We start from the raw sequence: 57,276 nt of genomic DNA on the forward strand, positions 1-57,276 counted from the left end.
TTTTCGTGCCATCGAGGCATCGACCTCATCAAGCGCCTGCCTGGCGCGGGAGTAGGGCAGAGCGAACACCGGCGATTGTTCCGGGCGCAGGAACAGGGTGCGGTTGGTGGCGGCATCGAGGAAGGCGCGGTCATGGCTGGCGATGACGACGGGCACTTCGCGCGGCAGCGCGTTCAGCCAGCCTTCCAGCTGGCTGATGCGGGCGAGATCGAGATGGTTGGTCGGCTCGTCGAGCAGCAGCACGTCGGGATCGGTGACCCAGACGCGGGCGATCAGCGCCAGCCTCTGCCAGCCGCCGCTCAGCGCCTGCATTTCTCGTTCGCGCGTCGTTTCGGGCACGTCGAGCGAGTCGAGAACGACGTCGACGCGCCACATCTCGCTTTCGGCCTGATCGGCCGGCAAGGCATCGGCCACCACCTGGTGGAAGGTGCGGCTGAGAAGGGCAAGGGAAACCGACTGTTCGACATGGCCGACACGCAGGCCGCGCGTGCGGGTGATGTCGCCGGAGGTCGGCTCCATCTCGCCGGTCAGGCATTTGAGCAAGGTCGACTTGCCGCGGCCATTGGCGGCGACGATGCCGAGCCGGTCGCCGGTGCCGATGGTGAGGTCGAGGTTTGCGAAAAGCGGCGCACTCATGGTGACGCCGAGGGATTTGAGGCTGATCAGGGCCATTGTGATTTCTCTGGTCTTGCCGGAGACAACTCCGGATGCACTTTGACGGTGCGCGTGCCAGCCATCAGGCTCGGCGTTGCGGCACCACGAAGGGCAGACCAAAAAATCGAAGCGGGAAAAACCCGGACCGTCCCTGGTCAGCCCTGCAAGCGAACTCGCAGGGCAGAAATCGGGCCACGCTGACGATGGTGACGATGAAACGTAAACACGTGAGCCCTCCTTTCGAGACAAGACGTTGAGTGTGCGAAGCGATTACACCAAAGGCGGGGGTGAAGGCAAGTGGAGCGCAGTTTCCTTCTCCCCTTGTGGAGAAGGTGGCCTCGCGAAGCGAGGTCGGATGAGGGGTGTTCCAGGAAACACCAACGTCTCACTCCGCTGGAACACCCCTCATCCGTCTGGCGCTGCGCGCCGATCCACCTTCTCCCACAAGGGGAGAAGGGAAAAAGCGCTACTTCCCCGGCCGCCCGGTCTTGCCCGGCCGGCGCTTCTCTCTGCGCGTATCGCCTGGGTCCTCGTAAGAGCCGATGCCGGCGCGCTGGCGGACGATTGGTTTGTCGTCGCGATCCTTCGCGCCTGCCCCGCCGGGCATCTCCCCCACTTGGGGGGAGATCGGCTGAGGCTTCGCCGGCAGTTTTCCCTCGACCGGCTTTTCCGTCCGCCGCACCGTCATCTCGTCGAGCGAGTTCTTCTTGAACAGCGGTTTGGTGGCGTCGCCCGGAATGCCGAAGTCGGAGCCGTGCGCTTCCTCTGCCGACTGCTTCTTGAACAGCGAGCGCGATACGGCACCCGCCGGCGTCGGCATGTCGGTGCCGGGGCCCATGTCGTCGATCGACGGCTTGCGGAAGAGGTTGGGCCGGGCAGCCCTGGCGGCCTCTTCGGCGGCGCGTGCTTCGTCGAGCTTGCGGAAACGTTCCTGTTCCTCGACCGTGCGGTGCTTGGCCACGCCCTTGTTGTGCTTCCCCTTTTCGCGGCCCGAGACCGGGCTTTCCATATCGGCATATTTGGCCAGCGGGTCTTCGGAGATGGACAGTTCCATCTCGCGCAACCGCTTGATCTCGTCGCGGATGCGAGCCGCCTTCTCGAAATCGAGATTGGCGGCGGCGTCGCGCATCTGTTTCTCCATCGCGTCGAGATGCGCCTTGAGGTTGTTGCCCATCATGGCGCCGGCGCGGTCGGTGAACTGCGAGATGTCGGCGCGGACGTGGTCCTTCTCGTAAACCGAGTCGAGAATGTCGGAGATGCGCGACTTGACCGATTCCGGCGTGATGCCGTTGGCGGCGTTCCACTCCATCTGCTTTTCGCGACGGCGGTTGGTCTCGGCCATCGCCCGTTCCATCGAGCCGGTGACCTGGTCGGCATAGAGGATGACCTTGCCGTCGACGTTGCGGGCGGCGCGGCCGATGGTCTGGATCAGCGAGGTCTCGGAACGCAAGAAACCTTCCTTGTCGGCATCGAGAATGGCGACGAAGCCGCATTCGGGAATGTCGAGGCCTTCGCGCAGAAGGTTGATGCCGACCAGCACGTCGAAGGCGCCGAGGCGCAAATCGCGCAGGATCTCGATGCGCTCCAGCGTGTCGATGTCGGAGTGCATGTAGCGCACGCGCACGCCCTGCTCGTGCAGATATTCGGTCAGGTCCTCGGCCATGCGCTTGGTCAGCACGGTTACCAGCGTGCGGTAGCCGGCCTTGGTGGTCTCGCGGATCTCGCCGACCACATCGTCGACCTGGCTTTTCGCCGGGCGCACCTCGACCGGCGGGTCGATCAGGCCGGTCGGGCGGATGACCTGTTCGGCGAAGACACCACCGGCCTGCTCCATCTCCCAGCCGCCGGGCGTCGCCGACACGGCGACGGAAAGCGGACGCATGGCGTCCCATTCCTCGAAGCGCAGCGGCCGGTTGTCCATGCAGGAGGGCAGGCGGAATCCGTACTCGGCCAGCGTCGCCTTGCGCCTGAAGTCGCCGCGATACATGCCGCCGATCTGCGGCACGGTGACATGGCTCTCGTCGATGAACACCAGCGCATTGTCAGGAATGTATTCGAACAAGGTCGGCGGCGGATCGCCCGGCTGGCGGCCGGTCAGATAGCGCGAATAGTTCTCGATGCCGGCGCAGGAGCCGGTGGCTTCCAGCATTTCGAGGTCGAAGCGGGTGCGCTGTTCCAGCCGCTGCGCCTCCAGCAGGCGGCCGGCGCGCTCCAGCTCCACCAGCCGCTGCTTGAGCTCTTCCTTGATCGACTTGATCGCCTGGTTCAACGTCGGGCGCGGCGTCACATAGTGCGAGTTGGCGTAGATCTTGACGCTTTTCAGCTCCCCGGTCTTCTGGCCGGTCAGCGGATCGAACTCGGTGATCTGCTCGATCTCGTCGCCGAACATCGAGATGCGCCAGGCACGATCCTCAAGGTGGGCCGGAAAGATCTCGATCGTGTCGCCGCGCACGCGGAACGAGCCGCGCACGAAATTGATGTCCTGACGCTTGTACTGCTGGGCGACGAGGTCGGCGAGCAGAGCGCGCTGGTCGAGCCGGTCGCCGATCTGCATCTGGAAGGTCATCGCCGTATAGGTTTCGACCGAACCGATACCGTAGATGCAGGACACCGAGGCGACGATGATGACGTCGTCGCGCTCGAGCAGCGAGCGCGTCGCCGAGTGGCGCATGCGGTCGATCTGCTCGTTGATCGAGGATTCCTTCTCGATGAAGGTGTCGGTGCGCGGGACGTAGGCTTCCGGCTGGTAATAATCGTAATAGGAGACGAAATACTCCACCGCATTGTCGGGGAAGAATTTCTTGAACTCGGAATAGAGCTGCGCGGCCAGTGTCTTGTTCGGCGCCAGGATCAAGGCGGGGCGCTGCGTCTCCTCGATCACCTTGGCCATGGTGAAGGTTTTGCCGGAGCCGGTGACGCCGAGCAGCACCTGGGTGCGGTCGCTGTTGTCGACGCCTTCGACAAGGTCCTTGATGGCGGTCGGTTGGTCGCCGGCCGGTTCGAAATCCGACACCATCTTGATGGCGATGCCGCCTTCCGACTTCTCCGGCCGGGCAGGGCGGTGCGGCGTCCACAGCACGCCGTCCTTGTGCAGCGGATTGCCGGATTCGATCAGCGCCGACAGAGCGGCGACCGTCGCGGTGACGCCGCTCGACGTCATCGTCTCGGCCTCTTCCAGCGAGATGTCGAGGCCGGCGACCGGGTTAAGGCCGGCTGCCGTGCGTTCGCGCGCCGTGGCCGCGCCGCCCATCGAGGTGCCGCGCGCCGTGCGTCCAGGCGCGGACGAACGCTCAGGAATCTTCTTCGACGGCTTTGGCGCTTTGCCGCCGTCGCCCTTGCCGGTCTGGCGCCCTTCGCGCTCCGCCTCCTGTTCGATCTGCTCGGCCCAGTCGGCGATCGAGCCGGTCAGCGGCGTGCCCGACAGTTCGGGCTGCGGCATCTCGGCGAAGCCGCCTCTGTGCAGCGGCTCCGAGGCGTCGAGGAAATCGGTCAGCGGGCTGCGCCGCTTCGGCGCGGCGCGGTCGTCATCCGCCGTCGGCGGCGTTCTTTATCGGGGGGATTTGGCCATGTCCCGAATATGGTGGGTCTTGGCGAAAATGGAAAGGGCGGGATGCGGCGAGGCGCATGCCCGGATGCGGCTCCTGACAGAAGGCTGTCAGGAGGAGGCAGGTGCCGAAGGGCGCCTGCCTGTCGCGGTCAGGCGCCGCGGGCGTTGTCCGTCGCCACCTGTGTCGGCGATCCGTTCAGGCGCGGCACCACGACGAGACGTGTGACCTTGCCCTTCTTGAAGGCGGCGAGGAAGCGGGCATAGTCCCGGAAGACGACGCAGCCATTGGACTCGGCGCGGCCGCCGCGCAGCATGTAGGTGTGGGCGAGCAGGCCGTTGCGGTTGTATTTGTTGCCGCCACCGACCGGGGTCAGGCGCAGCGCCTCGACGCCATGGAAGCGGGATTCACGCAGCGACAGATTGTAGGTGTTGGGCGGCGTCGGGCCACGATCCTTGACGTGGACATAGCGCGGCTGGTCGACCATGGCGCCGAGACCGGAATGCGCCTCGAGCCGCTGGCCATCCGGCATGTAGACGGTCTTGGCGCTGATGTCATAGACGGCGACGCCGTGACCGGCTCCGCTGCCGCCGCCCGGCCCGTTGAAAAGGTTCCTGAACGCCTGACCGAGGCCGCCCGAAGGCGTGTCCGGCTTGGCATAGGCGAGCACATCGCCGCCCTCGCCAGACCGGCCGGTCCGGGCCGGCCTTGTCGGCTGCTGTGCCTGCTGGACCGGCTTCGCCTGCGGCGCCGGCTTCTGCTGCGCGATCTTGGGCGGAGCAACCTTGGGCTGCGGCGCGGGTCTGTCCTGCTCCACGGCCTTGGGCTGCGGCGTGTCGTACTGCGGGCGTCGGCTCGGCAGCGGCACGTCGTCGGTCAGCGCATCCGGCAGCGAGGCGGCGTCGCCAGGCTGCTGCTGCTGGGTCTCGACTGGCGCAACCGCAACATCGGCCGAGGATTCAGTCATCGGCAGCGGCGAGGCGAATGCCTCGTCATCGACCGGCATCGACTCGACGAGCGCCAGCGCCAGCTGTGCGTTGTCGGGTGTTTGCGACTGGGCAAAGCCCGTCGGCGCCGGCGCGGTCTGCACGACAACGGAACCGGTGTCGGCACGGGCGAAGCGTTCCGCCGCAGGAGCCGGCATGTCATCCGACAGGCTGGCCATAACCTGGGCCGACGGCACCAGCGACGCCTCGATAATCTGCGGCGCGGCCTTGGAAATCACCGGGCGGGCGTCGGCCGTGGCAACAGGCTTGCCGGCGCCGGCAAAGGCGGCGGCGAGCTTGGTCGGCGACAGCGACGCTTCCATGCGTTCGAAGCGCTCCTGCGCCTTCGACTTCAGGATTGGCTGCTCCGGCTTTGCCTGCGCCACGAGGCGCGCGGATTTCTCCGCCAGCGGGCTCACACGGGCCAGCTTGAAGCAGCTGGCGCCGCATTGCACGGCGTGGTCGTGCAGGGCCTGCGCGCCGCCATGGGCATTGGCCAGCACGAACGGCGCCGAAGATCTGAGGAAATGCTGCTTCAGCGGATCGGCCATCGCCAGCGAGCCCGGCATGGCCAGCGTCTGCGGCAGGCCGCCGCCCGACGTCGCCGAAAGCGAGGCGCCGACGGAACTGAGGCCGGCCATGGTGCCGATCAGCCACAGGCCGACGGCGGCGCTGGCACCGGGCACCGCGACCCAGCGGACGATCCGTTTCGGGTTGAAGGAAGGGGCACGCTGCGCATCGACGAACTCGCCGCCCTCGCGCTGGTCCCAGATTATTTTGTGTTTACTCGACAACGCCATGCAACCAATCTTGCTCCAATCGGTTTTCCCCGTACGTGGCCTTGTCAGCCGCGACGACCATTCTGTGAGTGATCCCAGGTGGTCCCCGACGCGTTTGCCGCGCCTGTCGTTGGTTGCCGATTGCTTCAAAATATGGACAAAGTTGGTTAACCAATCCCTCTCAAAACCAACAGAGAGACGTGGACTTTGTGCCAAAAAAGGCTCGTCCACGATCATGCACGCGGTATTACAGCCCTTCCGAAGCAGGTTTGCTGCCTGTTTTTGGCGGCCGAGTCAAGCAGAACGGACCGTGTTAAATTAGCAAAAATGCATATTTCCCGGAACAAAGCGTGGGTCGCTTGTCGCTTGCCGTGACTGAAAAAGACCCGATCGACTGGCAAAACTGTTGCCCGCTTGCAACAAAATCCCCGGTTGGACGCCCGTCTCCTGACGGCCATTGACTCGTTTTGGGAGGCGGTGCAATCGGGTTGAAGTGCTTGGTTTTGGGGTGGCAAAGGCCACTTTTGGAGGCTTTTTCCATGAAGCGTCGGGATTTCTTGACGCTGTCGGCGGGTGCGGCGGCGTTCTCCATTCTTCCGGCGACCGTCAGGGCTGCCTTGCCGGTGCCCTACGACCGCAATGCCGAAGTGCCGTTGAGCGACAAAAAAGCGTTCATCGACTGGATGGTGGCCAATCGCGGCGAGGATCCGAAGTTTTTGGCCGAGCGATTCGATCGCTTCCAGATCATGGTCTACAACAAGGACGTGCTGGACGACCGCAACAAGCGCGCCTTCCTTTCGACGCCACGGGAAGAATTCGTGCTGCCGCAGAATCTGGGGCGCGCCTATGACCATGCCTTCCTCGACATCGGCTATGGCGTGACCATTTCCGGCCCGCATCTGGTCGGACGCATGACGACGGCCATCGACGTGCAGTTCGGCGAAGCCGTGCTCGAAGTCGGCACCGGTTCGGGCTACCAGTCGGCGTATCTCGCCAACCTCACCGACAAGGTGCACACGATCGAGATCATCAATCCGCTGGCGCAGCGTACGCGGCGCACATATGACGGGCTGATCGATCGCGGCTACAGCGTGTTCGGCTCGGTCACCAGCCGCAATGCCGACGGCTATTATGGCTGGGAGAGCGTCGGCCCGTTCGACAAGATCATCGTCACCTGCGGCATCGACCACATTCCGCCGTCGCTGCTGCAGCAGCTCAAGCCCAATGGCGTGATGGTCATCCCGGTCGGCCCGCCGGGCGCCCAGCACGTGCTCAAGGTGATCAAGCAGCAGCTCGCCGACGGCACATTCAACATCGTCCGCTCGGACATCTATAATGGCAAGGTGGTGCCGTTCGTGCCGTTCACCAAGCTCGAAGGCGACCAGATCGTCGGCACGCACAACGGTTGAGTTGCCGCATCAAGGGGCCTGAATGACGGCTGTCGTATCGACCTCTCGACCAAGCATCGCCTCGCTGGAGGCGCCTCGGCTCGCGCATTACCTGGCGGTCGGGCTGATCGCCGGCGCCATCATCGCGCTGCAGATCGCGGTGATGCGGGTGTTCGCCGTCGGCAGCTGGTCGCATTTCGGTTCGCTGGTGGTCAGCCTCGCCATGCTTGGCTTCTCACTATCGAGTGTCGTCATCTTCGCCGGCAAAAACTGGTTCGACCGCCACTGGCAAGGCGCGGCGACGGCGGCCCTGCTGCTGATCGGCCCGCTCGCCGTCGGCGCCAACCTGGTTGCCCAGACGGTGCCGTTCAACGCCATCTTCCTGGTGTCCGACCCGGCGCAGAAATGGCGGCTGCTCGCCAACTTCCTGCTCTATCTCCTGCCGTTCCTGGCCGGCGCGTTCTTCCTCGGCATCGTCTTCCTGAAAAGCCGCACCGCCTTCGGCCGCGTCTATTTCGCCGACCTCACCGGCTCTGGTCTCGCCGGTCTCGTCGTGCTGGTGTCGCTCTATCTGTTCGCGCCGGAAACCATCATCGTCGTGCCGCTGCTGCTGTGGGCTGTCGGCTCGATCCTGTGGTTTATCGCCTTCGGTGCCTGGAAGAGTGTCGTCGCCGGCGTCGTCGTGGCGGCGCTGTCGATCGCCGGCTACCTCATGCTGCCGGGCCTGCTCGGCATCCCCGACATTGCCGTGTCGCAGTACAAGGGCGTCGCCTATGCCCGCAATTTTCCGGACGGCAAGCGCATCTACCGCAGCGTCTCGCCGTTCGGCGACTTGCAGGTCTATGCTAGCTCCTACATGCATTTCGCGCCCGGCCTGAGCGACAATGCCGCCTTCGGCATGCCCGACGTGCCGGCCAACACCTATGTCGGCATGTATCGCGACGGCGACGGGCCGGAAGGCATCATGCGCAATCTGGCGCCGGCCGAGCAGGTCTATTTCCGCTATCTGCCGATGCACTACCCCTATGTCATCAAGGACAAGCCCAAGACGTTCGTCGTGCAGTTCGGCGGCGGCATCTCCACGCAGGCCGCGCTCAATGCCGGTTCGACCTCGGTGACCGTCGCCGAGAGCAATCCGATGACGTTGCGGGCGTTTCGCGATCCGATCCTCAGGGATGTCACCGGCGACATTCTCGCCGAGCCGCGGCTGAAGGTGATCGACTATGACGGGCGGCTGTTCCTCGCCAACACGGCGGAGCGCTACGACGTCATCGATCTCAGCCTCGCCGACAGCGTCGGCCTGTCCAATCCCGGCGGCTTCGCCATCTCGGAGAAATATGCCTACACGCGTGAGGCGATGCTGAGCTACATGCACGCGCTGGCCGATGGCGGCGTGTTGTCGATCACCTTGTGGAACAAGGAAGAGCCACCGAAATCGGTGCTGAAGCTCTATTCGACCATCGCCGAGGCGGCGAAAACCTTTGATCCACAAGGCGCCGCCAACGACGTCTTCGCCGTGTCGAGTTACTTGTCGACCACGACCGTTCTGTTCAAGCGCGGCGGCTTCACCGAGGCCGAGATCAAGACGCTGCGCGACTACACCAAGTCGATGTCCTGGGAAGAAGTCTACTATCCAGGAATGGTTTATGACGGTTCGGGCGCGCAAAAGGTGCTTGATGATTATCGCGCCTCGATCTTCGGCAGCGGGCAGGATGCGACACTGACGCAGCAGCCGACCGCCGACGCGACCGCACCTGCCGGCCCGACCGCGCCAGCTAACCCGGATTGCGATCCTACGGCGCCGGCCGATCCGACGCTCGACGCCTGTGCTGGCGCCGGCGGCGACACCGGCCCGCAAGTGCTGCCGGCGACGGAACTGCAGCGCATGGCCTGGCATGCGCTTTTGACCGGCGGCTGGGAAAAGCTTGCCGGCGACTACGTCTTCGACGCGCGGGCGCTGAGCAACGACCAGCCCTATTTCGCCGCCTATGTGAAGGTCGCCGACCTGCCGCGTACGCTCGACCGGCTCGATTTGTTCCAGGACGATTGGGGCTATCTCTTGATCTGGGCGACGCTCGGCATTGCCTGTATCACGGCGGCATCGCTGGTGCTGCTGCCGGTCATCTTCGGCTGGCGCATCGTGTTCTCGCGCTCGCGCGGCAAGCTCGGCACCATTCTCTATTTCGCCTGTCTCGGCCTCGGCTACATCATGGTCGAGGTCGGGCTGATCAGCCGCTTCACCGTGGCGCTCGCCAACCCGACCGTGTCGGCCTCGGTGCTGATTTCCTCGATGCTGGTGTTCTCCGGCCTCGGCAGCCTGTTCGCCGAGCGCATCTTCGACCGCGCCAGGACGCTGCTGCCTCTCGTGCTGCTGGCGGTCTGCCTGCTGCTGCTTGCGTACGGCTTCTATCTGTCGCCGGTGCTCGACTGGATCGGCGCCTATCCCTATGCGGTGCGGCTGCTGCTCTGTTTCCTGCTGGTGTCGCCGCCGGCCTTCCTGATGGGCATGCCGATGGCCACCGCCATGACCTGGCTGGCGCGGCTCGGCAAGGAGCATCTGTTCGTCTGGGCCTGGGGCATCAATGGCTGTTTCTCGGTCATCGGTTCGGCCGCCGTGCCGATCGTCGCCACCAGCTTTGGCCTGAGCGCCGTGCTGCAATGGGCGGCCATCGCCTACCTCATCGCCATCCCCGCCTTCTTCGCCGTGCTGCTGCCGTCGAAGGCACCTGATTTGCGGCTGGTGGCGGCCTGATGCCGGACCGGCGCGCCATCGTTGCCGGATTGCTGGCCACGGCGGCGTTTCCGGTGGCAAGCCAGGGGGCGCGTTTGCACAAGGGCATCTCGACCATCGTGCCGTTCAAGGCGTCACCCTTTCCCTATCGGGGCAAGCTGCCCGACGGCTCCGCGCCGTTTCTCGACGTCACGGCGGCGGACGGAAGGCGCGGCCATACTTCGCCGCGCGGCGGCATTTATTGGGAAGACGAGACCTATTCCGACCGATCGGCGTTGCTGGCCGTGCCGAAAGGGTTTGATCCGGCCAGGCCGGCGGTCATCGTGGTGTTCTTCCACGGCAATGGTGCCACCTTGCAGCGCGACGTGGTCGGCCGCCAGCGGGTGGTCGCGCAGGTCGAGGCCTCCGGGCTCAACGCCGTTCTGGTGGCGCCGCAATTCGCCAGCAATGCTCAGGATTCCAGCGCCGGCAATTTCTGGACGCCGGGCTATTTTGCCAGCTTCATGGCCGAGGCGGCGCAAGGATTGGCCAAACTCACCGGCACCAAGGCGGCAAAGTTCGACGCCATGCCGGTGGTGCTGGTGGCCTACAGTGGGGGCTACAACCCGGCAGCTTTCATTCTCAGGAATGGTGACATCGATGGCCGCCTGCTCGGCGTCATTCTGCTCGACGCCGTCTTCGACGAGGCCGACATTTTCGCCAGCTGGGTCGCGCAGCACCGGAAGCGTTTCTTCGTCAGTGCCTATGGCAAATCCTCGGCCTCCGGCAATGCCGAGATCAGGCAGTTGCTGTCGGGCCAGGGCATCAATGCCAGTTCCGATCCGCCGCGCCGCCTTGAAACCGGCACCATCGCCTTGCTTGCCTCCGATGCCGCGCACGACACGTTCGTCACCCGCGCCTTCGTCGGCAATCCGCTGCAGTGGCTGCTCGCCCGGCTGCACGGGTTTCCGCGCTAGACCTGGGCAGCATTTCAAGCGGGCAGGGCGCCGTCGATGCCGGTTCCGGCCGCCGCCATGAGTGCCGCCGCCACCGTTGCGGCGCGGCGCGCCTTCGGGCCGTGTTCGGGCCAGACGATGCGGCGCTTGATGGTCAGTGCCGGCACCTCGCGCGCGATCTCGACGAGATGGCCCGCGTCGAGATGGCGGCGCAACACCAGTTCGCTGGCCAGAAGCGCGCCCATGCCGGCGATCGCCGCTTGTGCCGCGACGATGGTCAATCCGAACCGCGGGCCCTGGTCTATGTCTTTCCTTTGCCGCGCCGCCGCGGTGAACCAGTCCCGCCAGGTGGGGTAGACATCGTCACCCATCATCGGGTCGATATGCAGCAGCGGCATCCTGTCTAGCACGTCGGCCCTGCCGGGCCCGGCATGACCCTCGACCAGCGCCGGCGCGCAGGCCGGGATGACCCGTTCGGTGAAGAGGTCGAGTGCTGCGATGTCCGATGCCGATCCCTTGCGGTAACTGATGGCGAGATCGACGCCTTCCTCCGCCATGGCGTCGAGCCCGACGGACGCGACGATGCGGACCTCGAGCCGTCCCAGCACCGGTCGCACCATGGCAAGGCGCGGCGCCAGCCACAGCGAGGCGAAGGAGGGATCGGCCGAGATGGTGAAGGTCTCTGCCTGCCGTTCGAAGCGCAGCCGGCGCATGCCGGTGGCGAGCGCGTCGAAGCCGCGGTCGATGTCGGGCAAGGCAGCCTCGGCGGCACGGGTGAGCACAATGCCATTGCCTTCGCGCCGCACCAGCTTGGCGCCAAGCCGCTCCTCCAACTGCCGGATCTGGTGGCCGATAGCGCCGGGTGTGACGCCCAGTTCCTCGGCCGCGCGCGTCAGGCTGCCGGCCCTGGCGGCGGCCACCAGCGCTCGCAGACCGGATAGCGGCAAATCTCTCAGCGTCATGTTTTGAATTTATCTCAAAACTTGACGAAGGGAACTCGTTTGAATGGAGGATTTTCCTTGCCTAGGCTGGTCGAGGAAATTCAACCGCAGGGAAACCAGATGCTCGACACGCCAAAGCAAGCAAGCCAGCAAAGACATGCCGTCGCGCCGATCCGCGCCCTGCGCGCGGAAGGCGCGCGCATTGCCGTCGAGCTGGCGGACGGTCGCTGGGCAAAACTCTCGACGCGCTGGCTGCGGCTGGCCTGCGAATGCGCGCAATGCGGCGACACCGCCTCGGGCAAGAGGTGGCTGACGCCGGCCGATGTCGGCAAGGCCATCCATGCCGCGAGCTTCGATGTCTCCACGCCCGGGCAGGTCACCACCATCTGGCAGGATGGGCATGTCTCGCATTACGACGCGGCTTTCCTCGCCGGCCATGCCGGCGGCTCGGGCCCGGTCCGTTTCCAGCCGCAGCTGTGGCACAGCGACCTCACTGCCCGGCTCGGCCGCTTCGCTTTCGATGCGGTGGTCGCGGATGACGAAACGCTGTTCCAGTCGCTCCGGGCCTTGCGCGATCACGGCATCGCCATGCTGACCGGCGTGCCGGCCGAGACGGAAGCGACGGCGCGGGTCGCCGGCCGCTACGGGCCGATCCGCGAGACCAGCTACGGCAAGATGTTCGACCTGATCTCGCGGCCGGATGCACGGGTGGCGGGCGAGACGGCGCGGGCGCAGATCCCGCATACGGACGAGCCGTTCCGCTATTCCCCGCCGGGCTTCATCTTCTTCCACGCCATCCGCACGGGTGCGGGCAGCGGCGGCACATCGCTGATGGTCGACGGTTTTCATATCGCCGAACTTATGCGGACGTGCACGCCCGACCTGTTCGAGCTGTTGACGCGGCACGGCGTCATTTTCCACCGCGAGCACGCGGGCGAGGTGTTCTTCAGCGCCGAGGCGCATGTCATCAGCCTCGATGCGGCGGGCGCCGTCACCGGTATCCGCTACAATGACCGCTGCCTGGCGCCGCAATGGGCGCCTGAAGACCAGATCGACGGCCTGATCGAGGCGCTGGCCGAGCTGACACGGCTGATCTGCGATCCGCAAAACCAGTTCCAGCAGCAGCTGCAGCCGGGCGAAGTGCTGGTCTTCGACAACCAGCGTGTCCTGCACGGCCGCAGCGCCTTCGATCCGACGCTGGCCGTGCGGCATCTGAGAAGCTGCAACATCGACCGCGACGGCGTGCACAGCGCGTTTCGGACGTTGGCCAGACGGTTTGCGCCTGATGAGGCGGAGGCGGTTTTGTATCAGGGGGCTATTTTCTGAGAGCCACGGGGCAGGGTTTCCTCGCCTCCGCTTTGCGCTGCGGCATGCAGCTTGACGCATGCATTGCCTTATGCTGCGCTGGTCGACCCCCACTCCGTCTCGGCTTCGCCGAGCCACCTCTCCCCCGATCGACGGGGTAGAGGAAAGGCACCAAGCTTTTTGCCGTCAACGCTCGTCCAGCAACGCTCCCTTCCTTTCCCTCCGGAGGGGGGAAAGGTGGCGCTGCGAAGCAGCGACGGATTGGGGGAACCACGTGGCAATCAAGTCTCGGGCCGATCAGTCACGCCGGTCACAGAAAATGTGCGCATAGCGTAGCCGCTTTGCGGGGGCGAGGGACCCAAGCTTTCGTCAGTTGAACCACAACGCGAACGTCAAAAACCCGCCGCCGCCGAACTCGCGCTGGATCTGGTCGAAATCCTCGCTGGTCAGTATCCTGCCGCTCTCGAGATAGGGCGCTATCCCCGGTCCGGTGATCGACAGCACCAGGTCGAAGTTCTTCGGCTCGTCGAAGAAGCGCTTCATGTTGATGCCTTTGCCGGTGATGCGGAAATGCGGCAGCAGCGCGCGGCCTTCGAGCAGGTCCTCGGCCATGGTCAGAGCGGCGAGCCAGGCCTGCACCTGTTCCTCGCCGACTTCGAGGCCGGTCAGCGGATTCTCGCCCTTCTGCTGCGGGCCGGGCAGCCATTCGCGGTCATTGTCGGTTTCGGCGCGGATCGCCTTCCAGTCCTCGCGCGACAGGCGGATCATTTCGAGCAATTCGCGGCGTGCCGCCTTGCGGCGCTCCGGCTCGACCACCGGCCAGTTGATCATGTGCACCATCGAGATGAAATCGGCGATGCGCCATTCCGAGGAGAAGATGTTCGAGCCCATCTCGCTCGGCGGCGGCACGAGAATGTCCTGCAACGGCAGCTTGGCGCGCGGGAACAGCATGTGGAACGAGCCGTCGAACGTGTTTTTGAAATCATGCGCCAGCCAGAAATCGGCCTGCGCCATCAGGAACTCGGCATAGCCCTGCAGCCAGTAACCGTCGGCGCGGTCGAAACGGAAGGTGAGCGCGGGTGCGGTATCGCCTTGCGAAATGCTGCCGTGCGACAGCGCGGCCATGATGGCCGCCATGCTTTCGTCCGGGGCGATGGTGCCGTCCTCGTTGAGGTCGATGCCGACATGGGTGAGGTCAATGACCATGCCGATATCGGCGTCGGCCGGCACCGAGCCCAGCGTCGCTGCGGATTTTTCCAGCCGGTCGCGGAAGCCGACCAGTATGGCGCGGAACTCTTCGTAGGTCAGCGGCTCGGGATTGGGATTGGAGGGCACCGGCAGCTGCATCAGCGGCAGCATGAAGGATTGCGGGCTTTCAAAACCGTGGCGGTGCAGGCCGCTGGCGAGCAGTTCAAGTGCTGTGAAGAATTCGCCGGCGCCGGCAGCATAGGCCGACGCCGGATTTTTCGGCGCGGCGGCTTCCAGCGTCGAGAGAGCGGTGTCGCGCGCGGCCACGGTCTTTGCCTCGAACAAAGAGGTTGCCGCTTCGGGCATGGCGGCATGCGCCGAAGACAGCGGCACAAGCAGAATGAATGCGGATGCCAGCAGGCTTGCTATTCGTGTCATCTTTCGCTCCCAAGCATTTGCCACCGACGACCATACACAGATTTGCCGGCTATTTGCGGCGTCGCGCCTGTCAGCGCCGATGCGCTGTCCACATCGTTAATCGCCGACGGCTTCAACCCGCCCACGGGACAGTCTAAACAAGGCAAACGATTGGGCATTGCGTGTCGAACTATCCGCTTTCCTACAAACTGTCCTGGCTGCCGCGTTTCCTGAAACCGTCGCTTGGCGGCGACGGCAACGGGTTTGCGCCGATGGCGGGGACGTTGATGGAGCCCCCGCCGGGAAAGACGGTGCGGCTTGCCTTCATCGGCGACATCTCGGCGGTGGCCAACCGCCAGGCGCCGGATTGCGATCCGGCGATCAAGGCACTGCTTGGCACTGCCGATCTGGTGATTGGCAATTGCGAAAGCCCTGTCGTGGACAGGCCGAGCGCGATGCTCGGCACAAAGCTCGGCACGCATCATGCTATGACCGAGCGGTTTCTGACCGAGGCGCTGGCGGCGACCGGGATTGCGTGTGCAAAACTGGTGCTGTCGCTGGCCAACAATCATGCGCTCGACCAGGGCGTCGCCGGTTTCGACGAGACGGTGGCGGCGCTGGAGCGGCTTGGCATCCGTATCATCGGACTGGCCGCCGATGGCCCGGTGCAGCCTGTCAAGGTCGGGCCGGTGAATGTCGGGTTTGCAGCCTTCACGCTATGGCGCAATGCAGATGAGAGCCTGTTTGCCGAGCGTGTGTCGATGGGCAGCGATCTGGCCGGCTGGCCGCGCAACGGCTTCGACCTCCTCTGCGCCGTGCCGCATTGGGACTGGGAGTTCCGGCACTTTCCGCGTGCCGGGACGCGGGCATTGGCCAGACGCCTGGCCGGGCAGGGCGTCGGGCTGATCGCCGGCCATCATGCGCATGTGGTGCAGCCGGTGGAGCGGATCGGCGAGACTGTCGTCGCCTATGGGCTCGGCGATTTCCTTGGCACCGCCCTGGCCCGCCAGCCATGGCCGGGGCGCATTGGCGGGATTTTTGTCGCGGATGTCAGCGCGGATGCGGGGTCGCGTGGTGCGATTGCGGCTTACCGGATGCATCCGTTTGTGCGCCTGCGGGACGGGGGCAGTGAGCGGCTGGTGCCGGCGGAGGGATTGGAGGGTGCGATGAGGGGAAAGGTCGAGGAGCGGTTGGGCGCGATCTTCCTTCTCCCCTTGTGGGAGAAGGTGGCCGCGAAGCGGCCGGGATGAGGGGTGTTCCAGGGAATGCAAGCGTCTCACTCCGCTGGAACACCCCTCATCCGTCTCGCCGCTGCGCGGCGATCCACCTTCTCCCGCAAGGGGAGAAGGAAGAAGTGCCATCCGGCTGGCGTCGCTCCTGCAACCAGCTATCATGGGCATAGTCAGGCAGCGGGGGGTGGCGGTGGAAGCAGCGGATTTCATGCCGGATGAGACGGTCATCGCCGGCATCCGGAAGAACATCGAGGCCTATGAGGCGGCGCGGGCTTCGGCGGTGTGGCAGGTGCGTTGGCGGGTGCCGCTGTTCGTCGGGCTGGTGCTGGTGGCCGTGGCGCTGATCGCCTGGCTGTTCAACAAGGTCGCCGATCCCAACGAGCAATGGTTTTCGACGCCGCATGTGTTTCTCTATATCATCGGCTTCATCGTTTCGATCCTGGTCTACTTCCGAGCCAGAAAGCCGGCGACGCGACTGCAGCAATCGTTCCGCGAAACGCTGATGCCGATCATCTTCGGCTTCATCGGGGATATGCGCTACCAGCACGACGTGACGCCGAATTCCTTCGACCGGTTGCCGCGCGAGACGGTCGGCGGCGCCAGCATGAGCCGCTTCGACGATATCATATCGGGACGCTATGACGGGTTTGCGTTCGAACTCTACGAGGCTGACCTTTGGGATGGGGCGTCGACCAAGACCAAGGCGACAACCTTCAAGGGGGTCATCGTCGCGTTCGAGGCCGTCGAGCCGTTTCCGGGGATACTGGTGGCGACGCGGCGCACCAATGCGGTCATGGGCTTCTTCCGCAGCATGTTCGCCAGCAAGATGCAGGAACTGTCATCCGGCGTGCCCGAACTTGATGCAGCCTACGAATTCCGCACCGACAATGTCGAGGCGGCGCGGCCGCTGGTGATGGGCCGGCTGGCGCAGGCGCTGAAATGGCTCGGCGAAACCTGGCCGGACGATCCGGCGCGTGTCGCGCTTAACGGCGGCGACGGTTTCCTGCTGTTGCCACAGGCGAAGAATTTCTTCGAGCTGCCGGAGATTTCGGTGCCGCTCGATTACACCAGGCATGTCGCGCCGATGATCTCCGACATGGGCGCCATGCTGGCGACGGCGGCGCTGGTGCGCAAGATCGGGGCGAAGGACGAGGGCTAGCCGGCGTCGAAACAAAACGTGTCCTTGTCGATTTCTCGGAACATCTTTGTGATCTCGCCAGGTGGCAAATACGGCAGTGGCATGATTGCAGCCATGTGGCGTCTAACAGACTCTTTTCATGGCAAAATTCGCTGACGCGATTGGCGCGAGATGACACCAGCCCTGTTGACCCGCGAGCAATGTGTCAGAATTAAGCCTATGATTTCCTTTGCGAAAATTCACTCAACGTGATTTGCGGCCAGCAGGCTTTCCGGCCCAGTGTCGGCTCGTTCGGTGCTGTCGTTACCCAAGGCGACGGCCCGGAAAACCGAAACAACACGGAGTACATCCGATGAAAAGAACCCTCGTAACCACCGCCGCTCTGCTCGCCTTCCTCGGCACGGCCTATGCCGCGACCGTTCAGGGCACCATCCAGGCGGTCGACCCGACGACCAAGTCGATCACGCTCGACGACGGCAAGATCTACCAGCTGTCACCGGACGCGGCGGTCGGCAAACTGAAGGTCGGCGCCAAGGTGGCGGTGACCGTCGACGACAAGACCGGCATGGTGACGTCGATCAAGAAGGCTTCGTAGACACGAGCGTCATGCGTCAGCAGACCTGCTGACCGTACTTTCAGACCCTGTTCCAGTCTTGGCCGGTTCCTTCGGGGATCGGCCATTTTCATGCTCCTGTTGACTGATCGCCGGGCCACTGAAGTGGCGGAACGCTGCCCCGGCAGCGCCCCTATGGTTTTTGCCAAAGAGCCGCGCTATCCCTTGGCCAACGGGGGATCTGCATGGCTGACGAACAGAACGGGTTCCGCCTGTCGCGCCGGCTGGTACTCGGTGCGGCTGTCGTCGGCGGCGCGGTGCTGTGGGGCGGAACCACCTTGGCGCGGCTGGCGCGCGGGCCTTCGGGGCCGAAGAATGCCGGACGCATCGCCGATATCGATGGCATTGCCCTGCCGCTGAAGCCGATCGCCAGTCCGCCGGCCTTCGATCCTTCGCTGCCCTGGTTGGCGAAGGGTGGTGACATCAACGACGCCAGCGGCCTGTCGCGGACGCCGATCTATGGCGTCGTCGAGGTCAGCGAGGAGGACCATATCGCCAAGGCGTTGGCCTTCGCGCGGGCCAACGGGTTGAAAGTGTCGCTGGCCGCCATCCGCCATTCGATGGGCGGCCATGCCTTCGACGACAATGCGCTGGTGCTCGACCTCAAGAAATTCAACAAGGTCGCTGTGGATGCGGCGGCAAAGACCATGACGCTGCAGCCCGGCGCGCGCTGGCACGACATCCAGAACATGCTGCACCCGCGCTTCGCGGTGAAGGCGATGCAGTCGACCGACATTTTTTCGGTCGGCGGCTCGCTGTCGGTCAACGCGCATGGCATGGACCACCAGGCGGGTTCGGTTGCCGGCTCGATCCGCTCGATGCGGGTGATGCTGGCCGACGGGTCGGTGACGACCTGCTCGCCAACCGAGAACACCGAGCTGTTCCGCCATGTCGTTGGCGGCTATGGCCTGTTCGGCGTGGTGCTGGAGGCGACGCTTGATATCGTCGACAACGCCGTCTACCGCACCTCGCGCGAAATCATCAGATCCGACGACTTCCCGAAGTTCTTCGCCGAGGTGCTGGAGCCGAACAAGAATATCGGCCTGTTTTACGGCCATCTGTCGACGGCGCCGGGCAATTTCCTCGAGGACATGATCGTCTACCGCTACGACAAGGTGGCCGACCAGCCGCCGGCGGACCAGCCTGATATCGGCGAACCGGGCTCGGTCGGACTGAAGCGGGTGATCATCAATCTGGCGAAATGGGGCAGCCTGTTCCAGGAGCTGAAGTGGTTCACCGAAAAGACGCTGGAGCCGAAATTCGAGACCTGCACGGTGGCGCGCACGACAGCGATGGCCCAGGGTGAGGCCTGCCTCGTCACCCGCAACAACCCGATGCACGATTCGGTGCCGTATCTGTTCAACGACCTGACTGATGAGACCGACATACTGCACGAATATTTTATTCCACGCGCTGCGTATAATCCATTCATCGCCGCAGCGCGCGATCTCCTGCGCAACCAGTCCCTACCGGTGCTCAATGCCTCGGTGCGCATCGTCCACAAGGAGGATGTGGCGCTGACCTACGCGCCGGAGCCGGCCTATTCGCTGGTGCTCTACATCAACCAGCCGGCCGATGCCGACGGCAATGCCAGGATGCGGGCGCTGACGCGGGCGCTGATCGACGTGACGATCAAGCATGGCGGGCGGTTCTTCCTGCCCTACCAGCTGCATTACACGGCCAGGGAATTGCTGGCCTCCTATCCCGAACTGCCGGCCTTCCTGGCGGCGAAACGGCACTATGACCCTACGGAACTGTTTTCCTCGACCTTCTACCGTGCCATCAAGACGCTGAGCGAGGTGGCGTAGACGCCTAGGAGACTTAATCGATGCGCATGCTATCAGCGGCGGCCCTCACCCTTATTGCGCTGTGCGCTGGACCGGCCGGAGCCGAGGACCTCAAGGCCTTCAAGCTGACCATCGATGGCGTGACGGTCGATATCGATCCCGGTGAGAGCACGACCATTACGCTGCCCGGCGGCAAGCAGAGCAAGGTGACGCTGCAACGCAACGACTTCGCCACCTTTTCCGGCGACAGTTTCTCCTTTGTCCATCCGAGCACCATTTCGGTGACCAAGACCGACCTCGGCGAGAACATCACGCAATATCTGATGGCCTCGGCGCTCGGCACGATCGTCGTCGTGCAGGAATACGGCAAGATGAACCCGGTGTCGCTCAACCAGCTGATGCTGCAGGAGATGACCAGGGAATCGGTGCAAGCCGGCGCCGAACTGACGCAGCAGCCGACGACGCGCAAGCTCGCCGACGGCAAGGAACTGACCGGCATCCGCGCCGAGGTGAAGACGCGCACCGAGACCGCGTATTTCGAGATCGTCGGCTACGGCCTTGCCGATCAGGGGCTGTTGTTCATCACGCGCGTCGGCAGCGGGGACCTGGCCACCGAACAGCCGCTGATCGACAAGTTCTGGGAGAACCTGAAGGTCAAGATGTAGGCGGGCTACAGCCCCGTCGGCACCAGGCCAGCCAGCCAGTTCACCGAACGCTTTGCCGCGTCGGCGGTCGCGGAAGCCGCGCGGCCGAGATCGGTCTTGACCACCGCATAGCCGTTCTTGGTGCGGTAGAGCACGCCGGTGCCGCCGTCGACCACTTGTTCATAGGCGACGGGCCGCGCAGCGTCCGCGTCGACGGTCGTCGTCGGCGAGCCGACGGGCACGCTCGGCCGATGGCTCAGTTCCGGCGGCAGCGGGCTTTGCGTCCGCACGATCCTGCTGGCAGGCTTCAGTTCCGGGCGGGATGCGGTGGCGGCCAGTTGCGAAGAGGACGACGAACCCTTGGTGCGGCAGATGCCGGAGACCAGCGGATAGTTGAAATTGCGCTGGTGCAGGATCTGGCTCTTCATCGCGGCTTCGCACTCGGCGATGGTCGACCACTTGGCCGGCGTCTCGCCAATATATTCGCAAAGCTTTGCGTCACAGTCGCAGCCGACAATGGTCATGGCGACAAGGGCGGTCTTGATCACGGTCTTGTCCCTTCGAGATGCCCCCCGGCAGCCCATTCAGGTGCATGTCGCCCTTCAGGCAACATGCACCATTCCATCGCGCGCGAACAAGGCGGGATTTGGCCGCGATTGTGGAATGAGCATGGCGGTACGCCTGATCCTGGCCAGGCGTGGCCGAAAGGCATCAATAGTCGTAGACGTGTTCGAGTTTTGCGCCTGCTTTCATCAGCGACGGCAGCACCAGATGCAGCTTGCGCACGGCAACGACCATGCCGGTGCGGCGCGTCGAGGTGTCCGCCGGCAGCGGATAGCTGAACAGGATGCGCATGCCTTCGGGAACGGCGATCGAGTCGGTCGAGAGCACGGTCATCATGATCTCGTCATTGCCGCCGATCTCGACGAAGGAGACGCCCTTGTCGATCAGGCGCGGGATCATGTCGGTGAATACCTGATAGCGCTTGGTGACGAAGATGGTGCCGTCGGCGCCGTAATCGCGTTCCAGCAAGGTGTCGGGCTCGTTGCGGGTGGCTTCGCCGACCGGGCCCTTGGCCCAGACATGGATGTCGAGCAAGGCCGGATCGGAGGTGGCGGCGAGCGCCTTCTTGATCAGGTCGGCATAGCCCTGCTTGATGGTGTCGGCCAGACCGAAAGCGAGCTTGCGCTCGCTGATGCGGACGGAACTGTCCCCCGGCGCCGGCTGCACGGCAAACAGGCCGGCGCGTTTCTCGCCATAGGGGAACTGGTACCACGGCACCTGGTCGAGGAAGGTGGCGTAGTCGGCCGCCACCTTGGCCTGATAGATGTCGGCGGCGGTGCGCTTGGCCGATGTCGCCTCGGTGATGCGGCCGACGGTGTTCTCATAGGCCCATTGCAATATGTGCTCGATCGAGTGGCTGGTGCCGATGATGACCAGCATCTGGTGGTTGGCATAGTTGAACTTGTAGGGGGAACTGGCACGGATCACCGTCGCGTAGTCCTGCCAGAAGCGGCCGACATAGGACCAGTAGGGAAAGCTGCTCGGCTGGTCTTTGGCGACGAAGCCGGCATATTCGCGCGCGGCATAGACGATCGCCCATTCGGGGTAGGTGAGGAAGGTTGATTCTTCCGGCCTTTGGTAGCCGGGGATTTCGGCGCGGACCTTGTCGGCCAGCGCCTTGGGTGGCGCGCCGTCGGCAATGCCCGGCAGCGGCGTCTTGTCGAGCGACGGCGTGGTCAGGAAGCCGTAGCTCAGCCCGATGACCGGGATGAGGATGATGATGACGATCAGCCAGACGATCGTCTTGATGATGCGCTTCAGCCAGCGGAACAGGAACATGGCCGGTCAGGCCGTGGCGAAGTGGTCGTGTACGCGCTTCGACAGCCAGAAGCCGACATAGACGGCGAAGCCGCCAATGGCGATGTGCGGCAGGTTGGCGAAGAAGCGGGCGGGGAATTCGATGTCGTTGAGGGAGCGGAAGCCGTTGATGAAGATGCCGGCATCGAGACAGCCGGAGCCAGTGATCAGCCCGAGCACGCCATCGAACAGATAGATCGAGCCGAACAGCTTGAAATAGAAAACCGCCAGGCGGTGCGAGATGAAGGCGGCGGCCAGCGCCCAGAGGCCGGAGAAGGCGTGTAGCAGGTCATCATACCATTGCAATGAGAAGAGGCCGAACAGATTGCCGTTGGCATCGTTGAACGCCGGTATGTAACCGATGGCGACGACGCCGAAGAACAGGAAAGCATAGGCAACCGCAAGCTTCTGGATCAGCGTCATGAAGTATCCCCCTTCTACGAGCCCATTCGCAAACGGACTCTGACGACGCTGGGGATACTAACCGATTTTAGCGCGCGGTGAAGCGGTGCCGGCAAGATCGCCGGCAAAGCACATCAAGGGGTCCAAAAGACAGTCGGCGCCGGGATTTCTCCCAGCGCCTCCCTGTCAGATCAGGACACGGTCGCGGCAGCAACTTCCGTTAAGTCGTCGCGCCATGCCGGCCTTGATTTTGACGGTCCTGCCAGCCACCACCCGAAGACAGTGTCCGTTCCAGACCACGCTGGTCTTGGCCCTTGCGGGCTTTGCCCTGCGTGCCATCGAAGGTTTTTGCCGTCCTTCATGGCAGCATCGGTCCGCCGTCGGCGTTGGCACGCTTTCCGCGGCCCCGTAGGTCTCGGCTACCGTCCCTCGAAACAGGCAAGCCTGTTCTCGCTTCGGGCCGTACGGGCCTCAGGAAATCCGCCTTTCACTTTCGCCTTTCGGCTTGGCGATCAGTGGCCGCCTGAGATGGGTTTAACGTACGCCGGGTAAGGGTCTTGGGGAATGGCCCTGGGCCTGTGGATAGCGGGATTATCGGGGACCGTTTGCGAAGAACCCCGGAATTTCGGCCCCGGCTGCCTTAGACAGCCTGCCCCCGCTTTTTGGTGCTCCGACCGACAGCGCCCCTTGCTCCGCCGACGGGCGCGGGCTTCAATGCCGGCAAACGATCGGACATGGATGTCCGGCGCCGGGGAGGGCGAGTATTTGAAGGTCGGGGTGGTTCTCAATCCTATAGCCGGTGGCGGCCGGCTGAAACGGCATTGGCCTGAAGTCGCCGCTTCGCTGAAGAAGCACTTCGGCGAATTCGAGTTGCGCGAGACGCAAGCCGAGGGCGACGCCGAACGGCTTGCAATCGACCTCGCGGCCAGTGGCTTCGACCTGGTGATCGCGGCGGGCGGCGACGGCACGGCGAGCGAAGTGGCCGACGGGCTGCTGCAGGCGTCCGAAGAGGGCGGCAAGACGACCGAGCTTGGCCTGCTGCCGTGCGGCACCGGCATCGATTTCGCGCGCGGGCTCGGCCTGCCAAAGGCGGTGGACGCGACCTTGAAGCGGATTGCCACGGCCAAGGGGCGCAAGGTCGATGCCGGCCGCGTCTGCTACATCGACGACCATGGCGCGCTGGCCAGCCGCCACTTCATCAACATCGCCAGCCTTGGCCTGTCGGGCGCCACCGACCGCGCGGTCAATGCCGACAAGCGCAAGGGCAAGATGTCGGCCAAGACGCTGTTCCTGTGGCGCACCGTGGTCGAGTTCATCCGCTACCGCTTCCAGGACGTGCGGATCACCGTCGACGACGGCGCCCCGGTCGAGGCGCGCATGGCGCTGGTGGCGGTGGCCAACGGCAAATTCTTCGGCGGCGGCATGATGATCGCGCCCGACGCCGAATTGACCGACGGGGAGTTCGACATCGTCATCCTGCGCGCGGCGGGCAAGCTGAAGCTGATCTGGGATATCCGCCTGCTTTATGGCGGCCGACACCGCAACCATCCGGCCATCACCATATTGCGCGGCAAGAAAGTGGTTGTCGAACCGCTGGGTGATGTGGAAAAGAACGGCGCCTTGGTCGACATAGACGGTGAGTCGCCCGGGCGCATACCGGCAACCTTCGAGATTCTGCCCGGCGCGCTGACGCTGAGATATTGAATCAAGGCGTTGCCAGATTGATTCAAGTCGTTTCGAAACTGAATCCGGCTATCGATTCAAGCAGATGAAATTGCTTGCTTTTCCGGCTGCGGGTCAGATTTCCAATTTGGGCGGGAAGCCGGGCGCACGCAGATCGGTGCCGACCGCATCCTCGAGCAATTTGACGATCTGGGTCGACCAGGCGCCGCCGCCATAGGCCGCCTTGCCCTGCTCGAAAATCGTGTTGACGCGCGTGGCGAGGTCGAGTGGCACGCCGAAATCCTTGCCCATGCCCAGCGCGAAGCCGAGGTCCTTCAGCGCCAGGTCCATGGTGAAGCCGATGTCGTAGGAGCCGTTGAGGACGAGCTGGCTTTCGGTCTCGTGGACGAAGCTGTTGCCGGAGGAGGCAACGATGGCATGGTAGGATTGGGCGAGGTCGAGGCCACCCTGTTTGGCCAGCATCAGCGCCTCACCAGCGGCGACGAGATGGATGAAGGCCAGCATGTTGGTGATGACCTTGATCACCGCCGCCGAACCGATTGGCCCCATCAGGAAGGAGCGTGCGCACATCGCTTCGATGGCCGGTCGATGGCGTTCGTAAAGCGCGGCATCGCCGCCGACCAGAGCGGTGATTTTTCCCGCTGCCGCCAGATGCACGCCGCCAGTGACCGGGCATTCCAATGTCTCGACGCCCTTGGCCGAGGCGAGGGCGGCAAGGCGAACAATCTCGTCGCGGCCATTGGTCGACATCTCGATCCAGGTACCGCCCTTGGGCAGGCCTTCGAGCAACCCGCCGGGCCCGGCAAGCACCGCCTCGCTGACCTTGGGCGAGGGCAGGCAAGAGATGGCATTGCCCGCCCGCGCCGCTGCCTCGGCCGGGCTGTCGGCGGCGGTGGCGCCGAGCGCAACGAGACGCTCGACGGCAGCCGGGTCGCGGTCGAAGACCGTGACCGCAAAGCCGTTGCGGATCAGGCTGGCGGCAAGGTTGCCGCCGAGATGGCCGAGGCCGATGAAGGCGTAGCGTTCGCTCACGGCATCAACGGTGTCTGCATCATCTGCAGGTGCAAATCCTTGCCGGTATAGGGATGCGCATCGCAGACCGCTTCGTTGAGTTCGACGCCCAGCCCCGGCTCCTTCGACGGGATGACATTGCCGTCCTGCCACTCGATCTTCTTCTTCAGGAGCGTGGCGTGGAAACCGTCCCACTGCTTCAGCGATTCCAGGATCAGGAAATTGGGCAGTGTCACCGCCAGCTGAATGTTGGCGGCACCGACGATCGGCCCGCAGTAGCAATGCGGCGCGATCTGGATGTGGTAGGCCTCGGCCATCGCCGCGATCTTCTTGGTTTCGAGGATACCGCCGGAACGGCCAAGGTCCGGCTGCAGGATGGTCGCGGCGCGGTTTTCGATAACGCGGGCGAATTCGAACTTGGTCGTCAGCCGCTCGCCGGTGGCGATCGGGATCGAGGTCGCGCGAGCGACTTGGGCCATAACCTCCGGCATGTCGGGCGGCACCGGCTCCTCGAACCACAAGGGATCATAGGGCTCGATGGCGCGGGCCATACGCAGCGCGCCCGAGGCGGTGAACTGGCCATGCGTACCGAACAAAATGTCGGCGCGTGTGCCGACCGCCTCGCGGATCGCCTTGATCATGCGGGTGGAGACGTCGATGTCGATGAGGCGCGGCTGGTGGCCGTCGAAAGCGGTATAGGGACCGGCCGGGTCGAGCTTGACGGCATTGAAGCCCTGCTCGACATATTCGAGCGCGCAGGCAGCCGCCATTTCGGGGTCGTTGTAGACGTTCCTGCCATCCGGCGCGTCCTCGGAATGGACACTGCCGGTGTGCGGGTAGAGATAGGTGTAGGAGCGCAGCGTCTCATGCACCTGGCCGCCGAGCAGCTTGTAGACCGGCTTGTCGGCTTCCTTGCCGATAATATCCCAGCAGGCCATTTCGAGCGCCGAGAAGCAGCCCATGCCGGAGACGTCGGGGCGCTGGGTGAAGCCGGAGGAATAGGCGCGGCGGAAGAAGTTCTCGATGTCGTGCGGATCGCGGCCGACGAGATAGCGCTCGGCCATGTCCTCGACCATCTTCGCCGTGACATGGGCGGAGAAGGTGGCGTTGTAGGCTTCGCCGTAACCGACCACGCCGCCATCGGTGGTCAGCTTGACGAAGATGAAATACTTGCCGCCGATGCCTGGCGGCGGGTTGCCGACAACCCAGGTCTTGACGTCGGTGATCTTCATTTTTGGTCCTCCAGAACCAGTTCGGCGCCCTTCCACCCGGTCATGATCGAGGCGGCGTTGGTGTTGCCGGTGATGTTATCGGGAAAGATCGAGGCGTCGATGACGCGCAAGCCTTCAAGCCCGTGCACTTTCAGGCGCGGATCGACGACGGCGCGCGTGGGATCAGGCCCCATGCGGCAGGTCGAAACCGGGTGATAGACGGTGCCGGAACGTTTCCGGAAATCGGTGATCAGGTCAGCGTCCGATTGGATCGACGGGCCGGGCAGGACTTCTTCCCTGATGATTTCCGCCATGGCCGGCATCGAGGCGATCTTGCGCACGAACTTCACCGCCGCCAGCATCTCCTCGACATCGGCATTGGTGGAATAGGCGTTGGCGACGATTTTCGGATAGTCCAGCGGATTGCTGGAGCGGATCATGATCTCGCCACGGCTCGACGGGCGGCAGTTGGACAGGCCGATGGAGAAGCCCGGCCAGGGGTCGGGCGTCAGGATCGGCCGCTCGCCGCTCTTCGGGATGACGGTCGAGAAGGCCTGGAAATAGAGCTGCATGTTGGGGCGCGAGAACGCCGGGTCGGTGCGGAAGAAACCGCCGCCATGGTTCATCGACAGCGACAGCGGACCCGAGCGCGTCAGGATGTACTGCATGCCGACCAGCAGCTTGCCCCACCAGGGGCGCAGGATCTGGTTGAGCGTCGGCACCTTGCCCTTGAAAGTGTAGTTGATGCCGACATGGTCCTGCAGGTTGGCGCCGACATTCTCGTTGGCGTGGACGAGGGGGATGCCCAGTCCTTTCAAGAGTGCCGAGGGGCCGACGCCGGACAATTGCAGCAGCTGTGGCGAGTTGATCGAGCCGGCTGAGAGGATGATTTCGCGGCCGGCACGCGCCGTCTTCGTCTGGCCGTTCTGCAGATACTCGATGCCGACGGCGCGTTTGCCCTCGAACAGGATGCGGCTGGCCAGCGCATTGGTCTCGACGCGGACATTGCCGCGCTTCATCGCCGGGCGCAGGAAGGCGCGGGCGGCGGACATGCGGCGGCCGTTCTTGGTCGAGATCTGGTAGGTGCCGACGCCTTCCTGGGCCGCGCCGTTGAAATCGGGGTTGAGCGGCAGGCCGGCCTGCTGGCCGGCGGCGAGGAAGCGCTTGGTCAGCGGGTGGACGGCGTTCGCCGTTTCACTGATGTGCAGGGGACCGCCGGTGCCGCGCCATTTGTCGGCGCCGGCCTCATTGTCCTCGAGCGCCTTGAAGGCCGGCAGCAGATCGTCATAGCCCCAGCCGGGATTGCCGGCGGCGCGCCAGTCGTCGAAATCCTCGCGCGCGCCGCGGATCCACACCATGGCGTTGATCGAGCTCGAGCCGCCGAGCAGCTTGCCGCGCGGCCAGTGGTCGACATTGCCGCCAAGACCGGGATCGGCTTCCGTCTTGTAGTTCCAGTTGACCGCGGGATCGAAGAAGGTCTTGCCGTAGCCGAGCGGCATCTGCACATAGAAGCGCCGGTCGGTGCCGCCGGCCTCCAGCACCAGCACCGAAAAGCGGCCCGAAGCCGACAGTTTGTCGGCGAGCACCGAGCCGGCCGAGCCGGAGCCGACGATGATGAAGTCATAAGTCTGCATGATGGGTATTGGCGGCTCCGGAAAACTGGCCGCAGCCTAGACGCGACGGGTTCGCCGCGTCGCCGGGCCTTCCGGCATCGGTTGTGAAAAAAGCGACTGTCGTATTTGGCCAGAGTTGCGGGAAAACCCGACAATCGCGCTTGATATGCATGGGGTCGACGGCTTATGCGATGGCATCAGCCAATCCGAGGAAGTCGGGAAATCATATGCGGACCCTGTCGGATGCCTTCATTCCCGAGCTGCCGGGCCACTACAAGGGCAAGGTCCGCGAAAATTACGACCTGGCCGACGGCCGGCGCATCATCATCGCCACCGACCGTCTCAGCGCCTTCGACATCATCCTGACCTCGATCCCGTTCAAGGGCGAGATCCTCACCCAGACGGCACGCTACTGGTTCGAGGAAACCGCCGATATCTGCCCGAACCATGTGCTCGAATATCCCGACCCAAATGTCGTCGTCGGGACAAGGCTCGACATCCTGCCGGTCGAGATCGTCGTGCGCGGTTATCTCGCCGGCACCACCAGCACCTCGATCTTGACTCGCTACAAGCGCGGAGAGCGTGACATGTACGGCATGCGCCTGCCGGACGGGCTGCGCGACAATGAGAAGCTGGCCGCGCCGGTCATCACGCCGACGAGCAAGGCGGCGGATGGCGCCCATGACGAACCGCTGTCGAGGGCAGAAATCATCGAGCAGGGACTGCTCACGCAGGCGCAGTGGGACACCGTCTCGGACTATGCCTTGAGGCTGTTCGCCCGCGGCCAGGCGCGCGCCGCCCAGCGCGGCCTGATCCTCGCCGACACGAAGTACGAATTCGGCACCGACAGGAACGGGACGATCATCCTGGCCGACGAAATCCATACGCCGGACTCCAGCCGGTACTGGATCGCGGCGAGCTACGAACAGGCGCTCACAAGCGGCACGCGGCCGGAGAGTTTCGACAAGGATTTCATCCGCTCATGGGTGGCGGCACGTTGCGATCCCTACAAGGACCCGATCCCCAGGATACCGGACGAGATCGTCGAGCAGGCCTCGGGCATCTATGCGCAGGCTTACGAGGCGATTACGGGCAAGGCGTTTATGCCGGACCTGTCCGGTGGCACTGTGCTGGACCGCATCCGAGCTAACCTTGCAGGTTATTTTTGAGAGGTGCGCCTCTCAGCTGGCGCCTGGTCTTGCGCCGCGCAGTCGACCCCCACTCCGTCGAGCTTCGCTCGCCACCTCTCCCCGATCGACGGGGTAGAGGAAGGGCGCGAGCTTGGCCGGACTGGTGCCTTCCTCTCCCTCCGGAGGGGGAAAGGTGGCGCTGCGAAGCAGCGACGGAGTGGGGGAAGCCCGCTCCAAAGCCCGAAGCCGCTGAAAATCAGGCACAACCGGGCGAATGCCAAGGTTAGCCTATGGCCCATGGAGGCGAGGAAAAAGCAGCTGTGGCGCGTTGACCTGTTCCTGCAGCGGCGATACGGGGTCGATGACCATCATCTCACAAGGATTTCTCGCATGGTGCAATACGCGGAAGGACGGCCGATCGGGGATCTGACGCTGCGCACGCTGGCCATGCCTTCGGACGCCAATGCCGCCGGCGACATTTTTGGCGGCTGGGTGATGGCGCAGATGGACCTGGCCTGCGGCATCCGCGCCGCCGAGCGCGCCCGAGGCCGCGTGGTGACGGCGGCGGTCAAGGAGATGTCCTTCGCCAAGCCGATGAAGATCGGCGACACGCTGTGCATCTACACCCATGTCGAACGCGTCGGCCGCACCTCGATGACGCTGAAGGTCGAAGCCTGGGCGCAGCGCTATCTCTCCGACCTGATGGAAAAGGTCACCCACGCCGATTTCGTCATGGTGGCGCTGGACGGCGAAGGCAAGCCGAAGGCCGTTCCGGCCGAAGGTTGACGAAAGCCCGGTTCTCGCAATCCCCCGTTCTTGCAGTCCAAGAGCAATTGTAACATCGCCCGCGCGCGATGCGTTGCGCGACATCCAATGGTTGCCTTCACGCCCGATTGTGCCGGCGTTGGGGGAGAGACAATGCGTCAACACATGCTGAACAGCTGGCTCGTGGCAGCCCTTGTCGCCTTGGTCTGCCTGCTCGGCGTCACCGCCTATGCCGAAGTCAAGAACGACCTTCCGCACACGATTTGCTTGCAAGGCGGCAAGGGTGACCGGAAGTCGGCCGTGACATGCACGCCCTGCGGCACGACGCCCTGCGATGGCCTGGCGCCGAGAAGCTGAATCGCTGCCTTTGGTTCGCGATTGTCGTCGTCAAAGTAGCGTGCGTGCTGGTCTGCTCCCGGCGCTATAGAACAAAAGCTGCCAAGCTGCGTCTAGAGGGTCACGAATTCCCTGCCGCCAGGCAATTTCATGCAACGCAAAACTTCGGATCCCTTGCCGTGCAAGGGTTTCAGCCGTGCATGCCGTCGAATTTTTCGCGTGCCTCGCGCACACGCTGCGTGTTCCTGCGCGCCCATTCGCCAAGCGCGCTGACCGGTATCAACAGTTCGTGACCGAGTTCGGTCAGTTCGTAATCGACACGCGGCGGAATGGTCGGGAACACGGTGCGGGTGACGAAGCCATCGCGTTCCAGCCCGCGCAAGGTGGTGGTCAGCATCTTCTGCGAGATGCCGCCGACAGCGGCGCGCAACTCGTTGAAACGCAGCGGTCCGCCGCCAAGCTTGCCGACCACGAGCACAGTCCATTTGTCGCCGACGCGCTGCAGGATTTCCGAAATCGCGCGGCAGTCTTCGGTGTTGTGCGGGTGCCTCAGTAACAAAACGGTGCCTCCTTGCGTCGGCAGTTGACAGTATCTCATATAGCGCCGGTATCCAAACGATACCAGCTTTTTACTGGAATGGAGAGCCCCCCATGTCAAAGCCGAAAATCGCCATCATCGTCGGTTCGACGCGCGCCGCGCGCTTCGCCGATGTGCCCACCCAATGGATCGCCAAGATCGCCAAGTCGCATGCCGATATCGATGTCGAGGTCGTCGACCTCAGGGACTTCCCGCTGCCCTTCTTCGACGAAGTCGCCTCTTCCGCCTGGGTGCCGTCGACCAACGAAGTGGCGCAGCGCTGGCAGAAGAAGGTCGCCGAATATGACGGCTTCATCTTCACCGCCGCCGAATACAATCACGGCCCGACGGCCGTGCTGAAGAACGCCATCGACTACGCCGCCAACGAGTGGAACAAGAAGCCGGCCGGCTTCGTCGGCTATGGCAGCGTCGGTGGCGCCCGCGCCGTCGAGCAGCTCCGCCTCCATGCCGTCGAGCTGCAGATGGCGCCGGTCAAGTCGGCTGTTCATATCGCCTGGGGCGACTTCCTTGCCGTCCGCCAGGGCGAGAAGAAGCTGGAAGACCTCGAGCACCTGAACCAGGCGGCCACCGCGCTGGTCAACGACGTTGCCTGGTGGGCAAAGGCGCTGAAGAAGGCCCGCGATGCCGACGTGCTTGCCGAGGAAGTCAAGGCAGCCTGATCGCCTTTTGAGATTATCCTCCCAAGGGATGTGGGGCGGCGCTTGCGCCGCCCTTTCTAGTTATAGCGGCTCAAATCGAAAGCCGCCGCCGGAGCGGACGACACGGCCAATGCCGGGCGAATCCAGATGCGCGCCGGCAACGAAACAGTGATCCTCCGCCGCAAGCGTCAGCAGCCGCAACCGGCTCTCGCGCGCCTTGTCCTGATCCGTGTCGAATTCCCACGTCACCTCGGGCCGATCGAACTGAAGCGATGGGACGTGAACGGTATCGCCCCAGATCAAGATGCTCTCGCCGCCGCTCGAAGCGCGAAAGCAGCTGTGACCCACTTCATGGCCGTGAGCGCCGATCATGTCGACATATGTCCCGAGACGGTCTCCAGCTTCGAATGGTTCCGCCATGTCGTGAAATCGCTTCAGCCGTGCTTCGGTGCGGAAGAGGCCGAGTTCCTGCCTCGGAACGAGCAAGCGCGCCAGGCGTGGGAAAGCGTCTCGACCGTCGGCAAGCACAAGACCATGGATGTGGTCGAGATGCGTATGGGTGAAGCAGACGGTGCGGACTTTTCCGACATCGATGCCGGCTTCGTCCAGCGCCTGGGGAAGCCGGCCCATGGTCGGGTGCCAGGCATTCGCGGCGCCAGTATCGATCAAGATGATCTCGTTTCCATCGTCAATCGCGAAGGCGTTGACGGAGAGCCTGAGTTGACCGCCAAACAACGGGACTTGTGGCGGCAAGTCATCGCCAAACGGCTTGTCGCCGTCTTGCCGAAGCCGCCGGATCGGCATGTCGACATAGCCATCGCGCAAGGCGGTGATGCGCAGGTCGCCGAGAGTGTAGGTCCAATGAAGTTCGCCCGAAGCTATGCGGTGCATTTGCCGATCCGTCCTGTCAACATCTGAGACGGGCAGCCGGCGTCGGCAACCCATCATGCCGTTCGATTTAGGCCATCTGTGCGTGCTGCGCCTGCCGTGGCCGGATGATGCAGTCGGCGAGGCGGTGTTTTTCGTCCAGCTCGTCGGCGTGGTGCTGGCCCCACTGGCAAAGTGCCAGCAGGATCGGCTCGAGGCTGAGGCCCAGGCTGGTCGCCGAATATTCGACGCGCGCGGGCACTTCGGCGAAGATCTCGCGGCTGACAAGGCCGTGTTCCTCCATTTCGCGCAGCTGCTGGATCAGCACTTTCTGGGTGATGCCTGGCATCATCGTCTTCAGCGCCGACAGCCGCCTTGGACCATCGAAGAGGTGGTAGAGAATGACCGCCTTCCAGCGCCCGGCGATCACTTTCAGCGCCCGCTCAGCCGGCAGCATCGGTAATCTCTTGATCGGCATTTTCGTGGGCGAGCCGGCCATGGTCACCTCCTGGTCAGCAGGGGAGAAATGAGTGTGTAGTCGCGGCTTCGCAGATAGTGGCAAACCACCGCCGATGCCAGTGCGATCGGAGCTTGCCATGAAAGCCGTTCAATTCAGCCGCTTCGGCGGTCCCGAGGTGCTCGAGGTCGTCGAGCTGCCGGCGCTGGTGCCACAGGCCGGCGAGGTACTGATCCGCGTTCACGCGGCGGGAATAAACTTCTTCGAGGTGCTGATGCGCGCGGACCGTTACGCGGTGACGCCGCAACTGCCGATGTTTCCCGGCGTGGAAGTGGCGGGCGTCGTGGAAGCCGTCGGGCAAGGGGTGGATGCGGCACTGCTGGGGAGGCGTGTCGCGGCACCGCTGTTTGCCTCGCAGCGTCCTTATGGCGGGTATGCCGAGCAGGTGGTGATATCGGCCGATCTCGCCGTGCCGCTGCCGGATGACGTCTCGTTCGAAGACGCGACAGCGCTGATGGTGCAGGGGCTGGCAGCGCTGCATCTGCTGCGCCAGAGCTCGCCTCAGGGCAAGTCGGTGCTGGTGCCGGCCGCCGCCGGTGGCGTTGGATCGCTGCTTGTCCAGCTTGCAAGGGTGAGGGGCGCGAGCAAGGTGATCGCGGCTGCCGGCGGCGCGGGCAAGATCGAGCTTGCTTTGTCGCTCGGCGCTGATGTGGCCATCGACTATACCGGGCCGGACTGGCCCGCGCGCGTCCGCGCGCTGACAGGCGGAGCGGGCGCCGACATCATCTACGACACCGTTGGCGGCGCGCTGACGGCGCAGTCGCTGCAGGCTTTGGCGCCTGGTGGCGAACTGGTCTTTGCGGCGCTCGGCCGCTATGGGCTCGCTGCTTCCGATCTGGAAGCCATGATCGGCCGCAACCAGTCGCTGAGGGGTTTCGCGTTGCTGCCGCTGCTGCCACCGGATGTGCTGCGGGCCAGCCTGTCCGAGCTGTTCCAACTGGCCGCGAGCGGCCGGCTGCGCGTCGCGATCGGCGGCCGTTTCCCGCTCGACCAGGCCGGCGAAGCGCACCGGCTGCTGGACGAGCGACGCTCGACCGGCAAGGTGGTGCTGGTGGCTGACGGACTCGGCCAATGATGCAATCACTGCTCGCGGCCGAAAGCTTCCATGGTCGCATCCGACTGACTTGCATAATGCAACTAACTCGGCTATGAGTCACTTTCATATTGAAAGAGACTCCGGCCATGGTTGCCAAAACAAGCTTCGAAACCCGCCCGTGCCCCATCGCGCGCAGCCTTGACGATGTCGGCGAATGGTGGAGCATCCTATTGCTCAGGGACGCATTTCAGGGCCTGACGCGCTTCGACCAGTTTCAAAAGAGCCTGGAGATCGCGCCCAACATTCTGACGCGCCGGCTGAACAGCCTGGTCGAGCGCGGCCTGTTCGAAAAGCGCGCCTACTGCGAACGGCCGCTTCGCCATGAATATGTGCTGACCGCCAAGGCGCGCGATTTCCGTCCAGTGCTGCTCTCCCTGCTCGCCTGGGCAACAAGCATCTTGCGCCCGAAGGCCCGAGCCTGGTCGTGGTGGACAAGGCTGACGGGCGCTGGGCCGAGCCCGTGCTGGTCGACCGCCAGACCGGCAGGGAACTCGACGGCGAGGGCTTCACCCTGGCGACGGCCCCCAGGGCCACCGATCGCATGCGGCAGCGCTATCGCTTCAGCAGCGAGGGCACGGGCCTGCCGCTCATCGACAATGTCGATCAAAGCCGCGACGAGGCGCGGGGCAAATGAACAAGGTTCTCTCCGCCGCCGAGTTGCAGCCGGCGCAGCCATCGGTCGTCCAGATTCCCGCACCCGCCAAAAGCCGCCGCAAGCCGTTGGTCATGCTGGGCGCCGCGATCGCGATCGGCGTCGCCGGCTGGTATGGTTTTCAGTGGTGGCAGGCCGGCCGCTTCCTCGTCTCCACCGACGATGCCTATGTCGGCGGCAATGTCACGCCGCTGGCGCCACGTGTCGCCGGGCATATCGATCAGATCCTCGTCGAGGACAACCAGCATGTCGCCGCCGGCCAGCTCATCATCCGCATCGACGACCGGCCGTTCAAGGCGGCGGTGGAGCGTGCGCAGGCATCCGTCCAGCAGCAGCAATCGGCCCTCGACAATCTTCGCGCGCAGGTCTCGCTGCAGAATTCGCTGATCGAACAGGCGCAGGCTGATCTCGAAGCCAAGAGTGCGGCTGCTACTTTCACCACCCAGGACGCGCAACGCTATGCGGTGCTGGCCAGCACCAGGGCCGGCACGCAGCAGGACGCGCAGAGAAGTCTTGCCGCCGACAGCCAGGCGAAGGCGTCGGTTGCCGCCTCTCGCGCCGGGCTCGCAGCGGCCAGGCAACAGCTCGATGTGCTCAACACGCAGATCTCGGAAGCCTCCGCCGCCGTTTTGGCCGCCAAGGCCGATCTCGACACGGCTGAGCTCGATCTCGGCTTCACGCAGATCCGCGCTCCGATCGACGGCCTCGTCGGCAACCGGCTGGCGCAGATCGGCACCTATGTCTCGCCGGGCAGTTACCTCCTGACGATCGTTCCGCAGACAGGGCTGTGGGTCGACGCCAATTTCAAGGAGGACCAGCTGCGCAGCATGGCCGACGGCCAGGCGGCGACGGTCTATACCGACATCGCGCCCGACGCGCCGCTGAAAGGACATGTCACCAGCCTGGGACCGGCGACCGGGGCGATCTTCAGCGTCATCCCGGCGCAAAACGCCACCGGCAATTTCACCAAGATCGTCCAGCGCGTTCCCGTCCGCATCACCATTGACCCGGACCAGGCGCGGCAGGTCGCGTTGCGGCCTGGTCTGTCAACCGTCGTGACCGTCGATACCGCGTCGCGCTGAGGACGCCATGCCAGAGCGCGCCGCCCCGCAATCCTTCTTCGTCAGCATACTGCCGTTCATGGTGATGTGCGTGGGGATGTTCATCGCGCTTCTCGACATCCAGATCGTCGCCTCCTCGCTGCAGGATATTGGTGGCGGCCTCTCGGCGGCGCAGGACCAGATCGGCTGGGTGCAGACCTCCTATCTGGTGGCGGAAATCATCGTCATCCCGCTGTCGGGCTGGCTCACCCGGGTGTTCTCGACACGCTGGCTGTTCACCATCTCGGCGGCCGGCTTCACGCTGGCCAGCATGCTGTGCGGCTTCGCCTGGAGCATCGAAAGCATGATCGTGTTCCGGGCACTGCAGGGGCTGCTCGGCGCGTCGATGATCCCGACGGTGTTCACGTCGTCGTTCCATTATTTCCAGGGTCCCAGACGGGTCTACGCGGCCGCGGTGGTCGGCAGCATCGCCTCGATCGCGCCGACGCTGGGACCCGTCATCGGCGGCTGGATCACCGACACGTTGAACTGGCACTGGCTGTTCTATGTCAACGTCATTCCAGGCACCATCATCACCATCCTCGTGGCATTGCTGGTCAAGATCGACAAGGCCGATCCGTCACTGCTGAAGGGCGCGGACTATATCGGCATCGTGCTGATGGCGGTCAGTCTCGGCACGGCGGAATATGTGCTGGAAGAGGGCTCGCGCTGGAACTGGTTCGACGATGCCACAATCCGCAACGGCGCTATCGTCGCCTGCATCACCATGGTCCTTTTCGTTATCCGCAGCCTGACCTACTCGCAGCCGGTGGTCGATTTCCGCGCCTTCGGCAATCGCAATTTCGCCATTGGCTGCTTCCTCTCCTTCGTCACCGGCATCGGCATCTTCGCCACGATCTATCTGACGCCGCTGTTCCTCGGCTATGTCAGGGGCTACGACGCCTTCCAGACCGGGGTGGCGGTGTTTTCCACCGGTGTCGCCTCGATGGTCGGCGTGCCCGTCTACATCTTTCTCGCCAAGCGCTTCGACACGCGCTGGCTGATGATGTTCGGCCTGGCATCCTTCGGCGCCTCGATGTGGAGTTTTAGCGCCATCACCAGCCAGTGGGGTGCTGCCGAGCTTCTGATCCCGCAACTGTTCCGCGGCTTCCCGCAGGTCTTTGCGGTGGCGCCAAGCGTCAATCTCGGCCTTGGCAGCTTGCCGCCGGAACGGCTGAAATATGCCAGCGGCCTGTTCAACACGATGCGCAATCTCGGCGGTGCCGTCGGCATCGCCATTTGTGGCGCGATCCTGAACGACCGCACCAACTTCCATTTCCTGACCATCGCCTCGCATCTGACGCCGCAGAACGAGGCCGCGATGCGGCTCGTCGATACTGTCGGCCAGCGCTACGGACAATTGCCCGGCGCCATTGCGGACGGTCATACCGCCGCGCTGAAGCAGCTGTGGCAACTGGCCTATCGCGAGGCTTCGACCATGGCCTATGCCGATGCGTTCCTGGTGATCATGGTCGCTTTCGTCATCGCGACGGCGCTCGTTCCGTTCCTGCGCAACGTCGCGCCGAAGCCTCTGCCTCCCGGCGCACATTGAGGCGCGCCCGGGTTTTCCGGGTATCGGCTCTTCAGCGATTCATCTCGATGCGCCGGCGTCGGTGTCGGTCCTTTTGCCGAAAGCCTGCCAGCGAGCCTCGACTTCGGCGCGAAGCTGCTCGCCGTTGGTGGAGAGCACTTTGTGGGGCAGCGCGACGAACCGTTTGCCATCCTGGGCTGGGAAAATGTTGCCCAGGCGCGAGGCCGTGAGGTTAGGGGCGAATGTGAAGGTCGCCAGACCGATGCCGAACCGCTTTGACCCCCTGCTGTTTCGGTAGACAGCCCTCCACAGAGGCATGATGGTTTCATCCATGAACGCCTCGGAAACCTGCAGCGCGGTGACATCCCGGTACTGGTCTTTGCCCCAGCGATACCAAGACGTGCCCCATCGCCTCTTCACAACCTCGAAGGTAATGTCGAGCCAGGAAATGCCCTCCACCTCCCGCCAGGGGACGTCGAGAAGACATAGCCGTCGAGATTGAGGCGCAATCCGGCCGGCGACAGCAGCAAAAATGGCTCGGCGGTCAGCCATCCGTTCGTTTGCCAGACAAGCACAACGGCGGCCAAAGCCGCCACCGGAAGACCCAATAGCCAGTTCTTGGTCCCGAAGGCGACGATGAGCCCGACGACGAGAACAAGCGCCGAGAAGGCGATGTATTTCAATGCGGTCTTGCCGCTGCCATAGGCAATGATCTGGTTGACGTCTTGTGCCTGGACTGAACTCAAGGCTCGCCTCCCATGGCCGCACGACCTTGCAGGCGAGAGCCGCCGCCAAGACAGTCATGAACGATACAGGCTGACCATCGGCCCAACAAGCCCAGCGCTGAACCGCACAGGTGTCGATGGTGGCGTCCGCGTCGCCGCACCGCTCGCGGTGGGGACCGAGGGCAAGCGTGCCTAGTCCCCTGCGCGCGCCAGCAACAGCGCACGCTCCCTGTCATTGCCGGTCAACTGGGCGGCCTGGCGGAACGCGGCGCGGGCTTCCGCCTGATGTCCCAGTTTCTCCAGAAGATCGCCGCGCACCGTGGGCAAGAGGTGCGAGTCCTTCAGGCGTGGTTCGTCTCTCTGCGCATCAGCAATGGCGAGACCCTGTGCCGGGCCGAAGGCCATGCCGACGGCCACCGCCCGGTTGATTTCGACGATGGGCGAGGGGGCCGCCAAAGCGAGCGCCTGATAATAGGCCGATATCGCGATCCAGTCGGTGTCGGCGGCAGTAGCCGCGCGGCTATGGCAGGCGGCGATCATCGCCTGCAGGAGATGGGGGCCGGGTGTCGGCGTCAGGGTCATGGCGCGGTTCAGGCCGTCGAGGCCGCGTTGGATGAGCGACCAGTTCCATCGGGAGCGGTCCTGGTCGAGCAGCAGGATCGGTTCGCCCGCTTTGCCGGTGCGGGCGGGAAAGCGCGAGGCGTTGAGCTCCATCAGCGACACCAGCCCCTGCACCTCGGGCTCATCAGGCATCAGCGCCGCCAGCGAACGGCCAAGGCGCAGTGCCTCGCCGCAGAGATCGGCGCGCAGCCAGTCCGGCCCGGTGGTCGCCACATAGCCCTCGTTGAAGACGAGATAGACCACCTCGAGCACGGCTGCGAGGCGTTCCCGCCGCTCTTGCCCGCGCGGTGTCTCAAACGGGATGGCGGCATCGCGCAGTGCCCGCTTGGCGCGCACGATGCGCTGGGCGACCGTGGCTTCGGGCACCAGGAAGGCGCGGGCGATCTGTGGCGTCGACAGTCCGCCCAGCAGGCGCAGGGCGAGAGCCGCGCGCTGCTCGGCCGGCAACAAGGGATGGCAAGCGGTGAAGATCAGCCGCAAAAGGTCGTCGTCGATATCCTCGTCGAGCGCGGCCTCGATGTCGGGCATCTCGCGTTCCAGTTCGGCAAGGTCGATGGCGAGTTCGCGGTGCTTGCCGTCGATCATGGTGGTGCGGCGCAGCCGGTCGAGCGCCCGGTTCTTGCCGACCTCAGTCAGCCAGGCGGCCGGGTTGCGCGGGATGCCCTCCCGGGGCCAGCGCTCCAGCGCCAGCAGGAAGGCATCGCCGGCGACCTCCTCGGCCAGCCCGATATCCCTGAGATAACGGACGAGCCTGGCGGTGAGCTTCGGCTGCTCGATCCGCCAGACCGCTTCGATGGTGGCTGTGGCCGTCAACCCATCAGCTCGCCAAAACCTTCCGCCGCCTTCTGGACGTCCTCGGGGAAATCGCTGATTTCAAAGACGCGGCGAACTTCGATCAGGTCATTTTCGCCTGCGGGGCAGCGGCGGGCCCATTCGACGGCTTCTTCACGTGAGCGCACGTCAATCACCCAATAGCCGCCCAGCACTTCCTTGACCTCGGCGAACGGCCCGTCGGTGACAACAGGCTTGCCGGCCTTGAAGCTGACCCGCGCTCCCTCGGACGGCGGATGCAGCCCGTCGAGCGCCAGCAACACGCCGGCCTTCTTCAGCTCCTCATTGTATCGCATCATCCCCTCCACCGCCTTGGCGTCGGGCCTGACGTCGGGCGCCGCCTCCGCGTAGCCGCCGGGGATCATCAGCATCATGAACCGCATGGTCTTCTCCTTGGTTGGGTTGGTTCGATGATACGACGAACGGGCCATGGCGAAATCGACAGGCGTTACAAAAAAGTTCGGATCTCCAATCACGCCACAAACCGACATGGTTGGACCGCCATATGGGCGAGGCTGCCATCTGGCCCTGCCAGTTTGCCCTGATATGTCAGCCTGCATCCATCACTTAGAGTAAGCCCGCGTGAAATCATCCAGCCTGGCCGGCGCAATCTCCCCCACGATCCCGGTGCTCGTATGCGTGTTCGGCATCTTCCTCTTGTCCGGCATGGATGCGGCGATGAAGGTGCTGGTCATCGCGGTCGGCGTCTACAACACGGTGCTGTGGCGCAGCATGCTGGCGACCGTGGTCGCGGGCGCGGGCTGGCTGGCAGGGCCGCGCTCGCTTCCTGCGCCCTCGGTTCTGAAGCTGCATGCGCTGCGCGCCGCGATTGTCGGCATTGTCCTGCTGTGCTTCTTCTGGGGTCTTGCGAGGCTGCCGCTGGCGGAGGCGATCGGGCTTAGTTTCGTGGCGCCGCTGTATGCGCTCCTGCTGGCCGCGCTGCTTCTGGGCGAAAGGATACAGCGCAAGGCGATCTGGGCCTCGCTCGCCGGCATTGCGGGCGTTGTCATCATCGTGGCCGGACAGTTCGGCACACAAGCTACGCCAGAGATGCCTTGCTCGGCACAGCGGCGGTGCTCGTCTCGACGGTGTTCTATGCCTACAATCTGATCCTGGCGCGACGACAGGCGCTGCTGGCCAAGCCCATTGAGATCATGCTGTTCCAGAACCTTGGCGTTGCAGTCATGCTCGGGCTTGCAGCCCCCTGGCTCGCCATTGCGCTGCCCAGCAATCTCTGGCTTCCGCTCGCAGGCGTAACGGCCCTGTCGCTCGCCGGTCAGTTCCTGATGAGCTGGGCCTATGCGCGTGCCGAAGCGCAATATCTGATCCCGACGGAATACTCGGCCTTCATCTGGGCGATCGCGCTCGGGTGGTTCTTCTTCGACGAGGCGGTGACCTGGACCACGCTTGCGGGCGCCGGCCTTATCGTCGCCAGCTGCCTGATCGCCGCACGCTCGAATCCCAGGCTTGCTGAGCCGATCGAAGTCGCGGTTTGATCAGGCCGAACGCATATGCGCGGCATCCGTCAGATATTCCGGTGCCGCAGAACGTCCACCAGCAGGGATAGGGCCGGCGACGTGTGCCGTCGGCTTGGATAATAGAGGTGGTAACCAGGGAAATAGGGGCACCAGTCTTCCAGGACGCGGATGAGCCGCCCCGTCGAGACGTAGGGGAGGACTTGGTCCTCCGGCATGTAGGCGAGCCCCAGCCCATCCAGGGCGGAACTCAGGCGCATGCCCAGGCTGTTGAACACAAGCTGGCCGTCGCCGCGGACCTTGACCTCCCGGCCATCCTTCTCCAACTCCCATGGAAACAGTCCGCCGTGGGTCGGCAGCCGCATGTTGATGCATTTGTGCGCGGCGAGGTCGTGCGGCGTTTCCGGCACGGGAAACCGCGCGAAGTAGGCCGGTGAACCGACCACCGCCATGCGGATGTCGGGGCCGATGCGGACCGCCACCATGTCCTTCGCGACCTGCTCGCCCATGCGCACGCCGGCGTCGTAACCCTCCGCGACAATGTCAGTCAGGCCGTAGTCGATGATGATCTCGACCTGCACGTCCGGATGATCCGGCAGGAACCGCTTGAGGGCCGGCTGCAGCACGGAAATCGCCGGATGCTCGCCGGCGGTGACGCGCACGGTTCCAGCCGGTTTCTTGCGCAGCTCGTTCAAGGTCGCCAGTTCGGCCTCGATCTCCTCGAAGCGGGGCGCCAGGGTGCGTAACAGCCGCTCGCCGGCCTCGCTCGGCGCAACACTGCGCGTGGTCCGCGTCAGCAGCCGCAGTCCGACACGCTCCTCGAGATTGCGGATGGTCTGGCTGAGCGCCGAGGGTGACACACCGAGCTTTGCCGCGGCACGCGTGAAGCTCCGTTCCCGGGCCACGGCTGCAAAAGCGGCAAGATCGTTGAAGTTCTGCATGGGTATTTGTTAGCTCAGCTAACAGAGCCATACGGATTATAGCGCATTATCGCAAGGTACCACATCCCCTATCTTATGCGCATGCCGTGGCCTGCAGCAGGGTCCGAACGCAATTTCAGAGAAGGACGAGGAAAGATGGCAAGCGAACATATGAGAATGGGGCGCCGTGGCTTTCTGAGCGCGGCGGGAAGTCTGGCGGCGGTGCCGCTTCTCGCCGCCACCGGTTCGCAGGCTCAGGCAACCGCTCAGGCGACAGGCCTCAATGGCACACAATCTTTGAGCGGACGGCGCAAGCTTGGCTCGCTGGAGGTCTCCGCCATCGGCCTCGGTGTCCAGAACATGAGCCGGACCTATCAGACAATCATTCCGCCGCGGCCGGAGATGATCAACATCATCCGCACGGCCTTCGACCGGGGCGTCACCTTCTTCGACGCCGCCGAGGCTTACGGTCCCCACGAGGTGGAGCGCATCCTCGGTGAAGGCGTCGCGCCGTTCCGTGACCGCGTGGTGATCACATCGAAGTTCGGCTGGAACATCGACCTGGAAACGGGCAAGCGGCTCCCGGGGCTCAACAGCCGGCCGGACCACATCAAACTTGCCGTCGAGGGCATGCTGAAGCGGCTTCGCACCGACCGCATCGATCTGCTTTATCAGCACCGGGTCGATCCGCAGGTTCCGATCGAGGACGTCGCCGGCGCGGTCAAGGATCTGATGGCGCAGGGCAAGGTCCTGCACTGGGGCCTGTCCGAAATGGGACTGAAGACACTGCGCCGCGCGCATGCCGCGCTGCCGGTCACGGCCGTCCAGAGCGAATATTCGATGCTATGGCGCGGACCCGAACGCGAAGTCCTTCCGCTTTGCCAGGAACTCGGCATCGGTTTCGTGCCGTGGAGCCCGCTTGGGGTGGGGTTCCTGACCGGCGCCGTCGACGCCAACACGCGGTTCGCCGAAGGCGACATCCGCAGGGTGGAGACCCGCTTCGCGCCGGACAACCTGCCGCACAATCTGGCGCTGGTGGACCTGCTTAAGAGCTGGGCCGAGCGGAAGCAGGCCAGGCCCGCGCAGATCGCGCTCGCCTGGCTGATGGCTCAGAAGCCGTGGATCGTGCCCATTCCCGGCACGACGCAGATGCCGCACCTTCTCGACAATATCGGCGCCGCCTCGGTCCGGTTCACATCGGACGAACTGGTGGGACTCAATGCCGCGGTCGCGTCAATTCAGATCCAGGGGGCACGCCTTCCCGATAGCGTCCTCGTGTTCTCCGGCGTGGAAGCGCCGGAGAAGGCCTGAGCCGCGCTTGCTCCCGAACAATCACAAGGAAGATCACCATGAAAACCAGAAAAATCGGGGACCTCGAAGTTTCCGCCCTTGGCCTCGGCTGCATGAGCATGAGCTCCGCTTACGGCCCACCTGCCGACAAGGCCGAGATGATCAAATTGATCCGCGCCGCCCATGATCGTGGCGTCACCCTGTTCGATACGGCCGAAGCCTATGGACCCTTTGCCAATGAGGACCTCGTGGGCGAGGCACTGGTCCCCATTCGCGACCAGGTGGCCATAGCCACCAAGTTCGGCTTCGACATCGATCTCGTGACAGGTGCCCGCAGTGGCGGCACCAACAGCCGGCCCGAGCACATCAGGCAGGTGGCGGAGGCCAGCCTCAAGCGGCTGAAAACCGACCGCATCGACATCTTCTACCAGCACCGTGTCGACCCCGATGTGCCGATCGAGGATGTGGCGGGTGCTCTCAAGGACCTCATCGCCGAAGGCAAGGTCAAGCATTGGGGGTTGTCGGAAGCGGGTACCCAGACCATTCGCCGGGCGCATGCGGTGCAGCCACTGGCAGCCATCCAAAGTGAATATTCGCTGTTCTACCGCGGCGCCGAAGCCGAGATCCTGCCGTTGTGCGAGGAACTCGGCATCGGCTTCGTCCCGTTCAGCCCGCTGGGCGCGGGGTTCCTGACCGGCAAGATCGACGAGAACACCAAGTTCGACGCCACGGACTTCCGCAACCTTGTGCCGCGCTTCTCGCCGGAGGCGCGCAAGGCCAACATGGCGCTGGTCGAGGTCGTGAAATCCGTCGCCGGGCGCATAGGTGCCACACCTGCCCAGGTCGCACTCGCCTGGCTGCTCGCGCAGAAGCCCTGGATCGTTCCGATCCCCGGCACCACCAAACTGCACCGTCTGGGGGAGAATCTCGGCGCGGTCGACGTCACGCTCACGGTGCAGGACCTGGGGGAACTCGCCGACGCGCTGGCGAAGATCGAGGTTCAGGGTGAACGTCTGCCTGAAGCGGGACTGAAGATGACCGGGCTGTGAGTGGGGTCTGAACCGTGACCGATACCGACAAGCCGACCCGACGGGACATCCTCATGTCATCCCTGCTATTGCCACTCACGGCCGACGTCGCGGTATCGGCCACAGAGGCCGAAGCCGCGCCGTCGGCCGACGGCAAGTCGCTGGTGGCGTTCTTCACGCGGAGCGGGAATACAAGTGTCATCGCGGGGCAGATCAGCCGTGCCGTGCCGGCCGAACTCTTCGAGATCGCGCCGGCCACACCTTATCCGGCCGACTACTTCGAGACTGTCGAGCAGGCGCGGCGGGAGCGCGATCGCGGCTACCGGCCGCCGCTCCGGTCCCAGCTTCCGAGCATCGCGGCTTATGCGACGGTGTTTCTGGGGTTCCCGATTTGGGGCGAAACCGCGCCGCCTGTCATACGCTCTTTCCTTGCGTTCCACGACCTGGCGGGAAAAACCATCGTACCGTTCATCATGCATGGCGGCTTCGGCCCGGGTGACAGCCTGGACGTTGTGGCCAGTCACGCCCCCCAATCGCGCCTGATCAAGGGCTTCACCATGCAAGGGCCGCAGGAACGCCAGACCATCGAGCGCGTCGCCCAGTGGCTGAAGACGTTGGATGTTGATTAATTGGCAGTAGCGATAGTGGAGTGCCCGCACCGCCTCGCGATGGGCACCGGGCAGGCGGGTGGCCGTCAGCTTGTCGATGCGGCCGTCGAGGTCGACCATTTCGAAGCGCCATCCCGGCGTCTCGACGCATTGTTGCCAGAGCGGCAATTGCGCCACCCCATCAAAAAGCAGGGAGCGCTTCTGTGTGAACTGGACCAAATATATTCGTAAGTAGATCGCTGTCTTCTATAAAATTTTATTAAATATTTCGTCGGTCAAATTACGGTCTGTAGACCATTCATCGGGTTGTTGTGCCTCCAGTCCGGAAAACGTCACTGAATAGTCGATGTAATGGTGAACTATGTGCCAAGCTTCTGGAACGCTATCGTGAATGGCAGTTTTGGTCCGGATGCGGCCACCTGGAATCGAACGATCCAGGCAGGCGAGGCATCAGGAGAAGGATTTATCCGATGAGCTTCTTCGTCAACGCCTTAGGCGTTCCTCTTCCCTACAGCGGCGCTTCCACCCATTGGTACTCGGCGGCAGGGGCCGGGCCGGACTTGTACGGCAGCTCCGGAAACGACTCGTTCTACGGATCAACCGGTGTCACCATGCATGGTGGCGCAGGCGATGACATCTATTACCTCTATGCGGCGAGCAACAAGGTGGCCGAGGCCGCCGGGCAGGCATAGACACGATCAGCACATGGATGAGCTACAAGCTCCCCGACAATGTCGAGAACCTCGTCGTCACAAACGCCAACAACTATGCTTTCGGAAATGGGTTGGACAACATAATCACCGCCAAGGCCGGCCACCAGACGCTGGACGGCGGCGCGGGAAACGATGTGCTCATCGATGGCGGCGGCGGTTACGACACTTTCATCGTCTCGAAAGGCAATGGAAGCGACCTGATCGCGAATTTTGCCGCCACCGACACCGTTCGCCTGAATGGCTATGGGTTCACGTCGTTCGACGCCATCCACTCCAGCATGATCCAGGCGGGATCGAACGTGCTGTTGAACCTCGGGTCCGGCGAGATCCTCGAGTTCAAGGACACGACCATCGACAAGCTGCAGCCCAGCCAGTTCGAGTTGCCGATCGACAAGTCCGGAATGCAGCTCTCCTTCAGCGACGATTTCAACACGCTGAACCTTCACAATAGCCAGGGCGGCACGTGGGACACCAACTTCTGGTGGGGAGCGCCGAACGGCAGCACCTTGACCAGCAACAACGAGCAGCAATGGTACATCGACGCCAATTACGCACCGACGAGTTCCGTCCACCCGTTCAGCCTGAACAATGGCGTGCTCACCATCACCGCGGCGCAGGCGCCGGCCGACATCAAGCCGCTGATCAACAATTACGAATACACCTCCGGCATACTGACGACCCACGATTCCTTCTCGCAAACCTATGGCTATTTCGAAATACGGGCCGACCTGCCCGAGAACGCCGGTGCCTGGCCGGCCTTCTGGCTGCTTCCGGAAGACGGTTCGTGGCCGCCGGAACTCGATGTCGTGGAGACGATCGGCCAAGCCCCGAACTCGTTGATCATGACGGCGCACTCGAATGAGACGGGAACGCACACCAAGGTCACGTCGACGGTGAGTGTCTCGAACCCCGACGGCTTCCACACTTATGGCCTGCTCTGGACGCCGGACAAGCTCGTCTGGACCTATGACGGTGTTGAGGTCGCGGAAGCGGCGACGCCGTCCGACATGAACAAGCCCATGTACATGCTGGTCGATCTCGCGGTCGGCGGCTTGGCCGGCACCCCTCCGGATCATCTGGCCACGCCGGCCGAGATGAAGATCGACTACGTCCGCGCCTATACGCTGGACAGTGCTCCGGCAAACGCCCTGAACATCACCAGCGGCACCACCACGCACAATATCGTCACGCACAGCAACAGCACGCTGCATGGCGGTTCCGAATTCGGGGGCCACGCGTAAGGTCTCGGGATCATGCAGCGTCGGGGAATGTGGAAATGACTGGACCATCCGGCCTGCGTCCGGTCTTCATGCGCGCCATCGCCGATGTCGGCGTCTTCTCGCTGTTGATCAACATCCTGCTGTTGGTGATTCCACTCTACCTGCTGCAGGTCTATGACCGCGTGCTGCCGTCCTCCAGCGTCGAAACGCTTGTCTATCTTTCGGTCATCGCGGTTCTCGCGCTCGCTTTCCTCGGGCTGCTGGACGCGATCCGCGCCGTTTACACGCAGCGCGTTGCAGCGACCGTCGACCGCAAGCTGGGTGCCGGCACATTCGCCGTTTCGCTTGGCGCAAAATATGCCGGCGGCCTGTCGCCGCTGCGCGACCTTGCCTCGGTCTGCGCCTTCATCAGGTCGCGCGGCGTGGCGGTTTTGTTCGACCTGCCCTTTGCCCCTGTCTTCCTCGCTTTGCTCTATCTCATCCATCCGGTGCTGTTCTGGGTGACGGTCGGCGGCGCAGCGCTTCTGCTTTTGCTGATCGTGGCCAACCAGCTTGCCATCGGCAGGAACGACGCCCTGTCCGCGGAGCGTTCGGCTTTGGCCAGCCAGGCCGAACAGGCCTTTGCCCGCAATGCGGAGACGCTGCGCGCCATGGGCATGGTGGAGAACGCCGCGCGGGTCTGGGGACGGCACGTGGCGGCAGCGCTCACCTTGCATGACCGTTCCTCGAGTGCCAATGCGATCTTCAGCGGTGCCTCGCGGGCGCTGCGCATGATGCTGCAACTGGCGATCCTCGGCGCCGGCGCATGGCTGGTGCTCAAGGGGCAGATGACGGCAGGCATGATCTTCGCCTCCTCGCTGGTGTCGTCGCGCGCGCTGCAGCCGCTCGACCAGTTGATCGGCGCCTGGCGGCAGATCGCCGACGCCCGGCGAGCGTGGAACCGGCTGGAGACGGCGCTTGGGGCGCGTCCGGCTGAAGCGCGCAAACTGATCCTGCCCGATCCGGCAGGCGCGATTTCCGCGCAGGACGTTTTCTTCATGGCTCCGAACGCGCAGCCCGGCACCGAACCCATCCTCAAGCGGCTGAACTTCCAAATTGGCGCCGGCGAAGCGTTGGCCATCGTCGGCCCGAGCGGCGCCGGCAAATCGACGCTGGCGCGGTTGCTTGTGGGCGCTGCCCGGCCGACCGGCGGCGCGGTCAGGATCGACGGCGCCGACCTCAGGAGCTGGGACGAAAACCAGCTCGGAAAGCACATTGGCTACCTCGCGCAGGAGGTGGAGCTGTTTCCAGGATCGATCGCGCAAAACGTCGCCCGCTTCGACCCCGATGCGGATGACGCCGCGATCATCGAGGCCGCAAGGCGGGCCGAGGCGCATGAGCTGATCCTGGCGCAGCGGGACGGCTACCAGACGTTGATCGGTCCGTCGGACAGAATGCTGTCGGGCGGCGAACGCCAGAGGATCGGGCTGGCGCGCGCCTTCTACGGCAATCCCAGAATTCTCGTCCTGGACGAGCCCAGCACCCACCTCGACGGCACGGGCGAAGCGGCGCTCGAGGCGGTACTCGCCGCCGCGAAGGCCGCCGGCGTCACGATGGTCGTGATCACGCATCGCCCTTCGATTGCCGCGTCCTGCGACCGCGTGATGCTTCTGCGCGGCGGCGCGATCGAAGCCTTCGGCCCAAGCAGCGAAGTGCTACGGCATTCGGTCGTCGGCAAGGGCCTTCCCGCGCAGCCGAATACGGTGGTGACAGGGTCGTTCGCCACGACGATCCGCACGCATGACATGCGCTTTGGATCGTAGATGATGGCAGCGCAGAGCCTCGCCTGGGAGGGCAACCCGCGTACCGACATAAGGCGCGTGGCATTCGCCGGGTACGCGGCAACAGCGCTGTTCGTGGGTTGCCTTGGCTATTGGGCCGTCAGCGCGCCATTGTCCGGAGCGGTGATGACGCAAGGCACGATCTCGGCGACCGGCGGAAACATCCTGATCCAACATCCAGAGGGCGGCATCATCGAGGAGTTGCTGGTCCATGACGGCGATCGCGTGCAACAGGCCCAGGATCTGATCGTGCTGGATCCGACAGCCGCGCAGGCCGAACTCAACCGGCTGACGAGACAGTCGATCGCGCTTAGGGCGAGTACGGCGCGGCTGGAGGCGGAACGCGACGGGTTGGACAGGCTCGCGCCAATCACCAAACCGGCGCCACCATCGCTCCAGGCCGATTTCGACGCCCTGATTCGAGAACAGCAAAAGGAATTCGACGCCAGACTCGCCCGGTTCGGCTCGGAACAATCGATCCTCGCCCAGCGCGTCGCCATGCATCGGCAGTCGGTCGTGGCATTGCAGTCCCAGAAAGAGGCCATTCGGCAACAAGCCGAAATCGTGAAGAAGGAGCTCGGCATCAAGACCAGCCTGCTGGACAAGGGCCTCACCAATCGTAGCGAATACTCGCAGCTTTTGCGCAGCGAGGCCGATCTTGTCGGGCAGGCTGGAGCGCTGGAGGCCAATCTCGCAGTGGCCAACACCCAGATCGTCGAAGCCCAGGAGCAGACCGAGCGCCTGACCACGCAACGCGTGGAGGAGGCGCTGACGAAGCTGGACGAGGTTCGTTCCAACCTGGCCGACATCGAGGAACAGATCAGGGCAGCCGAGGCGGTGCTGCGGCGGACGACGATCAAGGCGCCGGCCGCGGGGATCGTGGTGTCTTCGACCTACAATGCCAAGGGCAGCGTGATTGCGCGCGGTGAAAAGATCATGGAGATCCTGCCTACGGCACCGGATCTGATCGTCGATGCAAGGCTGCGGCCGAAAGACGTCGATCAGGTCCGTGTCGGCCAACCGGCGAAACTTCGATTGTCCGCCTTGAACATGCGGCTCACCCCCGAGGTTTCAGCCACCGTGGCACAAATTTCCGCGGACCGGCTCGTCGACGAGGCTACGCACGAGCCCTATTTCCGCGTCAAACTCAGGATTGCCGCCGACCTGCCGCCCGGCGTGAAACCCGAGCAGCTTTATCCCGGAACGCCGGTCGAGGCGTTCATCAGCACTGGCGACCGGACTTTCTTCGAGTATCTGGCACGGCCGATGCTCGATTCCTTCGCTCGCGCCTTCACGGAGCGGTAGAGGTTGCGGGCCGGACAATCCGCCGGCCCATCATCAATGACCGCCAGGGTCAAAATCCGACACCGAACAATCAGCGCACCGCCTCGCGGTGGGTGCCGGGCAAGCGGGTGGCGATCAGCTTGTCGATGCGGCGGCCGTCGAGGTCGACCACCTCGAAGCGCCAGCCCTGCGCATCGACGCATTCGCCGGTCGCGGGCAGATGGTGCATGTGCGACAGCACATAGCCGGCGACGGTCTCGTAGTCGCGGTTTTCGGGTAGGTCGATGCCCAGGATCTCGGCCATCTCGTCGGCCTGCATATAGCCGGCGAGCAGCCATGAGCCGTCCTCGCGCTTGACGGCGTTTTCCTCGTCGCCGGCATCGAGGTCCGCGCGGAACACACCGGTGATGGCTTCGAGAATATCGGCCGGCGTGACGATGCCTTCGAAATGGCCGTATTCGTCATGCACCAGCGCCATCGGCACATCGGATTCCTTGAGTTTGTGCAGCACGTCGAGCGCGTCGGCCTGGTCGTAGACGATGGGCGCGGCGCGCACATGCCTGCGCGGGTCGAGCGTGCGGCCGGCAAGGATCGCGGCCAGCACGTCGCGCGTCTGGACGACGCCGACCATGACGTCGACGCCGCCGTCGCCCGCCGGCAGGCGCGAATGCTGGGTTTCCATCAGCAGCTTGCGGATCGCCGTGTCGTCGGACTGCAGATTGATCCAGTCGACCTCGGTGCGTGGCGTCATCACCGCGCGCACGGCGCGGTCGCCGAGCCGCATGACGCCGGCAATCATGCGCCGCTCGTCGGATTCGATGGTGCCGTGATGCTCAGCCTCGGCGACCAGCATTTTGATCTCCTCGTCGGTGACTTTTTCCTCGCTTTCGCCGCGCTGGCCAAGCAGCCACAATATGGCGCGGCCGGAAATGTCGAGCAGGAACACCAGCGGGGCCGAGACGGTGGCGAGGATGGTCATGGCCGGGGCGGCGCGGGCGGCAACACGCTCGGGATCGCGCAGCGCGATCTGCTTGGGCACGAGTTCGCCGACGATCAGCGAGAAATAGGTGATGATTGCAACGACAATGCCGACGCCGAGTGGGTCGGCGACGCTTTCGCGCATGCCTATCGAGGCCAGGTACACCGACAGCCGGTCGCCCAGCGTGGCGCCGGAGAAGGCGCCGGAGAGCACGCCGACCAGCGTGATGCCGATCTGCACCGAGGACAGGAACTTGCCGGGATTTCGAGCCGAGATCCAGCGCACGGCCGGCGCCGTTGACGCCGCGGTCGATCATCGCCTTGAGCCGTGCCGGGCGCGATGAAACGATGGCGAGCTCGGACATCGACAGAAGGCCGTTCACACAGATGAGGACGACCACGATAGCAATTTCAACGTATAGCATGAGGGCTCAATAGCATTGCCGCGGGCCGCTCGAAAATAGCGGGCCGCCATTTTGGAATATGACACGTGTCTTTCAGCCATTGTCCCAGGCTGGCGCCGAAAAATGTTCGACGAGAGCGTCGACGACAACCCGTATCTTTGGCGTGAGCGCGCGCGTCACCGGCCAGACGGCGTGCACGACGATGTTTTCCACCAGACAGTCCGACAGGATCATTTCGAGGTCGCCCTGCCTGAGGCTGTCGGCTGCCAGCCATGTCGGCAGGAAGGCGATGCCGCAGCCGGCAAGGGCGGCGTCCAGCAGCGGCTCGCCATGGCCGAGAACCAGCCGCGCCTTGGGAATGAAGGTCGTCTGATGGCCGTCGCCATGCCTGATGACCCAGGGACGGACGATGCCCTCGCGGCCGTAGCCGATGACGCTGTGCCGGTCGAGATCCTCGACCGATCGCGGCCTGCCGTGCTCCCTGAGATAGGCGGGAGCGGCACAGATGGCCGAGCGCTGGGCATAGATGCGTTTGGCGGCGAGCGACAGGCTGTCGTCCAGTTCTCCCATGCGGATGGCGAGATCGATGCCCTCCTCGATCAGGTCGACGCGGCGGTCGTTGAAGGAGATTTCGACCGTCAGCTCAGGGAATTTCCTGGAAATCTCGAACAGGACGGGCGCGACGCAGCGCCGGCCGAAAGCCAGCGGCACGTCGATGCGCAGCCGGCCGGAGGGGATCTGCCGGCGCGAGGCGAGCAGCGACTGCGCCGCCTCGATTTCGGCCAACGCCCTGACGCAGGCCTCATAATAGCTCACGCCTTCGCTGGTCGGGCTGAGGCTGCGGGTGGTGCGGTTGAGCAGGCGAACGCCGAGCCGCTGCTCCAATTGGGCGACCGACTTGCCGATCGCCGACTTCGTCACGTGCAGCCGCTCGCCGGCGCCGGTGAAGCTGCCGGCTTCCACTGCCTGGACGAATGCGACGATGCCTTGCAGGTCGACAGATTCCATGACGATTCCAATTGACGAATTTTAGTTATCAATCAGTCATCCAATATGCCGCATGGGAGCCCTATTTTCCATAGTCGAAAGGCATAAATGTCTCGCGTGGCCATCAATCACGGAGCGCGAAGCGTCATGAGCACCCAAATCAACCGATCCTGGCAGATGAGCGGTTTCGGCCTGTCCAGGCTGAGCCAGGTAACGGGCAAGATCCCTGAACCCGGGCCGCACGAGCTTCTGGTGCGCACGAAAGCCGTGTCGCTGAACTACAAGGACAGGCTGATCGTCGACGGCACGCTGATCCCCGATCTCACCTTTCCCTTTGTGCCGACATCGGATGCGGTGGGCGAGATCGTCGCCGTCGGCAGCGCGGTCAGCCGCTTCAAGGTCGGGCAGCGTGTGCTTGGCCAGGTCATCGCCGACTGGCCGGATGGCGACGCGCCGCCGGTGCTGCACACGCATACGTTGGGGTCCTCGCTGCCGGGTATGCTTTCAGACCATGTTGTCCTTGGCGAGGATGCCACGGTGCTGGCGCCGCCATCGCTCGGCGATAGCGAGGCGGCGACGCTGCCGATCGCGGCGCTGACGGCCTGGTTTGCGATGGCCGAGGCGACCAGACCGGTGGCTGGCCAGACCATTCTCATCCAGGGCACAGGCGGCGTGTCGCTGTTTGCGCTGCAGTTCGCCAAGGCGTTCGGCCTGCGCGCCATCGTCACCTCGAGCAGCGACGAGAAACTCGAGCGGGCAAGAAAGCTCGGCGCCTGGCAGGTGATCAACTACCGCACGCAGCCGGCATGGGACGAAGCCGCGCGTAAGCTGACCGACGGGTTGGGCGTGAACCATATTCTGGAAATGGTCGGCGGCGACAATGCGCGGCGATCGCTGAACGCGCTGGCCGCGGGCGGCCGGCTGTCGATCATCGGCCTCCTGGGCGCGATGGAGCTCAGTTTCCCGATCCTGCCCGTCATGCGCAACCGCATAATCGTGCAGGGCCTGTCGATCGGCCATCGCCGGTCCTTCGAGCGGATGAACCAGGCGATCGAGGCGCTCGGCATCAAGCCGGTCATCGATACGGTCTTTGGCTTCGACGAGGTGCCGCGGGCCTTGCAGCGTCTGGAGCAGGGAGCATTCGGCAAGGTCGTGATCACCACGACCTGACCTTGGTGTCCGGTCACTGCGGCTGCTTCAGCACGCCGATGATTGCCTTGCCGTCGGTGAAATAGGGGTCGCCGCCGCCATTGCGGCCGGTTTTGGTGGCGCCGATGCCCGCCATTTCGCTGGTCGATGCCAGCAAACCGGCTGCGTTGAGGTCGCCGATCAGGAAGTCGCGTTCAGCATCGATGTCGGGACCGATGTGATGGGTGATCGCACCGGTGTCGTGGCTCAACCCAACGCCGCGATCGAAGCTGGCGGCGCCCAGCCAGAGCGGGCGGCCGTCGTCGCCGACCGTATCGGTCTTCCAGAAACGGACGTGGTGGCGCCGGTCGGCACTGTCGCCGACCGGCTTTTCGAAAGCGAGGTCCTGGGCGCGGCCTTCGAACAGCAGGCGGCTCATCGGCGCATCGGGATAGGGGCGGGAAAACAGGACACTTTCCCCGATATCGATGGCGGTTCTCAAGGTGACGGCATCGGCTGTGTCCCAGCCGGCGACGGCGAAGGCATGGACCACCTCCTTCTCGGTGCCGACAAGGCCGATATTGATGGGGTCGCCGGGAATGCCTTGCGGCGTGTGCGTCACCATTTCGAAGCGTTGGTCGCGAAAGCCGCGCTCCCGGAACGTCCAGAATTCCGGCGCGGCAAGATAGGCAAGCGCCAGCCAGGCGCCCAGCAGGGCCATCACCCAGATCGCAATGCGTCGCTGAATACTTCGCTGGCTCACGTGCCGTCGCCCCGACCCTTCCGGCGTCACTCTACGCGGAGTCGCGTGCCGCTGGCAGAGGGTACGGGCCGGCGACATGCACTAGCGGCAGGCGCGATAGCCGTTCTTGCGGTTCTTGATGTCGAAGTGGAAATGGTTGCGGTGGTCGTAATTGTAGCCGGGGCCGAGCACGGTGGTGAAATACTGGCAGCCATCGGCGCGCACATTGTTGAGGAAGCCGCGCGTGCGGAAGGCAAACAGGCCGGGCTTGCGCACGTCAATGTCGTCGCCATTGTTGAGTTCGATGCTCATGACGTCCAGCGCGTTGCCCTTGCCGTGCTCAGACAAAACACCTTCGCCGGCGATGTTGCGGCAGGAATAGCTGGAGCCCTGGTGGATGGTCTTGACGCCGGAGAAGTAGCGCCAGCGGGCGGAGGGAACGAGTTCATTCTTCGTCCAGGCGGCGAAGGTGGCGGCCATGTCGCAGGTCAGCGTCGCGGCGGGCTTCATCTCGACACTGCCGATGGCCGTGACCTTGACCGGATAGTCGATGCCGCACTGGCCTTCATGGATCGGCGCCAGGTCGGTGTAGGCGACATCGAGGCGCTTCAACTGCTGGCGGCAATCGATTTCGCTGGCGGGCATCTGTTCAGCCGGTGACATCGGCTCATCCATGCGTGGATAGGCGGCCTGCGTCATGTAGGGGTTGGAAGGTACAAGCCGCTGCATGCCCGTATATTGCGGCACGGCCGAAGTTTGTGCGCCGACATCGACAGCCGGCTGCAGCGATAGCACGCTGCCGGTGTTGCAGGCCGAAACCGCCGCGACGGCGAGGCCGGCGGCCAGCAGCATCACGGGTTTCGATCGGCGCGCGGTGGCGGAAAACACGGCGCGAAATTTGCCGGCCATTGGCGGAATCCTAGTTCGAACCTGATCCGTGATCAGGTTCGAACTTTTGCCTGACCATGATCTTTTCCGAAAACCGGTTCCCACTTTTCAGGATCATGGTTCGGATATCCGGCATTTTAACGATCAAGGGTAAAGGAAAACTCTGCGCCCGCGTTCACGCCTGCGGCCGAATTGCGGCGCGCTGCCTGTGAGCCTATTGGCAGAACGTGCCGCCATGCCGTCTCGGCTCAAGATCGAGATGAAGGTGCAAGGCGTGGTCCGCGTCGGCGCCGGGTCCGAGCACGGTCTTGAAGGGCCCGCAGGCGGCCTTGCGGACGGCGTTGAGGAATTTGCCGTCCTTCTCGGGCGGCGTTGGACCGACCTCAACCTTGCTGCCGTCCGACAAGGTGAAGCTGGCGATGTCGAGCGCGTTGCCGAAGGCGTGCTCCGACAGTTTCCTGGTGCCGTGGCGCGGCCGGCAGACAAAGGCCGAAGCCTGGTTGATCGATTTGAGGTCGGCACCGAATTCGGCTTTCGCCGCCGGCTGGACGACGTCGGCGGCAAACCGCGCCGCTGCCTCGGCCATCGGGCAGTTGAGCTCGGTGCCGGGGGCGATGGCGATCGATTTGCCAAGGCTCTTCAGCACAAGGGGGTAGGGGATCGCGCAGCCGATTTCGGGACTGCTTTCCGCCTTGTGCTCCTCGAATTCGACGCCGAGCGCCTTCAGCCGCGCGCGGCAGGCGACTTCCTCGGCGGGCATCTTTTCGCCCGGCCGGTCGGCCGAGCGCGGGTCGGGAAGCATCTTCTCGTCGCCGGCATCCGCCGGTTTTTCAGGCGGCTGCGGCGCAACAGCCGGCGGCTGAGCCTCAGGGTCAGCGGTGTCGGGCCTTTGTGTCGGGATCGGCACCTCGGCCGGCGGCTCCGGCTCGCTTTCCGTTTCGGTTGACGGCGCTCGGGCCGAAGGTTCGGGGGCTGATGGCTCGGGACGTGCCTGCTTTCCCTGACGAGACTTTTCTTGATTGAGCTGGTTGGATGCGTCCGGGACCTTTGGACCTTCCGTCTTTTGCTCTTCCGCCGGTGCGGCGTCGGCCTTTGGCGCGTCCGTGGGACGCGGCTCGGGTACTGGAACATCGGCGGGCGAGGTTTGCTGCTCCTGCGTTTCCTGTGGCGCCTGCTTTGGCGGCTGCTTACCCTGCGCTCTCACGCGCCGTTTGACCCTCGGCTGCTGGTCCAGACGCTGTGTCGACGACTGATCCATCCGAGGGGATAGCGGCTGGTAATGCCTGTGACGATGTCTGGCGTCGGCCGGCGCCACCAGCAGGACCGCAGCCGCCAGAGGCAGCGCCAAGGTGCAAAATCGGGAGAAGCTCAGCGTTGCCATCGATCCGAAACGGCGCTGGCATGCCGAAGTTGCCTGAACAGATGCTTCGGGGCGATCACAATCGGTTACTTCAGCGTTACGCGCCGATCGCTTCGAGGCCTTCTTCCAGCCAATCGGCAAGCAGCGGCATGCCAAGCAGGTATTTCGCCGTGCGCTTGTTGGCGCGTTCACGTGCCGCCGTCACGGCATCCACCCATTCCGAGGCGTCATAGTCGCCACGGCCGACCCAGGCGAGCGCGATCAGTTCGGCGGCTTCATCGACATTGAGGTCGTTGATCAGCTCGCGCAGCTCCTCCTCGGTCAGGTTTTCCGAGCTTTCCTCGGCAAGGCCGTCATGATGATGATTGTCGTGCGTGTCGCCGTCGAATTCGATCTCGTGTTCGGCGCCGTCGGCGTAATCCTCGTTGACGGCGGCACTCAGGGCCTTGGCCTTGAGGATGAACAGGCGCACGGTGTCGGGGCCGATCGTAAGGTCCCAGTCCTTTTCAAGCCGCCGCTGCACGGGCCGTCTCCGTCAGTCGTTTGCCGGATGATAGCGGATTTGCGGCATCCGTCACCTGATGTTCTCCACCCCGGCTTTTTCCGGCCCTGCTTTTTCCGGGATGAAACGCGAGGCACTTGGCGTTAGTGTTCTATTCTCACCCCTCAAGGAGGCTTCGATGCATAAAAGAATGCTGATCCAGGCGGCGACTGCTCTTGTCGCGCTGCAGTTCTTCGCTGTCCCGGTGTTCGCGGCGGGCAGTAGCAGTGGCGGCAGCGACCAGACTGTCACCCAGTGCAAGAAGGGAGAGGTCTGGGACAAGAAGAAGAAAAAGTGTGTCGCCCCTCAGGAAGGCATGCTGGACGACGACAGCATCTATGATGCAGGCCACGCGCTGGCGATGGCCGGGCGTTATGATGAGGCGATTTCGGTGCTGACCCTTGCCGCCAACAAGCAGGA

48 protein-coding genes and 4 pseudogenes (2 of these 52 cut by a window edge) are annotated in these 57,276 nt (G+C 64.1%); 27 read left to right on the forward strand and 25 right to left on the reverse strand.

Features of this window, described 5'->3' with window-relative positions; translation table 11 throughout:
• The 3 genes from AC0V8S_RS12745 to AC0V8S_RS12755 all read right to left on the reverse strand — a co-directional run.
• On the reverse strand, window positions 1-672 hold the start of the coding sequence (locus tag AC0V8S_RS12745; protein ID WP_475437869.1) for an ABC-F family ATP-binding cassette domain-containing protein. Its footprint begins 855 nt before the window's first position; 672 of the gene's 1,527 nt are visible here — the first part of the coding sequence; it begins with the start codon at window positions 670-672; its stop codon lies off the left edge, out of view.
• A gap of 448 nt (window positions 673-1,120) precedes the next feature.
• Complete coding sequence (gene uvrB, locus AC0V8S_RS12750) at window positions 1,121-4,147, reverse strand: excinuclease ABC subunit UvrB (RefSeq protein ID WP_475438612.1); 3,027 nt, start codon at window positions 4,145-4,147, stop codon at window positions 1,121-1,123.
• 203 nt (window positions 4,148-4,350) lie between these two features.
• Window positions 4,351-5,985 (reverse strand): DUF2778 domain-containing protein, encoded by a 1,635-nt coding sequence (locus AC0V8S_RS12755; RefSeq protein WP_475437870.1) that lies wholly within the window; start codon window positions 5,983-5,985, stop codon window positions 4,351-4,353.
• A gap of 518 nt (window positions 5,986-6,503) precedes the next feature.
• On the opposite strand from AC0V8S_RS12755, the gene AC0V8S_RS12760 reads away from it, so the two are divergent.
• Genes AC0V8S_RS12760 through AC0V8S_RS12770 form a run of 3 tightly spaced genes read left to right on the forward strand, consistent with a single transcriptional unit; the run spans window position 6,504 to window position 11,039 of the window.
• Window positions 6,504-7,373 (forward strand): protein-L-isoaspartate O-methyltransferase family protein, encoded by an 870-nt coding sequence (locus AC0V8S_RS12760; RefSeq protein WP_183462396.1) that lies wholly within the window; start codon window positions 6,504-6,506, stop codon window positions 7,371-7,373.
• 22 nt (window positions 7,374-7,395) lie between these two features.
• Window positions 7,396-10,104 (forward strand): spermidine synthase family protein, encoded by a 2,709-nt coding sequence (locus AC0V8S_RS12765; protein ID WP_475437871.1) that lies wholly within the window; start codon window positions 7,396-7,398, stop codon window positions 10,102-10,104.
• Window positions 10,104-11,039 carry a hypothetical protein gene (locus AC0V8S_RS12770; protein WP_475437872.1) on the forward strand — a complete coding sequence of 312 codons (936 nt, stop codon included), beginning with the start codon at window positions 10,104-10,106 and terminating at the stop codon, window positions 11,037-11,039. Before AC0V8S_RS12765 ends, AC0V8S_RS12770 begins: the two co-directional genes overlap by 1 nt.
• A gap of 14 nt (window positions 11,040-11,053) precedes the next feature.
• Here AC0V8S_RS12770 and AC0V8S_RS12775 read toward each other — a convergent pair whose 3' ends face one another.
• The gene (locus tag AC0V8S_RS12775; protein ID WP_475437873.1) at window positions 11,054-11,980 is read right to left on the reverse strand and encodes a LysR substrate-binding domain-containing protein; all 927 of its coding nucleotides are present in this window, start codon (window positions 11,978-11,980) and stop codon (window positions 11,054-11,056) included.
• 99 nt (window positions 11,981-12,079) lie between these two features.
• Between AC0V8S_RS12775 and AC0V8S_RS12780 the strand changes: the two genes are divergently transcribed.
• On the forward strand, window positions 12,080-13,285 hold the full coding sequence (locus AC0V8S_RS12780) for a TauD/TfdA family dioxygenase (RefSeq protein WP_475437874.1): 1,206 nt from the start codon (window positions 12,080-12,082) through the stop codon (window positions 13,283-13,285).
• A 348-nt stretch (window positions 13,286-13,633) separates the two neighbouring features.
• Here AC0V8S_RS12780 and AC0V8S_RS12785 read toward each other — a convergent pair whose 3' ends face one another.
• Complete coding sequence (locus tag AC0V8S_RS12785) at window positions 13,634-14,890, reverse strand: hypothetical protein (protein ID WP_475437875.1); 1,257 nt, start codon at window positions 14,888-14,890, stop codon at window positions 13,634-13,636.
• A gap of 161 nt (window positions 14,891-15,051) precedes the next feature.
• On the opposite strand from AC0V8S_RS12785, the gene AC0V8S_RS12790 reads away from it, so the two are divergent.
• The 5 genes from AC0V8S_RS12790 (at window position 15,052) to AC0V8S_RS12810 (ending at window position 20,304) form a co-directional block, all read left to right on the forward strand.
• Window positions 15,052-16,119, forward strand: coding sequence for a CapA family protein (locus AC0V8S_RS12790; protein WP_475437876.1), 1,068 nt, complete (start codon window positions 15,052-15,054; stop codon window positions 16,117-16,119).
• Window positions 16,120-16,309: 190 nt separating this feature from the next.
• Entirely contained in the window at window positions 16,310-17,260 is a 951-nt protein-coding gene (locus AC0V8S_RS12795) for a hypothetical protein (protein ID WP_475437877.1), read from the forward strand.
• A 331-nt stretch (window positions 17,261-17,591) separates the two neighbouring features.
• Window positions 17,592-17,834, forward strand: coding sequence for a DUF1344 domain-containing protein (locus AC0V8S_RS12800; RefSeq protein ID WP_183462375.1), 243 nt, complete (start codon window positions 17,592-17,594; stop codon window positions 17,832-17,834).
• A 203-nt stretch (window positions 17,835-18,037) separates the two neighbouring features.
• On the forward strand, window positions 18,038-19,660 hold the full coding sequence (locus tag AC0V8S_RS12805) for an FAD-binding oxidoreductase (RefSeq protein WP_475437878.1): 1,623 nt from the start codon (window positions 18,038-18,040) through the stop codon (window positions 19,658-19,660).
• Window positions 19,661-19,680: 20 nt separating this feature from the next.
• Entirely contained in the window at window positions 19,681-20,304 is a 624-nt protein-coding gene (locus AC0V8S_RS12810; RefSeq protein WP_475437879.1) for a hypothetical protein, read from the forward strand.
• A gap of 5 nt (window positions 20,305-20,309) precedes the next feature.
• Here AC0V8S_RS12810 and AC0V8S_RS12815 read toward each other — a convergent pair whose 3' ends face one another.
• The 3 genes from AC0V8S_RS12815 to AC0V8S_RS12825 form a co-directional block, all read right to left on the reverse strand.
• The gene (locus AC0V8S_RS12815) at window positions 20,310-20,831 is read right to left on the reverse strand and encodes a hypothetical protein (RefSeq protein ID WP_475437880.1); all 522 of its coding nucleotides are present in this window, start codon (window positions 20,829-20,831) and stop codon (window positions 20,310-20,312) included.
• A gap of 163 nt (window positions 20,832-20,994) precedes the next feature.
• On the reverse strand, window positions 20,995-22,125 hold the full coding sequence (locus AC0V8S_RS12820; RefSeq protein WP_475437881.1) for a hypothetical protein: 1,131 nt from the start codon (window positions 22,123-22,125) through the stop codon (window positions 20,995-20,997).
• A gap of 6 nt (window positions 22,126-22,131) precedes the next feature.
• The gene (locus AC0V8S_RS12825; RefSeq protein WP_475437882.1) at window positions 22,132-22,566 is read right to left on the reverse strand and encodes a hypothetical protein; all 435 of its coding nucleotides are present in this window, start codon (window positions 22,564-22,566) and stop codon (window positions 22,132-22,134) included.
• A gap of 744 nt (window positions 22,567-23,310) precedes the next feature.
• On the opposite strand from AC0V8S_RS12825, the gene AC0V8S_RS12830 reads away from it, so the two are divergent.
• Window positions 23,311-24,249 (forward strand): YegS/Rv2252/BmrU family lipid kinase, encoded by a 939-nt coding sequence (locus AC0V8S_RS12830; protein ID WP_202353712.1) that lies wholly within the window; start codon window positions 23,311-23,313, stop codon window positions 24,247-24,249.
• Between the two features lie 93 nt (window positions 24,250-24,342).
• Here the strand turns inward: AC0V8S_RS12830 and AC0V8S_RS12835 are convergent, their stop codons facing one another.
• From AC0V8S_RS12835 to AC0V8S_RS12845, 3 genes are read right to left on the reverse strand one after another with little or no spacing between them, the layout of a single operon-like run.
• Entirely contained in the window at window positions 24,343-25,260 is a 918-nt protein-coding gene (locus AC0V8S_RS12835; RefSeq protein ID WP_475437883.1) for an NAD(P)-dependent oxidoreductase, read from the reverse strand.
• The gene (locus tag AC0V8S_RS12840) at window positions 25,257-26,471 is read right to left on the reverse strand and encodes a mandelate racemase/muconate lactonizing enzyme family protein (protein ID WP_475437884.1); all 1,215 of its coding nucleotides are present in this window, start codon (window positions 26,469-26,471) and stop codon (window positions 25,257-25,259) included. Before AC0V8S_RS12840 ends, AC0V8S_RS12835 begins: the two co-directional genes overlap by 4 nt.
• A complete protein-coding gene (locus tag AC0V8S_RS12845; RefSeq protein ID WP_475437885.1) occupies window positions 26,468-28,084 on the reverse strand; it encodes a GMC family oxidoreductase in 1,617 nt (538 codons plus the stop codon). Before AC0V8S_RS12845 ends, AC0V8S_RS12840 begins: the two co-directional genes overlap by 4 nt.
• A 206-nt stretch (window positions 28,085-28,290) precedes the next feature.
• Between AC0V8S_RS12845 and AC0V8S_RS12850 the strand changes: the two genes are divergently transcribed.
• The 3 genes from AC0V8S_RS12850 (at window position 28,291) to AC0V8S_RS12860 (ending at window position 30,315) form a co-directional block, all read left to right on the forward strand.
• Window positions 28,291-29,232, forward strand: coding sequence for a phosphoribosylaminoimidazolesuccinocarboxamide synthase (locus AC0V8S_RS12850; RefSeq protein WP_183462362.1), 942 nt, complete (start codon window positions 28,291-28,293; stop codon window positions 29,230-29,232).
• A gap of 351 nt (window positions 29,233-29,583) precedes the next feature.
• The gene (locus AC0V8S_RS12855) at window positions 29,584-29,979 is read left to right on the forward strand and encodes an acyl-CoA thioesterase (protein WP_027044112.1); all 396 of its coding nucleotides are present in this window, start codon (window positions 29,584-29,586) and stop codon (window positions 29,977-29,979) included.
• A 132-nt stretch (window positions 29,980-30,111) separates the two neighbouring features.
• Window positions 30,112-30,315, forward strand: coding sequence for a hypothetical protein (locus AC0V8S_RS12860; protein ID WP_475437886.1), 204 nt, complete (start codon window positions 30,112-30,114; stop codon window positions 30,313-30,315).
• Between the two features lie 169 nt (window positions 30,316-30,484).
• On the opposite strand, the gene AC0V8S_RS12865 is transcribed toward AC0V8S_RS12860, so the two are convergent.
• Window positions 30,485-30,853 carry a winged helix-turn-helix transcriptional regulator gene (locus tag AC0V8S_RS12865; protein WP_183462358.1) on the reverse strand — a complete coding sequence of 123 codons (369 nt, stop codon included), beginning with the start codon at window positions 30,851-30,853 and terminating at the stop codon, window positions 30,485-30,487.
• Between the two features lie 92 nt (window positions 30,854-30,945).
• Between AC0V8S_RS12865 and AC0V8S_RS12870 the strand changes: the two genes are divergently transcribed.
• The gene (locus AC0V8S_RS12870) at window positions 30,946-31,551 is read left to right on the forward strand and encodes an NADPH-dependent FMN reductase (RefSeq protein WP_475437887.1); all 606 of its coding nucleotides are present in this window, start codon (window positions 30,946-30,948) and stop codon (window positions 31,549-31,551) included.
• Between the two features lie 60 nt (window positions 31,552-31,611).
• Here AC0V8S_RS12870 and AC0V8S_RS12875 read toward each other — a convergent pair whose 3' ends face one another.
• Both AC0V8S_RS12875 and AC0V8S_RS12880 read right to left on the reverse strand, forming a co-directional pair.
• Window positions 31,612-32,478, reverse strand: coding sequence for an MBL fold metallo-hydrolase (locus AC0V8S_RS12875; RefSeq protein WP_475437888.1), 867 nt, complete (start codon window positions 32,476-32,478; stop codon window positions 31,612-31,614).
• Between the two features lie 10 nt (window positions 32,479-32,488).
• The gene (locus AC0V8S_RS12880) at window positions 32,489-32,896 is read right to left on the reverse strand and encodes a winged helix-turn-helix transcriptional regulator (protein WP_475437889.1); all 408 of its coding nucleotides are present in this window, start codon (window positions 32,894-32,896) and stop codon (window positions 32,489-32,491) included.
• A 97-nt stretch (window positions 32,897-32,993) separates the two neighbouring features.
• Here AC0V8S_RS12880 and AC0V8S_RS12885 point away from each other — a divergent pair, with 97 nt between their 5' ends.
• From AC0V8S_RS12885 to AC0V8S_RS12900, 4 genes and pseudogenes are all read left to right on the forward strand, one after another.
• Window positions 32,994-33,989 (forward strand): quinone oxidoreductase family protein, encoded by a 996-nt coding sequence (locus AC0V8S_RS12885; protein WP_475437890.1) that lies wholly within the window; start codon window positions 32,994-32,996, stop codon window positions 33,987-33,989.
• Window positions 33,990-34,096: 107 nt separating this feature from the next.
• Window positions 34,097-34,644, forward strand: a pseudogene (locus AC0V8S_RS12890) (winged helix-turn-helix transcriptional regulator).
• Window positions 34,641-35,744, forward strand: a complete 1,104-nt coding sequence (locus AC0V8S_RS12895; RefSeq protein WP_475437891.1) for an HlyD family secretion protein — start codon at window positions 34,641-34,643, stop codon at window positions 35,742-35,744. Before AC0V8S_RS12890 ends, AC0V8S_RS12895 begins: the two are co-directional and overlap by 4 nt.
• Window positions 35,745-35,751: 7 nt before the next feature.
• Window positions 35,752-37,314 carry a DHA2 family efflux MFS transporter permease subunit gene (locus AC0V8S_RS12900; RefSeq protein ID WP_475437892.1) on the forward strand — a complete coding sequence of 521 codons (1,563 nt, stop codon included), beginning with the start codon at window positions 35,752-35,754 and terminating at the stop codon, window positions 37,312-37,314.
• Window positions 37,315-37,353: 39 nt separating this feature from the next.
• On the opposite strand, the gene AC0V8S_RS12905 is transcribed toward AC0V8S_RS12900, so the two are convergent.
• From AC0V8S_RS12905 to AC0V8S_RS12920, 4 genes are all read right to left on the reverse strand, one after another.
• Window positions 37,354-37,752 carry a hypothetical protein gene (locus AC0V8S_RS12905; protein WP_475437893.1) on the reverse strand — a complete coding sequence of 133 codons (399 nt, stop codon included), beginning with the start codon at window positions 37,750-37,752 and terminating at the stop codon, window positions 37,354-37,356.
• Window positions 37,710-38,039: a hypothetical protein gene (locus tag AC0V8S_RS12910; RefSeq protein ID WP_475437894.1), complete on the reverse strand. Its 330-nt coding sequence runs from the start codon at window positions 38,037-38,039 to the stop codon at window positions 37,710-37,712. The genes AC0V8S_RS12905 and AC0V8S_RS12910 overlap by 43 nt, the downstream gene beginning before the upstream one ends.
• Before the next feature lie 171 nt (window positions 38,040-38,210).
• Window positions 38,211-39,452, reverse strand: coding sequence for an RNA polymerase sigma factor (locus tag AC0V8S_RS12915; RefSeq protein WP_475437895.1), 1,242 nt, complete (start codon window positions 39,450-39,452; stop codon window positions 38,211-38,213).
• The gene (locus AC0V8S_RS12920; protein ID WP_475437896.1) at window positions 39,449-39,853 is read right to left on the reverse strand and encodes a YciI family protein; all 405 of its coding nucleotides are present in this window, start codon (window positions 39,851-39,853) and stop codon (window positions 39,449-39,451) included. The genes AC0V8S_RS12915 and AC0V8S_RS12920 overlap by 4 nt, the downstream gene beginning before the upstream one ends.
• A 199-nt stretch (window positions 39,854-40,052) precedes the next feature.
• On the opposite strand from AC0V8S_RS12920, the pseudogene AC0V8S_RS12925 reads away from it, so the two are divergent.
• A pseudogene (locus AC0V8S_RS12925) lies at window positions 40,053-40,966 on the forward strand (DMT family transporter).
• 29 nt (window positions 40,967-40,995) lie between these two features.
• On the opposite strand, the gene AC0V8S_RS12930 reads toward AC0V8S_RS12925, so the two are convergent.
• Entirely contained in the window at window positions 40,996-41,886 is an 891-nt protein-coding gene (locus AC0V8S_RS12930) for a LysR family transcriptional regulator (protein ID WP_475437897.1), read from the reverse strand.
• Between the two features lie 156 nt (window positions 41,887-42,042).
• On the opposite strand from AC0V8S_RS12930, the gene AC0V8S_RS12935 reads away from it, so the two are divergent.
• The 6 genes and pseudogenes from AC0V8S_RS12935 to AC0V8S_RS12960 all read left to right on the forward strand — a co-directional run bounded on the left by AC0V8S_RS12935 (window position 42,043) and on the right by AC0V8S_RS12960 (window position 49,849).
• A complete protein-coding gene (locus AC0V8S_RS12935) occupies window positions 42,043-43,176 on the forward strand; it encodes an aldo/keto reductase (RefSeq protein WP_475437898.1) in 1,134 nt (377 codons plus the stop codon).
• A 38-nt stretch (window positions 43,177-43,214) separates the two neighbouring features.
• Window positions 43,215-44,204, forward strand: coding sequence for an aldo/keto reductase (locus tag AC0V8S_RS12940; RefSeq protein ID WP_475437899.1), 990 nt, complete (start codon window positions 43,215-43,217; stop codon window positions 44,202-44,204).
• Window positions 44,205-44,218: 14 nt separating this feature from the next.
• A complete protein-coding gene (locus AC0V8S_RS12945) occupies window positions 44,219-44,812 on the forward strand; it encodes a flavodoxin (protein WP_475437900.1) in 594 nt (197 codons plus the stop codon).
• Window positions 44,813-45,261: 449 nt separating this feature from the next.
• Window positions 45,262-46,745, forward strand: a pseudogene (gene eglC, locus AC0V8S_RS12950) (endo-1,3-1,4-beta-glycanase EglC).
• A 35-nt stretch (window positions 46,746-46,780) separates the two neighbouring features.
• A complete protein-coding gene (locus AC0V8S_RS12955; RefSeq protein ID WP_475437901.1) occupies window positions 46,781-48,526 on the forward strand; it encodes a type I secretion system permease/ATPase in 1,746 nt (581 codons plus the stop codon).
• Between the two features lie 3 nt (window positions 48,527-48,529).
• Window positions 48,530-49,849 (forward strand): HlyD family type I secretion periplasmic adaptor subunit, encoded by a 1,320-nt coding sequence (locus tag AC0V8S_RS12960; RefSeq protein WP_475438613.1) that lies wholly within the window; start codon window positions 48,530-48,532, stop codon window positions 49,847-49,849.
• A 70-nt stretch (window positions 49,850-49,919) separates the two neighbouring features.
• Here AC0V8S_RS12960 and AC0V8S_RS12965 read toward each other — a convergent pair.
• Window positions 49,920-51,231, reverse strand: a pseudogene (locus AC0V8S_RS12965) (hemolysin family protein).
• A gap of 72 nt (window positions 51,232-51,303) precedes the next feature.
• Window positions 51,304-52,218: a LysR family transcriptional regulator gene (locus AC0V8S_RS12970; RefSeq protein WP_475437902.1), complete on the reverse strand. Its 915-nt coding sequence runs from the start codon at window positions 52,216-52,218 to the stop codon at window positions 51,304-51,306.
• A gap of 126 nt (window positions 52,219-52,344) precedes the next feature.
• On the opposite strand from AC0V8S_RS12970, the gene AC0V8S_RS12975 reads away from it, so the two are divergent.
• Entirely contained in the window at window positions 52,345-53,367 is a 1,023-nt protein-coding gene (locus tag AC0V8S_RS12975; RefSeq protein ID WP_475437903.1) for a zinc-dependent alcohol dehydrogenase family protein, read from the forward strand.
• A gap of 13 nt (window positions 53,368-53,380) precedes the next feature.
• Here the strand turns inward: AC0V8S_RS12975 and AC0V8S_RS12980 are convergent, their stop codons facing one another.
• From AC0V8S_RS12980 to AC0V8S_RS12995, 4 genes are all read right to left on the reverse strand, one after another.
• Window positions 53,381-54,088 carry an LssY C-terminal domain-containing protein gene (locus AC0V8S_RS12980; RefSeq protein ID WP_183462320.1) on the reverse strand — a complete coding sequence of 236 codons (708 nt, stop codon included), beginning with the start codon at window positions 54,086-54,088 and terminating at the stop codon, window positions 53,381-53,383.
• An 81-nt stretch (window positions 54,089-54,169) separates the two neighbouring features.
• Window positions 54,170-54,976 carry an extensin-like domain-containing protein gene (locus AC0V8S_RS12985; RefSeq protein WP_475437904.1) on the reverse strand — a complete coding sequence of 269 codons (807 nt, stop codon included), beginning with the start codon at window positions 54,974-54,976 and terminating at the stop codon, window positions 54,170-54,172.
• Window positions 54,977-55,169: 193 nt separating this feature from the next.
• Complete coding sequence (locus tag AC0V8S_RS12990; RefSeq protein ID WP_475437905.1) at window positions 55,170-55,862, reverse strand: extensin-like domain-containing protein; 693 nt, start codon at window positions 55,860-55,862, stop codon at window positions 55,170-55,172.
• 550 nt (window positions 55,863-56,412) lie between these two features.
• Window positions 56,413-56,838 carry a DUF3775 domain-containing protein gene (locus AC0V8S_RS12995; protein WP_095201799.1) on the reverse strand — a complete coding sequence of 142 codons (426 nt, stop codon included), beginning with the start codon at window positions 56,836-56,838 and terminating at the stop codon, window positions 56,413-56,415.
• Between the two features lie 157 nt (window positions 56,839-56,995).
• Between AC0V8S_RS12995 and AC0V8S_RS13000 the strand changes: the two genes are divergently transcribed.
• Window positions 56,996-57,276: the 5' portion of a tetratricopeptide repeat protein gene (locus AC0V8S_RS13000; RefSeq protein WP_027055114.1), read on the forward strand. It continues 259 nt past the right edge of the window; 281 of the gene's 540 nt are visible here — the first part of the coding sequence; its start codon is at window positions 56,996-56,998; its stop codon lies off the right edge, out of view.

The sequence above is a fragment of the Mesorhizobium oxytropidicola genome (assembly GCF_056174625.1).

Bases quoted from the DNA above. Each gene is read 5' to 3' on its own strand.
- AC0V8S_RS12755 (WP_475437870.1), bottom strand. From the start codon at position 5,985: ATGGCGTTGTCGAGTAAACACAAAATAATCTGGGACCAGCGCGAGGGC.
- AC0V8S_RS12760 (WP_183462396.1), top strand. From the start codon at position 6,504: ATGAAGCGTCGGGATTTCTTGACGCTGTCGGCGGGTGCGGCGGCGTTC.
- AC0V8S_RS12765 (WP_475437871.1), top strand. From the start codon at position 7,396: ATGACGGCTGTCGTATCGACCTCTCGACCAAGCATCGCCTCGCTGGAG.
- AC0V8S_RS12770 (WP_475437872.1), top strand. From the start codon at position 10,104: ATGCCGGACCGGCGCGCCATCGTTGCCGGATTGCTGGCCACGGCGGCG.
- AC0V8S_RS12775 (WP_475437873.1), bottom strand. From the start codon at position 11,980: ATGACGCTGAGAGATTTGCCGCTATCCGGTCTGCGAGCGCTGGTGGCC.
- AC0V8S_RS12780 (WP_475437874.1), top strand. From the start codon at position 12,080: ATGCTCGACACGCCAAAGCAAGCAAGCCAGCAAAGACATGCCGTCGCG.
- AC0V8S_RS12785 (WP_475437875.1), bottom strand. From the start codon at position 14,890: ATGACACGAATAGCAAGCCTGCTGGCATCCGCATTCATTCTGCTTGTG.
- AC0V8S_RS12795 (WP_475437877.1), top strand. From the start codon at position 16,310: ATGCCGGATGAGACGGTCATCGCCGGCATCCGGAAGAACATCGAGGCC.
- AC0V8S_RS12800 (WP_183462375.1), top strand. From the start codon at position 17,592: ATGAAAAGAACCCTCGTAACCACCGCCGCTCTGCTCGCCTTCCTCGGC.
- AC0V8S_RS12805 (WP_475437878.1), top strand. From the start codon at position 18,038: ATGGCTGACGAACAGAACGGGTTCCGCCTGTCGCGCCGGCTGGTACTC.
- AC0V8S_RS12810 (WP_475437879.1), top strand. From the start codon at position 19,681: ATGCGCATGCTATCAGCGGCGGCCCTCACCCTTATTGCGCTGTGCGCT.
- AC0V8S_RS12820 (WP_475437881.1), bottom strand. From the start codon at position 22,125: ATGTTCCTGTTCCGCTGGCTGAAGCGCATCATCAAGACGATCGTCTGG.
- AC0V8S_RS12825 (WP_475437882.1), bottom strand. From the start codon at position 22,566: ATGACGCTGATCCAGAAGCTTGCGGTTGCCTATGCTTTCCTGTTCTTC.
- AC0V8S_RS12840 (WP_475437884.1), bottom strand. From the start codon at position 26,471: ATGAAGATCACCGACGTCAAGACCTGGGTTGTCGGCAACCCGCCGCCA.
- AC0V8S_RS12845 (WP_475437885.1), bottom strand. From the start codon at position 28,084: ATGCAGACTTATGACTTCATCATCGTCGGCTCCGGCTCGGCCGGCTCG.
- AC0V8S_RS12850 (WP_183462362.1), top strand. From the start codon at position 28,291: ATGCGGACCCTGTCGGATGCCTTCATTCCCGAGCTGCCGGGCCACTAC.
- AC0V8S_RS12855 (WP_027044112.1), top strand. From the start codon at position 29,584: ATGGTGCAATACGCGGAAGGACGGCCGATCGGGGATCTGACGCTGCGC.
- AC0V8S_RS12860 (WP_475437886.1), top strand. From the start codon at position 30,112: ATGCGTCAACACATGCTGAACAGCTGGCTCGTGGCAGCCCTTGTCGCC.
- AC0V8S_RS12870 (WP_475437887.1), top strand. From the start codon at position 30,946: ATGTCAAAGCCGAAAATCGCCATCATCGTCGGTTCGACGCGCGCCGCG.
- AC0V8S_RS12875 (WP_475437888.1), bottom strand. From the start codon at position 32,478: ATGATGGGTTGCCGACGCCGGCTGCCCGTCTCAGATGTTGACAGGACG.
- AC0V8S_RS12880 (WP_475437889.1), bottom strand. From the start codon at position 32,896: ATGGCCGGCTCGCCCACGAAAATGCCGATCAAGAGATTACCGATGCTG.
- AC0V8S_RS12885 (WP_475437890.1), top strand. From the start codon at position 32,994: ATGAAAGCCGTTCAATTCAGCCGCTTCGGCGGTCCCGAGGTGCTCGAG.
- AC0V8S_RS12895 (WP_475437891.1), top strand. From the start codon at position 34,641: ATGAACAAGGTTCTCTCCGCCGCCGAGTTGCAGCCGGCGCAGCCATCG.
- AC0V8S_RS12900 (WP_475437892.1), top strand. From the start codon at position 35,752: ATGCCAGAGCGCGCCGCCCCGCAATCCTTCTTCGTCAGCATACTGCCG.
- AC0V8S_RS12920 (WP_475437896.1), bottom strand. From the start codon at position 39,853: ATGCGGTTCATGATGCTGATGATCCCCGGCGGCTACGCGGAGGCGGCG.
- AC0V8S_RS12930 (WP_475437897.1), bottom strand. From the start codon at position 41,886: ATGCAGAACTTCAACGATCTTGCCGCTTTTGCAGCCGTGGCCCGGGAA.
- AC0V8S_RS12935 (WP_475437898.1), top strand. From the start codon at position 42,043: ATGGGGCGCCGTGGCTTTCTGAGCGCGGCGGGAAGTCTGGCGGCGGTG.
- AC0V8S_RS12940 (WP_475437899.1), top strand. From the start codon at position 43,215: ATGAAAACCAGAAAAATCGGGGACCTCGAAGTTTCCGCCCTTGGCCTC.
- AC0V8S_RS12955 (WP_475437901.1), top strand. From the start codon at position 46,781: ATGACTGGACCATCCGGCCTGCGTCCGGTCTTCATGCGCGCCATCGCC.
- AC0V8S_RS12960 (WP_475438613.1), top strand. From the start codon at position 48,530: ATGGCAGCGCAGAGCCTCGCCTGGGAGGGCAACCCGCGTACCGACATA.
- AC0V8S_RS12970 (WP_475437902.1), bottom strand. From the start codon at position 52,218: ATGGAATCTGTCGACCTGCAAGGCATCGTCGCATTCGTCCAGGCAGTG.
- AC0V8S_RS12975 (WP_475437903.1), top strand. From the start codon at position 52,345: ATGAGCACCCAAATCAACCGATCCTGGCAGATGAGCGGTTTCGGCCTG.
- AC0V8S_RS12985 (WP_475437904.1), bottom strand. From the start codon at position 54,976: ATGGCCGGCAAATTTCGCGCCGTGTTTTCCGCCACCGCGCGCCGATCG.